General features: G+C 50.7%; 52 protein-coding genes, 5 tRNA genes and 2 other RNA genes (1 of these 59 running past the window's edge). 44 read left to right on the plus strand and 15 right to left on the minus strand.

Annotated features, from left to right (window positions below; all coding sequences use genetic code 11):
- Nucleotides 1-50 precede the first annotated feature (50 nt).
- A tRNA-Trp gene (locus M977_RS11620) sits at nucleotides 51-126 on the plus strand.
- A gap of 79 nt (nucleotides 127-205) precedes the next feature.
- Here the strand turns inward: M977_RS11620 and hdfR are convergent.
- Nucleotides 206-1,060, minus strand: a complete 855-nt coding sequence (hdfR, locus tag M977_RS11625) for an HTH-type transcriptional regulator HdfR (RefSeq protein WP_413499678.1) — start codon at nucleotides 1,058-1,060, stop codon at nucleotides 206-208.
- An 89-nt stretch (nucleotides 1,061-1,149) separates the two neighbouring features.
- On the opposite strand from hdfR, the gene M977_RS11630 reads away from it, so the two are divergent.
- Nucleotides 1,150-1,488, plus strand: coding sequence for a MaoP family protein (locus tag M977_RS11630; protein WP_064515136.1), 339 nt, complete (start codon nucleotides 1,150-1,152; stop codon nucleotides 1,486-1,488).
- Nucleotides 1,489-1,514: 26 nt separating this feature from the next.
- Here M977_RS11630 and M977_RS11635 read toward each other — a convergent pair whose 3' ends face one another.
- Complete coding sequence (locus tag M977_RS11635; RefSeq protein ID WP_064515138.1) at nucleotides 1,515-3,035, minus strand: YifB family Mg chelatase-like AAA ATPase; 1,521 nt, start codon at nucleotides 3,033-3,035, stop codon at nucleotides 1,515-1,517.
- Between the two features lie 355 nt (nucleotides 3,036-3,390).
- On the opposite strand from M977_RS11635, the gene ilvL reads away from it, so the two are divergent.
- The 6 genes from ilvL (at nucleotide 3,391) to ilvA (ending at nucleotide 9,940) form a co-directional block, all read left to right on the plus strand.
- Complete coding sequence (gene ilvL / locus M977_RS24400; RefSeq protein ID WP_072279198.1) at nucleotides 3,391-3,489, plus strand: ilv operon leader peptide; 99 nt, start codon at nucleotides 3,391-3,393, stop codon at nucleotides 3,487-3,489.
- A gap of 139 nt (nucleotides 3,490-3,628) precedes the next feature.
- Nucleotides 3,629-5,275: an acetolactate synthase 2 catalytic subunit gene (ilvG, locus tag M977_RS11640; RefSeq protein ID WP_064515140.1), complete on the plus strand. Its 1,647-nt coding sequence runs from the start codon at nucleotides 3,629-3,631 to the stop codon at nucleotides 5,273-5,275.
- Nucleotides 5,272-5,529, plus strand: coding sequence for an acetolactate synthase 2 small subunit (gene ilvM, locus M977_RS11645; protein ID WP_064515142.1), 258 nt, complete (start codon nucleotides 5,272-5,274; stop codon nucleotides 5,527-5,529). Before ilvG ends, ilvM begins: the two co-directional genes overlap by 4 nt.
- Nucleotides 5,530-5,548: 19 nt before the next feature.
- Nucleotides 5,549-6,481 carry a branched-chain amino acid transaminase gene (locus M977_RS11650; RefSeq protein ID WP_064515144.1) on the plus strand — a complete coding sequence of 311 codons (933 nt, stop codon included), beginning with the start codon at nucleotides 5,549-5,551 and terminating at the stop codon, nucleotides 6,479-6,481.
- Between the two features lie 61 nt (nucleotides 6,482-6,542).
- On the plus strand, nucleotides 6,543-8,393 hold the full coding sequence (gene ilvD, locus M977_RS11655; RefSeq protein WP_064515146.1) for a dihydroxy-acid dehydratase: 1,851 nt from the start codon (nucleotides 6,543-6,545) through the stop codon (nucleotides 8,391-8,393).
- Between the two features lie 2 nt (nucleotides 8,394-8,395).
- On the plus strand, nucleotides 8,396-9,940 hold the full coding sequence (ilvA, locus tag M977_RS11660; RefSeq protein ID WP_157092069.1) for a threonine ammonia-lyase, biosynthetic: 1,545 nt from the start codon (nucleotides 8,396-8,398) through the stop codon (nucleotides 9,938-9,940).
- Here ilvA and ilvY read toward each other — a convergent pair.
- Complete coding sequence (ilvY, locus tag M977_RS11665) at nucleotides 9,937-10,830, minus strand: HTH-type transcriptional activator IlvY (RefSeq protein WP_064515260.1); 894 nt, start codon at nucleotides 10,828-10,830, stop codon at nucleotides 9,937-9,939. The genes ilvA and ilvY overlap by 4 nt on opposite strands.
- A 166-nt stretch (nucleotides 10,831-10,996) precedes the next feature.
- Here ilvY and ilvC point away from each other — a divergent pair, with 166 nt between their 5' ends.
- Nucleotides 10,997-12,472 carry a ketol-acid reductoisomerase gene (ilvC, locus tag M977_RS11670; RefSeq protein ID WP_064515149.1) on the plus strand — a complete coding sequence of 492 codons (1,476 nt, stop codon included), beginning with the start codon at nucleotides 10,997-10,999 and terminating at the stop codon, nucleotides 12,470-12,472.
- 170 nt (nucleotides 12,473-12,642) lie between these two features.
- Here the strand turns inward: ilvC and ppiC are convergent, their stop codons facing one another.
- Nucleotides 12,643-12,924, minus strand: coding sequence for a peptidylprolyl isomerase PpiC (ppiC, locus tag M977_RS11675; protein ID WP_064515151.1), 282 nt, complete (start codon nucleotides 12,922-12,924; stop codon nucleotides 12,643-12,645).
- Nucleotides 12,925-13,044: 120 nt separating this feature from the next.
- Here ppiC and rep point away from each other — a divergent pair, with 120 nt between their 5' ends.
- Complete coding sequence (rep, locus tag M977_RS11680) at nucleotides 13,045-15,066, plus strand: DNA helicase Rep (protein WP_064515153.1); 2,022 nt, start codon at nucleotides 13,045-13,047, stop codon at nucleotides 15,064-15,066.
- Nucleotide 15,067: 1 nt separating this feature from the next.
- Here rep and gppA read toward each other — a convergent pair whose 3' ends face one another.
- Both gppA and rhlB read right to left on the minus strand, forming a co-directional pair.
- The gene (gene gppA, locus M977_RS11685; RefSeq protein WP_064515155.1) at nucleotides 15,068-16,552 is read right to left on the minus strand and encodes a guanosine-5'-triphosphate,3'-diphosphate diphosphatase; all 1,485 of its coding nucleotides are present in this window, start codon (nucleotides 16,550-16,552) and stop codon (nucleotides 15,068-15,070) included.
- Between the two features lie 6 nt (nucleotides 16,553-16,558).
- Nucleotides 16,559-17,830: an ATP-dependent RNA helicase RhlB gene (gene rhlB / locus M977_RS11690; RefSeq protein ID WP_034461719.1), complete on the minus strand. Its 1,272-nt coding sequence runs from the start codon at nucleotides 17,828-17,830 to the stop codon at nucleotides 16,559-16,561.
- Nucleotides 17,831-17,948: 118 nt separating this feature from the next.
- Between rhlB and trxA the strand changes: the two genes are divergently transcribed.
- The 18 genes from trxA to M977_RS11780 all read left to right on the plus strand — a co-directional run bounded on the left by trxA (nucleotide 17,949) and on the right by M977_RS11780 (nucleotide 31,956).
- Entirely contained in the window at nucleotides 17,949-18,278 is a 330-nt protein-coding gene (trxA, locus tag M977_RS11695) for a thioredoxin TrxA (RefSeq protein ID WP_034461718.1), read from the plus strand.
- A gap of 358 nt (nucleotides 18,279-18,636) precedes the next feature.
- Nucleotides 18,637-19,896, plus strand: coding sequence for a transcription termination factor Rho (gene rho / locus M977_RS11700; protein ID WP_064515157.1), 1,260 nt, complete (start codon nucleotides 18,637-18,639; stop codon nucleotides 19,894-19,896).
- A gap of 252 nt (nucleotides 19,897-20,148) precedes the next feature.
- Complete coding sequence (wecA, locus tag M977_RS11705; protein WP_064515159.1) at nucleotides 20,149-21,240, plus strand: UDP-N-acetylglucosamine--undecaprenyl-phosphate N-acetylglucosaminephosphotransferase; 1,092 nt, start codon at nucleotides 20,149-20,151, stop codon at nucleotides 21,238-21,240.
- A gap of 23 nt (nucleotides 21,241-21,263) precedes the next feature.
- On the plus strand, nucleotides 21,264-22,313 hold the full coding sequence (gene wzzE, locus M977_RS11710; protein WP_064515161.1) for an ECA polysaccharide chain length modulation protein: 1,050 nt from the start codon (nucleotides 21,264-21,266) through the stop codon (nucleotides 22,311-22,313).
- A gap of 62 nt (nucleotides 22,314-22,375) precedes the next feature.
- Complete coding sequence (gene wecB, locus M977_RS11715; RefSeq protein WP_064515164.1) at nucleotides 22,376-23,509, plus strand: non-hydrolyzing UDP-N-acetylglucosamine 2-epimerase; 1,134 nt, start codon at nucleotides 22,376-22,378, stop codon at nucleotides 23,507-23,509.
- Nucleotides 23,506-24,768, plus strand: coding sequence for a UDP-N-acetyl-D-mannosamine dehydrogenase (gene wecC / locus M977_RS11720; protein ID WP_064515166.1), 1,263 nt, complete (start codon nucleotides 23,506-23,508; stop codon nucleotides 24,766-24,768). Before wecB ends, wecC begins: the two co-directional genes overlap by 4 nt.
- Before the next feature lie 40 nt (nucleotides 24,769-24,808).
- The gene (gene rffC / locus M977_RS11725) at nucleotides 24,809-25,483 is read left to right on the plus strand and encodes a dTDP-4-amino-4,6-dideoxy-D-galactose acyltransferase (RefSeq protein WP_064515262.1); all 675 of its coding nucleotides are present in this window, start codon (nucleotides 24,809-24,811) and stop codon (nucleotides 25,481-25,483) included.
- 4 nt (nucleotides 25,484-25,487) lie between these two features.
- Nucleotides 25,488-26,618: a dTDP-4-amino-4,6-dideoxygalactose transaminase gene (gene rffA, locus M977_RS11730; protein ID WP_064515169.1), complete on the plus strand. Its 1,131-nt coding sequence runs from the start codon at nucleotides 25,488-25,490 to the stop codon at nucleotides 26,616-26,618.
- Between the two features lies 1 nt (nucleotide 26,619).
- Nucleotides 26,620-27,870 (plus strand): lipid III flippase WzxE, encoded by a 1,251-nt coding sequence (gene wzxE / locus M977_RS11735; RefSeq protein WP_064515171.1) that lies wholly within the window; start codon nucleotides 26,620-26,622, stop codon nucleotides 27,868-27,870.
- Complete coding sequence (locus tag M977_RS11740) at nucleotides 27,867-28,946, plus strand: TDP-N-acetylfucosamine:lipid II N-acetylfucosaminyltransferase (protein WP_064515173.1); 1,080 nt, start codon at nucleotides 27,867-27,869, stop codon at nucleotides 28,944-28,946. Before wzxE ends, M977_RS11740 begins: the two co-directional genes overlap by 4 nt.
- Entirely contained in the window at nucleotides 28,943-30,319 is a 1,377-nt protein-coding gene (gene wzyE / locus M977_RS11745) for an ECA oligosaccharide polymerase (protein WP_064515175.1), read from the plus strand. The genes M977_RS11740 and wzyE overlap by 4 nt, the downstream gene beginning before the upstream one ends.
- Entirely contained in the window at nucleotides 30,316-31,056 is a 741-nt protein-coding gene (gene wecG / locus M977_RS11750; RefSeq protein WP_064515176.1) for a lipopolysaccharide N-acetylmannosaminouronosyltransferase, read from the plus strand. The genes wzyE and wecG overlap by 4 nt, the downstream gene beginning before the upstream one ends.
- Nucleotides 31,057-31,213: 157 nt before the next feature.
- A tRNA-Arg gene (locus M977_RS11755) sits at nucleotides 31,214-31,290 on the plus strand.
- 72 nt (nucleotides 31,291-31,362) lie between these two features.
- Nucleotides 31,363-31,438, plus strand: a tRNA-His gene (locus tag M977_RS11760).
- A 17-nt stretch (nucleotides 31,439-31,455) separates the two neighbouring features.
- Nucleotides 31,456-31,542, plus strand: a tRNA-Leu gene (locus M977_RS11765).
- Between the two features lie 39 nt (nucleotides 31,543-31,581).
- Nucleotides 31,582-31,658 (plus strand) — tRNA-Pro (locus M977_RS11770).
- 35 nt (nucleotides 31,659-31,693) lie between these two features.
- Nucleotides 31,694-31,807: non-coding RNA, RtT sRNA (locus tag M977_RS11775), on the plus strand.
- Nucleotides 31,808-31,842: 35 nt separating this feature from the next.
- Nucleotides 31,843-31,956: non-coding RNA, RtT sRNA (locus tag M977_RS11780), on the plus strand.
- 629 nt (nucleotides 31,957-32,585) lie between these two features.
- On the opposite strand, the gene hemY is transcribed toward M977_RS11780, so the two are convergent.
- The 4 genes from hemY to hemC all read right to left on the minus strand — a co-directional run bounded on the left by hemY (nucleotide 32,586) and on the right by hemC (nucleotide 36,718).
- The gene (gene hemY, locus M977_RS11785) at nucleotides 32,586-33,782 is read right to left on the minus strand and encodes a protoheme IX biogenesis protein HemY (RefSeq protein WP_064515178.1); all 1,197 of its coding nucleotides are present in this window, start codon (nucleotides 33,780-33,782) and stop codon (nucleotides 32,586-32,588) included.
- A gap of 2 nt (nucleotides 33,783-33,784) precedes the next feature.
- A complete protein-coding gene (gene hemX / locus M977_RS11790) occupies nucleotides 33,785-34,966 on the minus strand; it encodes a uroporphyrinogen-III C-methyltransferase (RefSeq protein WP_064515180.1) in 1,182 nt (393 codons plus the stop codon).
- A 73-nt stretch (nucleotides 34,967-35,039) separates the two neighbouring features.
- The gene (gene hemD / locus M977_RS11795; protein WP_064515182.1) at nucleotides 35,040-35,780 is read right to left on the minus strand and encodes a uroporphyrinogen-III synthase; all 741 of its coding nucleotides are present in this window, start codon (nucleotides 35,778-35,780) and stop codon (nucleotides 35,040-35,042) included.
- The gene (gene hemC, locus M977_RS11800; RefSeq protein WP_064515185.1) at nucleotides 35,777-36,718 is read right to left on the minus strand and encodes a hydroxymethylbilane synthase; all 942 of its coding nucleotides are present in this window, start codon (nucleotides 36,716-36,718) and stop codon (nucleotides 35,777-35,779) included. Before hemC ends, hemD begins: the two co-directional genes overlap by 4 nt.
- Nucleotides 36,719-36,999: 281 nt before the next feature.
- Here hemC and cyaA point away from each other — a divergent pair, with 281 nt between their 5' ends.
- On the plus strand, nucleotides 37,000-39,555 hold the full coding sequence (gene cyaA, locus M977_RS11805) for a class I adenylate cyclase (protein ID WP_064515187.1): 2,556 nt from the start codon (nucleotides 37,000-37,002) through the stop codon (nucleotides 39,553-39,555).
- Here cyaA and cyaY read toward each other — a convergent pair.
- Entirely contained in the window at nucleotides 39,552-39,872 is a 321-nt protein-coding gene (cyaY, locus tag M977_RS11810; RefSeq protein ID WP_064515189.1) for an iron donor protein CyaY, read from the minus strand. The two genes, cyaA and cyaY, sit on opposite strands and share 4 nt — an antisense overlap.
- A 125-nt stretch (nucleotides 39,873-39,997) precedes the next feature.
- Between cyaY and lptM the strand changes: the two genes are divergently transcribed.
- The 8 genes from lptM (at nucleotide 39,998) to corA (ending at nucleotide 46,923) form a co-directional block, all read left to right on the plus strand.
- Nucleotides 39,998-40,204, plus strand: a complete 207-nt coding sequence (gene lptM, locus M977_RS11815) for an LPS translocon maturation chaperone LptM (RefSeq protein ID WP_064515191.1) — start codon at nucleotides 39,998-40,000, stop codon at nucleotides 40,202-40,204.
- A gap of 38 nt (nucleotides 40,205-40,242) precedes the next feature.
- Entirely contained in the window at nucleotides 40,243-41,067 is an 825-nt protein-coding gene (gene dapF, locus M977_RS11820; RefSeq protein WP_064515193.1) for a diaminopimelate epimerase, read from the plus strand.
- Nucleotides 41,064-41,768 carry a DUF484 domain-containing protein gene (locus tag M977_RS11825; RefSeq protein WP_064515194.1) on the plus strand — a complete coding sequence of 235 codons (705 nt, stop codon included), beginning with the start codon at nucleotides 41,064-41,066 and terminating at the stop codon, nucleotides 41,766-41,768. Before dapF ends, M977_RS11825 begins: the two co-directional genes overlap by 4 nt.
- Complete coding sequence (gene xerC, locus M977_RS11830) at nucleotides 41,765-42,670, plus strand: tyrosine recombinase XerC (RefSeq protein WP_064515196.1); 906 nt, start codon at nucleotides 41,765-41,767, stop codon at nucleotides 42,668-42,670. The genes M977_RS11825 and xerC overlap by 4 nt, the downstream gene beginning before the upstream one ends.
- A complete protein-coding gene (gene yigB / locus M977_RS11835) occupies nucleotides 42,670-43,386 on the plus strand; it encodes a 5-amino-6-(5-phospho-D-ribitylamino)uracil phosphatase YigB (protein ID WP_064515198.1) in 717 nt (238 codons plus the stop codon). Before xerC ends, yigB begins: the two co-directional genes overlap by 1 nt.
- Nucleotides 43,387-43,441: 55 nt before the next feature.
- A complete protein-coding gene (uvrD, locus tag M977_RS11840; protein ID WP_064515200.1) occupies nucleotides 43,442-45,604 on the plus strand; it encodes a DNA helicase II in 2,163 nt (720 codons plus the stop codon).
- Between the two features lie 148 nt (nucleotides 45,605-45,752).
- A complete protein-coding gene (gene ysgD / locus M977_RS26125; protein ID WP_367597360.1) occupies nucleotides 45,753-45,809 on the plus strand; it encodes a YsgD/CorL family protein in 57 nt (18 codons plus the stop codon).
- Between the two features lie 163 nt (nucleotides 45,810-45,972).
- Complete coding sequence (gene corA, locus M977_RS11845; protein WP_034461684.1) at nucleotides 45,973-46,923, plus strand: magnesium/cobalt transporter CorA; 951 nt, start codon at nucleotides 45,973-45,975, stop codon at nucleotides 46,921-46,923.
- A 35-nt stretch (nucleotides 46,924-46,958) separates the two neighbouring features.
- Here corA and rarD read toward each other — a convergent pair whose 3' ends face one another.
- Nucleotides 46,959-47,873, minus strand: a complete 915-nt coding sequence (gene rarD, locus M977_RS11850) for an EamA family transporter RarD (protein ID WP_064515202.1) — start codon at nucleotides 47,871-47,873, stop codon at nucleotides 46,959-46,961.
- 51 nt (nucleotides 47,874-47,924) lie between these two features.
- Nucleotides 47,925-48,395, minus strand: a complete 471-nt coding sequence (locus tag M977_RS11855; protein ID WP_064515204.1) for a thioesterase family protein — start codon at nucleotides 48,393-48,395, stop codon at nucleotides 47,925-47,927.
- A 297-nt stretch (nucleotides 48,396-48,692) separates the two neighbouring features.
- Here M977_RS11855 and pldA point away from each other — a divergent pair, with 297 nt between their 5' ends.
- From pldA to rhtC, 3 genes are all read left to right on the plus strand, one after another.
- A complete protein-coding gene (pldA, locus tag M977_RS11860; RefSeq protein WP_064515206.1) occupies nucleotides 48,693-49,562 on the plus strand; it encodes a phospholipase A in 870 nt (289 codons plus the stop codon).
- Nucleotides 49,563-49,592: 30 nt separating this feature from the next.
- The gene (recQ, locus tag M977_RS11865; RefSeq protein ID WP_064515209.1) at nucleotides 49,593-51,419 is read left to right on the plus strand and encodes an ATP-dependent DNA helicase RecQ; all 1,827 of its coding nucleotides are present in this window, start codon (nucleotides 49,593-49,595) and stop codon (nucleotides 51,417-51,419) included.
- Nucleotides 51,420-51,483: 64 nt separating this feature from the next.
- Complete coding sequence (gene rhtC / locus M977_RS11870) at nucleotides 51,484-52,107, plus strand: threonine export protein RhtC (protein ID WP_064515211.1); 624 nt, start codon at nucleotides 51,484-51,486, stop codon at nucleotides 52,105-52,107.
- A 135-nt stretch (nucleotides 52,108-52,242) separates the two neighbouring features.
- On the opposite strand, the gene rhtB is transcribed toward rhtC, so the two are convergent.
- Nucleotides 52,243-52,860 (minus strand): homoserine/homoserine lactone efflux protein, encoded by a 618-nt coding sequence (rhtB, locus tag M977_RS11875; RefSeq protein WP_064515213.1) that lies wholly within the window; start codon nucleotides 52,858-52,860, stop codon nucleotides 52,243-52,245.
- A gap of 79 nt (nucleotides 52,861-52,939) precedes the next feature.
- Between rhtB and pldB the strand changes: the two genes are divergently transcribed.
- The 3 genes from pldB to M977_RS11890 all read left to right on the plus strand — a co-directional run bounded on the left by pldB (nucleotide 52,940) and on the right by M977_RS11890 (nucleotide 55,782).
- A complete protein-coding gene (pldB, locus tag M977_RS11880) occupies nucleotides 52,940-53,932 on the plus strand; it encodes a lysophospholipase L2 (RefSeq protein WP_064515215.1) in 993 nt (330 codons plus the stop codon).
- A gap of 31 nt (nucleotides 53,933-53,963) precedes the next feature.
- Complete coding sequence (gene yigL / locus M977_RS11885; RefSeq protein ID WP_064515217.1) at nucleotides 53,964-54,770, plus strand: sugar/pyridoxal phosphate phosphatase YigL; 807 nt, start codon at nucleotides 53,964-53,966, stop codon at nucleotides 54,768-54,770.
- Between the two features lie 112 nt (nucleotides 54,771-54,882).
- Complete coding sequence (locus M977_RS11890) at nucleotides 54,883-55,782, plus strand: carboxylate/amino acid/amine transporter (RefSeq protein ID WP_064515219.1); 900 nt, start codon at nucleotides 54,883-54,885, stop codon at nucleotides 55,780-55,782.
- Here M977_RS11890 and metR read toward each other — a convergent pair.
- Nucleotides 55,670-56,623, minus strand: a complete 954-nt coding sequence (metR, locus tag M977_RS11895; RefSeq protein ID WP_064515221.1) for an HTH-type transcriptional regulator MetR — start codon at nucleotides 56,621-56,623, stop codon at nucleotides 55,670-55,672. The two genes, M977_RS11890 and metR, sit on opposite strands and share 113 nt — an antisense overlap.
- A 121-nt stretch (nucleotides 56,624-56,744) precedes the next feature.
- Here metR and metE point away from each other — a divergent pair, with 121 nt between their 5' ends.
- Nucleotides 56,745-57,671, plus strand: the 5' portion of a protein-coding gene (gene metE / locus M977_RS11900) for a 5-methyltetrahydropteroyltriglutamate--homocysteine S-methyltransferase (protein ID WP_064515224.1). The gene runs 1,335 nt beyond the window's last position; the window shows 927 of its 2,262 coding nt (coding positions 1-927); the start codon lies at nucleotides 56,745-56,747; its stop codon lies off the right edge, out of view.

Below are 57,671 nucleotides of genomic sequence, written 5' to 3' on the forward strand. Positions count from 1 at the left end.
TAAAAAAATTATGCCTGCTTAATCAGCGGGCTTAATAATAAGCGTTATTTAGGGGCGTAGCTCAGTTGGTAGAGCACCGGTCTCCAAAACCGGGTGTCGCGAGTTCGAGTCTCTCCGCCCCTGCCATATAATGATCCTTTGCTTCGGCAAAGGATTTTTTTTGCCTAAAATTCCTCAAATTATCCCTCAAATCTATAAAAGCGCATTACTGCGCCATAAGTGGTGTCTTTAATAACTCTTTGATTATGTTTTGTTTATCGCTATTTTGTAGCCAGATTGCATACAAAGGGCGCGAAAGTATATTTGTATCGGGTACCTGGTAAATTCCTTCGCATTCTTTGGCCCATTCGATGGGTAAAAATGAACAACCATTGAGCGGTGCCAACAATTTATAGGCTATTTGTGCTGAGCTAGTCGTTAGAACTGGAATGCTATCATTGTTGATAAGGCCCGCTTCATGCTGTTGAAAATCAGGACCCCACTCCAGACGTAAATACGTTAACCCTGTTTTTGAGCTTTGTTGTGAAGAAGAAAATAGTGCCAGGTTAAAATGCCCTAATAACTGGCATGAAAATTCGTCCATCTTTGGCGATTCTGTCGTGATCAGCAGATCAAGCTGACGTTCATGCAATTGTTTAACTAGCGACTGGCGTTGGGAAATACGGGCTTCAAATTGAAGACCTTTGTGCTGTTGATACAGTGCAACAAGCCATTCAGAAAGCATGCATTCCCAAAGTGAGGAACTAGCACCAATCGTTAGCTCATTGTGCTGAGATGTGTTGGAAACTTCTTTTTTGGCAGCGAGCCAGGTATTCATGAGGTTTTCTGCATAAGGCAACAAACGCTCACCTGCTGTCGTCAGGCGAATATTATTACGATGACGAGTAAAAAGATTCACGCCGAGTTGATTCTCTAATTGACGAATTCTGAAGCTAACTGCTGATTGCGTTAGATAAAGAGCCTCTGCAGCCCGCCCAAAATGCCGCGTTCGGCTCACTTCAAGAAACGTTTTTAATAATTCAGTATCCACAACTCTCTCCCAAAAAAAATTTGTCGTTATGATTTAAATGTTTTGTTTGACGCTCTGTCAAGCGTAACTAATACTCCGCGCCATAAATAGCTCGACCAAGAGAATTAGGAGCGTGCAGGATGGCGGAAAGCTTTACGACGACTAATCGGTTTTTCGATAATAAACATTATCCGCGCGGGTTCGCTCGCCATGGTGATTTCACCATCAAAGAAGCCCAGTTATTAGAGCGCCATGGTTATGCGTTCAATGAGCTGGATCTTGGCAAGCGTGAGCCTGGTACTGAAGAGGAAGTTCTGTTTGTAGCTGTATGCCGTGGTCAACGTGAGCCGGTGACAGATGCAGAACGTGTGTGGAGCAAGTATATGACGCGAATTAAGCGTCCTAAACGTTTCCATACCCTCTCCGGTGGCAAGCCGCAGGCGGATGCGGTTGAAGACTATACCGACAGTGATGATTAATAAAAATGGGGCGAAAGCCCCATTTTTTATCCTGTTAACTGTTGTAGGTGAATGAGTAATCGGTCAATCGCCCGATAGCTCAATGCTTCTAGAAGATGTTCCCTCTGTATCTGTTTGTGTTCCTGAATATCTGCAATTGTTCGTGCAACTTTTAATAATCGATGCCATGCACGCACCGACAACCCCAACTTCGCCAATGTCTCTTCAAGCCACATGGCATCATTGTGCTCAATGGCACAATGTTTTCTGATTTCATGATTATCCAGTCTCGAATTTAACTTTTGCTGTCTATCATACTGTCGCTGTTGTGTAGCGATGACTCTTGCTCTTACGTCTGCGCTACTTTCGCTGCTTACACCGGGATTACTTAGCATTCCCGGTGGCGGAAGTGGGATCTCTGTGGATAAATCAAATCTATCAAGAAAAGGCCCTGAAAGGCGGCTAAGGTAGCGCAGCGTTTGTTCGGGTGTGCAGCGATTATGCTTACCTTGATAGTGACCTGTTGGACTTGGGTTCATAGCTGCCAGAAGTTGAAAATTGGCAGGGTAGCTAATTTTTGCACGGGTACGGGAAATATGAATTACCCCTGATTCTATAGGCTCGCGTAATGCGTCAAGCACACGGCGTTCAAATTCCGGGAGTTCATCGAGAAATAACACACCGTTATGTGCCAGAGAAATTTCACCGGGTCTTGGAATTGAACCTCCACCAACCATTGCACTCAGTGAAGCGCTATGATGAGGCGCTCTGAATGGGCGCTGGCGCCACTGTTGCTGTAAAGAATGTGGATTGACCAGGCTTAGAATGGCTGCACTCTCCAGTGCTTCACCGTCGCTTAAAGGGGGGAGTAAAGTATTCAGGCGGCTGACCAGCATGGTTTTACCCGTTCCTGGAGGGCCAATGAGTAATAGGTTATGCCCACCAGCCGCGGTGATCTCTAGCGCTCGCTTCCCCTGAGACTGACCAAAAATTTCATTAAGGTCTTGCCGATATTCAATGTGTTGCTGCTGTCGTTTTTCTGGAGCTGATAATTCGGCTCTGCCTTCAAGGAATGCGCAGACTTCAGTGAGGTGGTTTGCAATAAGGCAGCCAGCTTGTGTTATCAAACTAAGTTCAGCGGAGTTTTCATCTGCAACGATTATTTTCTTCCCTGATTTTAAAGCCTCCATAGCAGATGAAATTGCGCCAGGGACGCCTCGTAAAGCCCCAGTAAGCGCGAGTTCACCAACGAACTCATATTCACTTAACTTATCAATAGAGAGCTGCTCAGACGCTGCCAGCAATGCGAGAGCAATAGGTAGGTCATACCTGCCGCCTTCCTTAGGAAGATCTGCCGGCGCGAGATTTATCGTGATTTTCCGGGCCGGGAAAGTATAGCCACTGTTGATGATGGCACTTCGTACTCTGTCCCGAGCTTCACGGACAGTGGTTTCTGGTAAACCCACAAGGGTTAAACCTGGTAACCCTTGGCTGATATGAACCTCTACGGTGACCAATGGGGCTGCAATGCCTAATGCTGCCCTTGTATTAACAACTGCCAGTGACATCGCTCTTTCCTCTTGGGTGAACTTTTATCCTGTCAGCTTGCTAATAGTGCATAAAGAGGTGAAATAATGTTCTTCGTAATGCCTTCCAGACTTTCGGGTGAGATTTCTTTTTTGAAAATAATTCTGCGATGAGCTTCGCAAAAGATTTATTTCTGGAAGATTTTTTGGCAATAGAGATAAGAAATCGCACTATATGAAATATTTTCACTATCTCGTTATTTGCTGAAAACAAATAGTTTTTCTGCCAGCCAATTTTTTCAGCCTCTGTTTCAATATAAAAAATTCTTGTGCTTTTAACTGACTCTGTGATAACTCTGTAGGTATTACTTCGAACAAGTAGACAGAATAAACAAACATGAAAGCCCTTCTACGAGTGATTAGCCTGGTCGTGATTAGCGTGGTGGTGATTATTATCCCACCGTGCGGGGCTGCACTTGGAGAAAGAAAGGCTTAAAAATCAAGCCTGAATCGAAAAGAACCCCCGCACCGAAAGGTCCGGGGGTTTTTTGTTGGGCAAAGAAACTCGGAGAGAAACAGATGATGCGTTACAGAATAAAATGCTGTTTCTCCGATAATGCGACGGGGAACTAACTATGAATGGTGCACAGTGGGTGGTACATGCGTTGCGAGCGCAGGGTGTAGAGACAGTTTTCGGCTATCCGGGCGGCGCAATCATGCCAGTCTACGATGCATTGTATGACGGTGGGGTCGAACATTTGCTCTGCCGCCATGAGCAAGGCGCAGCAATGGCAGCCATTGGTTATGCTCGTTCTACAGGAAAAACAGGCGTTTGCATCGCGACTTCCGGGCCGGGCGCAACCAACTTGATAACAGGCCTTGCCGATGCGCTGTTAGATTCCGTTCCCGTTGTTGCCATCACAGGCCAGGTAGCCGCTCCGCTGATTGGCACTGACGCATTTCAGGAAGTGGATGTTTTAGGTTTGTCCCTCGCATGTACCAAGCACAGTTTCCTTGTTGAATCATTCGATGATTTACCTCGCGTCCTTGCAGAAGCCTTTGAAATTGCAAACTCTGGCCGTCCGGGTCCCGTGTTGGTGGATATCCCTAAGGATATTCAATTAGCACAAGGCGATCTGGAGCCGTGGTTATCGACTGTTGAAGATGATTTTGAAATGCCGCACGCCGAGCTGCAACAGGCACGCGAAATGATAGCGAATGCCCGCAAACCGATGTTGTATGTCGGTGGCGGAGTGGGCATGGCTCAGGCGGTTCCGGCATTGCGTGAGTTTATCGCTGTCACCAATATGCCTTCTACTGTCACGCTGAAAGGCTTGGGCGCGGTTCCGGCAGAAAACCCGTTTTATACCGGCATGTTGGGAATGCACGGCACAAAAGCGGCTAACCTTGCGGTGCAAGAGTGCGACTTGCTGATTGCCGTTGGCGCACGTTTTGACGACCGTGTTACCGGCAAGCTGAATACCTTTGCCCCCCACGCGAAAGTGATTCATATGGATATCGACCCGGCAGAGCTGGGTAAATTGCGTCAGGCCCATGTTGGGTTGCAGGGGGATTTAGCCCAATTATTACAGGCGCTGCAACAACCGCTGGATATCGTTGAATGGCAGCAAGAAGTTGCCACTTTACGGGCAGCAAACCCATGGCGCTATGATCATCCCGGTGAAGCCATTTTTGCCCCGTTATTGCTGAAACAAATCTCTGACCGTAAGCCGCAGGAATGTGTTGTGACTACCGATGTCGGCCAGCACCAGATGTGGACAGCCCAGCATATGTCATTTACCCGCCCGGAAAATTTTATCACTTCCAGTGGCCTGGGAACGATGGGCTTTGGTCTGCCCGCAGCTGTAGGCGCACAGGTAGCCCGGCCGAACGATACGGTTATCTGTATCTCGGGTGACGGCTCATTCATGATGAACGTTCAGGAGTTGGGCACCGTAAAACGAAAACAGCTACCGCTCAAAATCGTTTTACTGGATAACCAACGTTTAGGAATGGTACGCCAGTGGCAGCAGATGTTTTTCTCAGAACGTTATAGCGAAACCAACCTCTCCGATAACCCTGATTTCCTCATGCTGGCCAGTGCCTTCGGTATCCCAGGCCAACACATCACTCGTAAAGACCAGGTAGAAGCCGCCATCGACACGATGCTCAATAGCGATGGCCCATACATGCTTCACGTCTCGATAGATGAGTACGAAAACGTCTGGCCGTTGGTGCCACCAGGTGCCAGTAACTCACAAATGCTGGAGAAATTATCATGATGCAACATCAGCTCGCAGTAACGGCCCGTTTTCGTCCAGAAACGCTGGAGCGCGTGTTACGCGTCGTGCGCCATCGTGGTTTTCAGGTGTGTTCTATGAACATGGTCACGGTGGGGAACACTGACGATATTAATATTGAATTGACCGTTGCCAGCCTGCGCCCAGTCGAATTACTGTTTAGTCAATTAAGCAAACTGGTTGACGTTGGTCGCGTCGAAATCCAGCAACAAACAACACAACAAATCCGCGCCTGAGCGCAGAAGGAAGAGAACAATGACGACGAAGAAAGCTGATTACATCTGGTTCAATGGAGAGATGACGCCGTGGGGCGAAGCAAAGGTCCATGTAATGTCCCATGCGCTGCATTACGGCACATCGGTCTTTGAAGGTATCCGTTGCTATGAATCTCACATTGGTCCAGTGGTGTTCCGCCATCGTGAACACATGCAGCGTTTGCGTGATTCAGCAAAAATCTATCGTTTCCCTGTATCACAAAGTGTTGATGAGCTGATGGAAGCTTGCCGTTCTGTTATCCGTAAAAATAACCTGACCAGCGCATATATCCGCCCGCTGGTGTTTGTGGGTGACGTCGGTATGGGCGTTAACCCGCCAGACGGTTACACCACTGATGTGATCATCGCAGCCTTCCCATGGGGTGCATACCTCGGCGCAGAAGCGCTGGATCAAGGGATCGACGCAATGGTTTCCTCATGGAACCGTGTGGCACCAAACACCATTCCAACAGCAGCGAAAGCTGGTGGTAACTACCTTTCTTCCTTGCTGGTTGGCAGCGAAGCGCGCCGCCACGGTTATCAGGAAGGTATCGCGCTGGATGTGAACGGTTACTTGTCAGAAGGTGCGGGCGAAAACCTCTTTGAAGTGAAAGATGGCATTCTGTTTACCCCTCCGTTCACCTCTTCCGCGCTGCCGGGCATTACCCGTGATGCCATTATCACTCTGGCTAAAGACCTGGGTATCGAAGTGCGTGAGCAAGTGTTGTCTCGCGAATCACTCTACCTGGCGGACGAAGTATTTATGTCGGGTACCGCCGCTGAAATTACGCCAGTCCGTAGCGTAGACCGCATTCAGGTAGGTGAAGGTCGTTGTGGCCCGATCACCAAACGCATTCAACAGGCATTCTTTGGCCTGTTCACTGGCGAAACCGAAGACAAATGGGGCTGGTTAGATCAGGTCAACCCTAAGTAAAAAAATAACCAGGTGGATGGTGATGACCGTCCCCTCGACAGACAGACTGGAGTAAATAAGCATGCCTAAGTACCGTTCAGCCACTACCACCCATGGCCGTAATATGGCGGGTGCCCGCGCATTGTGGCGCGCAACCGGGATGACCGATGATGATTTCGGCAAGCCAATTATTGCGGTAGTTAACTCCTTTACGCAGTTCGTGCCAGGCCACGTTCACCTGCGCGATTTGGGTAAACTGGTTGCCGAACAAATCGAAGCATCTGGCGGTGTGGCGAAAGAGTTCAACACCATCGCGGTGGATGATGGTATCGCCATGGGCCACGGTGGCATGCTTTATTCTCTGCCGTCACGTGAGCTTATCGCTGACTCCGTTGAATACATGGTGAACGCGCACTGCGCCGACGCGATGGTTTGTATCTCCAACTGCGACAAAATCACCCCAGGGATGTTGATGGCCTCTTTGCGCCTGAACATTCCGGTTATTTTTGTTTCCGGCGGCCCGATGGAAGCCGGGAAAACTAAACTCTCTGACCAAATCATCAAGCTTGACCTGGTTGATGCGATGATTCAGGGCGCTGACCCGAAAGTGAGTGACGAACAAAGCGAGCAGGTAGAACGCTCTGCATGCCCAACCTGCGGCTCTTGCTCCGGTATGTTCACCGCGAACTCCATGAACTGTCTGACCGAAGCGCTGGGCTTATCCCAGCCGGGTAACGGTTCTCTGCTGGCAACGCACTCAGATCGCAAAGAGCTGTTCCTGAATGCCGGTAAACGCATCGTCGCCTTGACCAAACGTTATTACGAGCAGGATGACGAAAGTGCTCTGCCACGTAGCATCGCCAGCAAAGAAGCGTTTGAGAACGCCATGACGCTGGATGTTGCGATGGGCGGTTCAACAAACACAGTTCTGCACTTACTCGCTGCAGCTCAGGAAGCAGAACTTGATTTCACCATGACTGATATCGACCAGCTTTCCCGTAAAGTCCCGCAGTTGTGCAAAGTTGCGCCGAGCACCCAGAAATACCACATGGAAGATGTGCACCGCGCGGGTGGCGTCATCGGTATTTTGGGCGAGCTGGATCGAGGTGGCTTGCTGCATCGTAATGTGAAAAACGTGCTCGGGCTGACGCTGACACAAACGCTGGAACAGTACGATGTCATGCTGACCAAAGACGAAAGCGTGAAAAGCATGTTCTCCGCAGGCCCGGCCGGTATTCGTACCACGAAAGCATTCTCACAATCTTGCCGCTGGGATTCTCTGGATGTTGATCGTCAAAACGGTTGTATCCGCTCGAAGGAACATGCATACAGCCAGGAAGGTGGTTTGGCTGTGCTGTACGGTAACTTCGCCGAAAACGGCTGTATCGTGAAAACGGCTGGTGTAGACGATGAAAGCCTGGTATTCCGCGGGCCTGCAAAAGTTTACGAAAGCCAGGATGATGCGGTTGAAGCAATCCTTGGTGGCAAAGTGGTAGCGGGCGATGTCGTTGTTATTCGTTACGAAGGGCCAAAAGGCGGGCCGGGCATGCAAGAAATGCTTTACCCAACAACCTTCCTGAAATCTATGGGTCTGGGCAAAGCGTGTGCCCTGGTTACCGATGGGCGCTTCTCCGGTGGTACTTCCGGTCTTTCTATCGGCCACGTTTCTCCGGAAGCAGCAAGCGGTGGCAATATCGCGCTGATTGAAGATGGCGACATGATTGCGATTGATATCCCGAACCGTGGGATCCAACTGCAACTGAGCGATCAGGAAATGGCCGCTCGTCGTGAAGCGCAAGAAGCTCGCGGTGACAAAGCTTGGACGCCACGTGCGCGTGAACGCCAGGTTTCCTTCGCTCTGCGCGCTTACGCAATGCTTGCCACCAGTGCCGATAAGGGCGCGGTGCGCGATAAAAGTAAGCTTGGAGGCTAATGATGGCCGAGTCACAACCGCTACCTGACGCCCCTTGTGGGGCGGAATATCTGAGAGCCGTTCTGCGTGCTCCGGTTTACGAAGTCGCGCAAGTTACCCCATTGCAGAAGATGGAAAAACTGTCGTCACGTCTGGATAACGTCATTCTGGTAAAACGTGAAGACCGCCAGCCAGTGCACAGTTTCAAACTGCGTGGCGCATACGCGATGATTGCCGGGCTGAACAGCGAACAAAAAGCCAGTGGTGTGATTACCGCTTCTGCGGGAAACCATGCTCAGGGTGTTGCGCTTTCCTCAACACGTTTAGGCATCAAGTCTCTGATTGTCATGCCCGTGACTACGGCGGATATCAAAGTGGATGCGGTCCGCGCGTTTGGTGGTGAAGTATTGCTGTACGGCGCGAACTTTGATGAGGCGAAAGGTCGTGCCATCGAGCTTTCGCAGCAACAGGGGTTTACCTACGTGCCTCCGTTCGACCACCCGGCAGTCATTGCCGGGCAGGGCACGCTGGCGCTGGAACTGCTGCAGCAAGATGCGCATATCGACCGCATTTTTGTTCCGGTCGGCGGCGGTGGTCTGGCAGCGGGTGTGGCGGTGCTTATCAAACAGCTGATGCCGCAAATCAAAGTGATCGCCGTTGAAGCGGAAGATTCTGCCTGTTTGAAAGCGGCACTCGATGCGGGCAAGCCGGTTGATTTGGCGCGCGTCGGTTTGTTTGCTGAAGGTGTTGCGGTTAAGCGTATCGGCGATGAAACATTTCGTTTGTGTCAGGAATATCTCGACGACATCATCACGGTTGATAGCGATGCTATCTGTGCTGCTATGAAAGATTTATTCGAAGATGTTCGCGCGGTCGCTGAACCGTCTGGCGCTCTGGCGCTTGCGGGGATGAAAAAATATATCCAGCAGCACCAGATTCGTGGTGAGCGCCTTGCACATGTTCTTTCTGGTGCGAACGTTAACTTCCACGGCCTGCGCTACGTTTCTGAGCGCTGCGAACTGGGCGAACAACGTGAAGCACTGCTGGCGGTCACCATTCCTGAGCAGCAAGGCAGCTTCCTGAAATTTTGCCAGGTACTCGGTGGGCGTTCGGTCACTGAGTTTAATTACCGTTATTCCAGCTCGGCGGAAGCCTGCATCTTCGTCGGTGTCCGTTTGACTCGTGGTTTGGAAGAACGCCGCGAAATCATCGAGCTACTTAACGAAGGTGGTTACGGTGTTGTCGATTTGTCTGATGACGAAATGGCGAAACTGCACGTGCGTTACATGGTGGGCGGGCGCCCGTCTAAACCACTGCGTGAGCGGCTTTATAGCTTCGAATTTCCGGAGTCACCGGGCGCTTTGCTGAAATTCCTGCAAACGCTCGGCACGCACTGGAATATTTCGTTGTTCCATTATCGCAGCCACGGCACGGATTATGGTCGCGTACTGGCGGCGTTCGAGCTGGGCGACAATGAGCCGGATTTTGAAACCCGACTCAATGAGCTGGGCTACGATTGCCACGATGAAACCAGTAATCCGGCGTTCCGCTTCTTCCTTGCGGGTTAGTGGTTGCCGGGCAGTAATTTCCAGAACGCATGTACAAGCGGCTCATTGAGCCGCTTTTTTTGTACGCAAACGCCCAGCTCAAACGGCTCGGCTTCATCGTTTCGTTCCAGCACCTGTACGCGGTTACGAACGGGCTCCGGGCTATTTTCCAACACGATTTCAGGTATCAATGCTACGCCGCAGCCGAGTGCCACCATCGAAACCATCGCCTCATGGCCTGCAACCGTTGCATAAATAAACGGGTTACTGATTTTTTGACGGCGGAACCACAACTCGATACGGCGGCGCACTGTCCCCTGATCCGGCAGAATAAATGGCACTTTTGCCCAGTCCGGGTCTGGTTGATTCACCTGCGCACGAACTGGGCAGGGCAGTGCTGGTGCGATCAGTGCAACCGATAAATGGTCCAGAATCGAGAATGCGACGCCTGGTGGCAATGTTTCCGGCTTACCGGCAATGGCAAGATCGGCTTCGTCAGAATCTACTTTCTCTACCGCATCGGCGGCATCGCCTGTGGTCAGTTTGATCTCCACATTTGGATGTTCAGCACGGAATCTATCGAGAATGGGTGGTAAATGACTATATGCGGCGGTGACGGAGCAAAAAAGATGTAGCTCGCCGGAAAGCGATGGCCCTTCCTGGCCGATGGTGTGGCGCATTTGCTGATACTGCAAAAGCGTGTGCTGGGCGAACTGTTTAAGTTGCTCTCCGGCCTCGGTCAGCGTCACGGTGCGGTTATCGCGTAAAAACAAGGGTTGACCTAAATCCTCTTCGAGGCGCTGGATCTGGCGCGAAAGCGTCGACGGGCTGACGTGCATCGCGCGTGCGCTCCTGCCGAAATGGCGACTTTCAGCAAGGTGGATAAATATTTTCAGGTCGCGTAAATCCATGGTCATCAGCCCTTGTTCCTACGTTGCATAAATTGCAACGTCACGTTGTTAATATATCAATTTAAGCAACACATTTCCTGTCATATAGTGAGTTCATTATCGCAAGCAAGACACGGCTGGCGAACCTTATAAAAGCACAACACAACGACTACGGAGTACCACCACGATGGCTAATTATTTCAACACTTTGAACCTGCGTCAGCAGTTGGCGCAACTGGGTAAATGTCGTTTCATGGCGCGTGCAGAATTCGCCGATGAAGCAAGCTACCTCAAAGGCAAAAAAGTCGTCATCGTCGGTTGTGGCGCACAAGGCCTGAACCAGGGCCTGAACATGCGCGACTCTGGTCTGGATGTTGCTTATGCTCTGCGTGCTGAAGCTATTGCTGAAAAACGCGCTTCATGGCGTAAAGCGACAGAAAATGGTTTTAAAGTTGGCACTTACGAAGAACTGATCCCACAAGCGGATCTGGTTGTTAACCTGACGCCAGACAAACAGCACTCTGCGGTTGTTAAGGCTGTTCAGCCGATGATGAAAGACGGTGCAGCATTGGGTTACTCCCACGGTTTCAACGTGGTTGAAGTTGGCGAGCAAATCCGTAAGGACATCACCGTGGTGATGGTTGCGCCAAAATGCCCGGGTACTGAAGTTCGTGAAGAATACAAACGTGGTTTCGGTGTACCGACTTTGATTGCGGTTCACCCGGAAAACGATCCAAAAGGCGAAGGCATGGCCATCGCTAAAGCCTGGGCTGCGGCAACTGGCGGCCACCGTGCGGGCGTTCTGGAGTCTTCCTTCGTGGCAGAAGTTAAATCTGACCTGATGGGCGAACAAACTATTCTGTGTGGCATGCTGCAGGCCGGTTCTCTGCTGTGCTTCGACAAGCTGGTGGAAGAAGGCACTGACCCTACATATGCAGAAAAACTGATTCAGTTCGGCTGGGAAACCATCACCGAAGCGCTGAAACAAGGCGGCATCACGCTGATGATGGACCGTTTGTCCAACCCGGCGAAAGTCCGTGCTTATGCGTTGTCTGAACAACTGAAAACCATCATGGCTCCATTGTTCCAGAAACACATGGACGACATCATCTCCGGCGAATTCTCTTCCGGCATGATGGCTGACTGGGCAAATGACGATAAGAACCTGCTGACCTGGCGTGAAGAGACCGGCAAAACTGCCTTCGAAACCGCGGCGCAGTTTGACGGTAAGATTTCTGAGCAGGAATACTTCGATAAAGGCGTTCTGATGATCGCAATGGTGAAAGCGGGCGTTGAGCTGGCGTTCGAAACCATGGTTGATGCGGGCATCATCGAAGAATCAGCTTACTACGAATCTCTGCACGAACTGCCGCTGATTGCGAACACCATCGCTCGTAAGCGCTTGTACGAAATGAACGTGGTTATCTCTGACACGGCTGAATATGGCAACTACCTGTTCTCTTACGCAGCAGTGCCATTGCTCAAAGAGTTCATGACCACTCTGCAGGCAGGCGATCTGGGTAAAGAAATCCCAGCCGGTGCGGTTGATAACGCGCAACTTCGTGATGTTAACGAAGCGATTCGTAACCACGAAATCGAAACCGTTGGCAAGAAACTGCGTGGCTACATGAAAGATATGAAGCGTATTGCTGTAGCTGGTTAATACCCCGTCGTCTTTCGATTCGCCGCTGTGTTGGCGGCGCTCGTACACCTCAGTCACATACTTGTCTATGCTCCCGGGGCATTACTCACTTGCCGCCTTGCTGCAAATCGAAATCCATAGGGGTATAGCATTGATACAGGCCCGGTAAGCTTAACGCTACCGGGCTTTTTTTAGTTGCGGTATAACACTTTGATGATGTGGTATCCGAACTGCGTGTGCAGCGGGCCATATGGCTCCAGCAGCGGGCAGGAAAACACCACTTTATCGAACGCCGGAACCATCTGGCCCTGACGGAATTCACCTAAGTGACCACCTTTTTTACCTGATGGGCAGGTGGAATGCTTTTTAGCCAGTTTCTCAAAGTCGCCGCCAGCTTGAAGCTGCGCCAAAATTTCCTGAGCCAGTTTTTCTTCCTTAACAAGGATATGCAATGCTGCCGCGGTTTTTGCCATGATAGTGCCTTGAGTGAAATTGATTACGCTCGCTATACTACCACGCTGTTTTTCCCCTTCGTACCTCCAGTTACTGCGGGGATACCTTCGTTTTTATCCTGACTTCATTGAGTGACCTTTATGCGTTTAAACCCTGGCCAACAACAAGCCGTCGAATTTGTCACAGGACCTTGCCTGGTCCTGGCGGGCGCTGGTTCCGGCAAAACGCGTGTTATCACCAATAAAATGGCGTATCTGATCCGCGAATGCGGTTATCAGGCTCGCCATATAGCCGCCGTGACCTTTACCAACAAAGCGGCGCGTGAGATGAAAGAACGTGTGGCGCAAACGCTTGGGCGCAAAGAATCACGCGGTCTGTTGATCTCAACGTTCCACACGTTAGGGCTTGAGATAATCAAACGTGAGTTTGCCGCTCTCGGCATGAAGTCTAACTTTTCGTTGTTTGATGACACTGACCAGACAGCGTTGCTAAAAGAACTGACTGAAGGTTTGCTCGAAGACGATAAAACGTTATTGCAACAGTTGATCTCTACGATCTCGAACTGGAAAAACGATCTGATGACCCCGTCGCAGGCCGCGGCGCAGGCGAAAGGAGAACGCGACCGAATTTTTGCCCACTGTTATGAGCTTTACGATACGCATCTGAAATCGTGCAACGTACTGGATTTTGACGATCTGATTTTGCTGCCAACGCTGCTTTTACAGCGCAATGAAGAAGTGCGCGAGCGTTGGCAAAACCGCATCCGCTATTTGCTTGTGGATGAATACCAGGACACCAACACCAGCCAGTACGAACTGGTGAAGCTGCTGGTGGGCGCGCGAGCAAGGTTTACCGTAGTGGGCGATGACGATCAGTCGATTTACTCCTGGCGCGGCGCACGGCCACAAAACCTTGTTTTGCTAAGCAAGGATTTCCCGGCACTTCAGGTCATTAAGCTTGAGCAGAATTACCGTTCTTCCGGGCGCATTCTGAAAGCGGCAAACATTTTGATCGCCAATAACCCTCACGTGTTCGAAAAGCGGCTGTTTTCGGAGCTGGGTTACGGTACCGAATTAAAAGTGCTGACCGCGAACAGTGAAGATCATGAAGCTGAGCGCGTTACTGGCGAGCTCATTGCCCATCACTTCATCAATAAGACCAACTACAAAGATTACGCCATTCTCTATCGTGGGAATCACCAGTCGCGCGTGTTTGAAAAAATGCTGATGCAAAACCGCATTCCTTATCGTATTTCTGGTGGTGCGTCGTTCTTTTCACGTCCTGAAATCAAAGATTTACTGGCTTATCTGCGTGTGCTGACCAACCCAGATGATGACAGTGCATTTATGCGGATTGTGAATACACCGAAACGTGAAATTGGCCCGGTTACGATGCAAAAACTCGGTACCTGGGCAACGCAGCGTAATAAAGGTTTATTTGGCGCAAGTTTTGATATGGGTTTAAGCCAAACGCTAAATGGTCGTGGCCTGGAGTCGTTACAGCGTTTTACTCATTGGTTACGCGATGTAGCAACACTTGCTGAGCGCGAACCTATCGCAGCGGTACGTGATTTGATTCACGGCATCGACTACGAAAGCTGGTTGTATGAAACATCCCCCAGTCAGAAAGCTGCCGAAATGCGTATGAAGAACGTTAACCTGCTTTTTAGCTGGATGACGGAAATGCTGGAGGGTTCAGAAATTGATGAGCCGATGACGCTTACCCAAGTTGTCACCCGCTTTACGCTGCGCGATATGATGGAACGCGGCGAGAGTGATGAAGATACAGATCAGGTGCAATTGATGACCCTTCATGCCTCGAAAGGGTTGGAGTTCCCGTACGTATTTTTAGTCGGGATGGAAGAGGGTATTTTGCCGCATCAGAGCAGTATCGACGAAGATAATATCGATGAAGAGCGCCGCCTGGCTTACGTGGGGATTACTCGTGCGCAGAAAGAGCTAACCTTCACGCTTTGCAAAGAGCGACGTCAGTATGGTGAATTGATCCGCCCGGAACCGAGTCGTTTCTTGCTGGAATTGCCACAAGATGATTTGCAGTGGGAGACGGAACGCAAAGTAGTTTCTGCGGAAGAGCGGATGACAAAGGGGCAGAGTAATGTCGCCAACATCCGTGAAATGCTGGCAAAAGCGCGTAAAAGCTGAGTTATTTAATTATTAAATGCCAATGGACATAACTTTGCCACAGGCTTTCTTGTGCAAGCAGTTCAGCACCTAGAGGGTGGCATTCCAGCCACTTTTCTGGAAGCTCGAGATTTAAGGTTTCACCTTCAACGTTTAGCGCAATTTCCGGCAAGATATCGTCCCGACGGCGGCTGGCGAAGATAATAGCCAGGCGTAACAAGCGACAGAGATGTTCCGCAATACGAGGTGGTACGGCGTTTTGCTGGTGGAGAGAAGAGAGATCGACTGGGTTTGTCTGGTTCAACATTAGCGTTGCCAGCAGCTTTTTCTGCGCTGGCGTATATCCCGGAAGATCGAGGTTCTTCACCAGGTAGGCAGCATGTTGCGGCGCCTGTTTGAAATCGACACTCAGTCCAACTTCATGAAGTAACGCCGCGCTGCTGAGCATTTCTATGCTGAGAGGCGTTAGGCTCCATGCATCTCTTAACTGTGTGGTGAAGGCTAATGCTAATTGTTGAACGCGTTCTGCCTGGCCGGTATCCACCATAAAGCGACGCTGGATATTACGTACGGTACGGCTTCTGATCTCTTGATTAACAGTCAGATGCAGCATTCCGTAAACCAGTCCTTCACGCAAAGCTCCGCCAGCGAGCGTCATACAGTCAATTGATAACTCTTCGAATATCGCAATCAAAATGGCGAGGCCGCTAGGGAATACCAAGGCTCTTTCTAGCGTTAAACCTTCAATCTCTAATTCTTCAAGACGCCCGCATTGAATCGCGCGTTGCTTCAACTGCTGGAGTTTTGCAAGCGTAATGCGCTCATCCATTCCTTGCGCCATCATGATTTCTTGCAGTGCTTGCACGGTACCTGACGCACCGACACACACTTTCCAACCGTGATGTTTTAACCGGTCGCAAATCGGCCTGAGAACTTCTTTTGCAGCACTTTCGGCAGCATCGAAGTTTTCTTTGGCAAGATTTCGGTCACTAAAAAAACGCTCAAGCCAGGTCACACAACCCATTGATAAGCTAAAGAGTGCGGTGGTTTGCGCCCCCGAGCCGGTAACCAGTTCTGTACTAGCACCACCGATATCAACCACTAAGCGTTGATCGGCACCGCCTGTTGTATGGGCAACACCCTGATAAATCAGGCGTGCTTCTTCTTCACCATGGATAATTTGCACCGGACAGCCAAGGATTTTTTCAGCCTGCTGGATGAATTCGCTGGCATTGGTGGCAAGACGGAGTGTCGCGGTTGCGACAACACGAATTTGGTTTTGAGGAATATCTTGAAGACGTTCAGCGAATAAGCGCAGGCATTGCCACCCGCGCTCCATTGCTTCACGTGAAAGCGTATTATCGCTGCTTAAACCAGCAGCAAGGCGTACTTTTCGCTTAATCCTGGCAAGGGTTTGTATGCTCCCTGCCACCTCACGTACAACCAACATATGAAAGCTATTAGAGCCTAAATCTATTGCAGCATACAGCGAGGTGGAGCTGAGCATAAATTTTTAACCTGTGCGACGGCGATTACCACGAGGAGCGCCACCATTACGGCGAGGACCGTTACCCGGACGGGCGCGAGTCAGACGCTTCGGTGGAGGAAGTTCGCTTAACAGTGCTTCAGTTTTGTACTTGCTGACTGGAATTGAGTGACCAATGTAAGTCTCAATTGCAGACAGGTTCAACGCATAGTCTTCACACGCAAGACTAATGGAATGACCACTTTCGCCAGCACGACCGGTACGGCCAATACGGTGAACGTAATCTTCGCAGTCATCAGGAAGATCGTAGTTGAAAACGTGTGTCACTAACGGGATATGCAGACCGCGAGCGGCAACATCGGTTGCAACGAGAATATCCAGATCGCCACGGGTGAATTCTTCAAGGATGCGCAGACGTTTTTTCTGAGCAACATCGCCAGTTAACAGACCAACGCGGTGGCCGTCTGCTGCAAGGTGACCCCAGATATCTTCACAACGGTGTTTCGTGTTGGCAAAGATGATGGCGCGATCTGGCCACTCTTCTTCGATGAGAGTTTGCAGCAAACGCATTTTCTCTTCGTTAGAAGGGTAGAACAGCTCTTCCTGGATACGGTGACCGGTTTTTTGCTCCGGCTCGACTTCCACGTATTCCGCGTTGTTCATTTGCTCGAATGCCAGTTCACGCACACGGTAAGAGAGTGTGGCAGAGAACAGCATGTTCAGGCGTTGAGTAACTGGCGGCATACGGCGGAACAACCAGCGAATATCTTTAATAAAGCCCAGATCGTACATGCGATCGGCTTCATCCAGCACCACAACCTGAATTGCGCCTAAGTTAATGTGGTTTTGCTTGGCATAATCAATCAAACGACCAGTTGTGCCGATAAGAATATCAACACCGCTTTCCAGCACTTTAAGCTGTTTATCGTAGCCGTCGCCACCGTACGCCAGGCCGAGTTTAAGGCCGGTCGATTGTGCTAGTGGCTCTGCATCAGAGTGAATTTGGACTGCCAGTTCACGAGTCGGCGCCATAATTAAGGCACGCGGCTGGTTCACCTGGCGATTCTCTGGAACCGGGTGAGAGAGTAAATAATGGAACGTTGACGTTAAAAACGCCATCGTTTTGCCAGTACCGGTTTGCGCCTGCCCTGCAACGTCACGATTCGCCAGTGTCAGCGGTAGTGCCAGTGCCTGAATAGGGGTGCAGTTATGGAACCCTTTATTTTCAAGGGCTTCAATCACCTTAGGGTGCAGTGCGAAGTCGGAAAACTTCTGTTCGGTCAAATGTGTTTTGCTCATAGTGTGGTAGAATATCAGCTAACTATTGCTTTACGAAAGCGTATCCGGTGAAATAAAGTCAACCTTAAGTTGGTTAATGCTACACCAACAAGGTAGACATAATCCTGCGGAGTAGAACATGAGCGATAAAATTATTCACCTGACTGACGACAGTTTCGACACGGACGTGCTAAAAGCTGATGGGCTGATCCTGGTTGATTTCTGGGCAGAGTGGTGTGGTCCATGCAAGATGATCGCCCCGATTCTTGATGAAATCGCTGATGAATATCAGGGCAATCTGACCGTTGCTAAACTGAATATCGATCAGAACCCGGGCACTGCACCAAAATATGGTATCCGTGGTATCCCAACTCTGTTGCTGTTCAAGAACGGTGAAGTGGCTGCGACCAAAGTTGGCGCGCTGTCCAAAGGCCAGTTAAAAGAGTTCCTCGACGCTAATCTGGCATAATGGAATCTCAGCCGGTGCGTGCGTAGTTCGCAATTTTTTGTGAGCTGCTGGACGCCCGGCGTCAGTCATGCTAAGTTACTTTTACTGCATTTAGAACTTGTCTTGTAGTTTGAATCTTTGTAATACCCAATGCTTCCAGTTTCCCTTCACTAAGACGCTGTTTTACAGTGAACATACGGTCGCATAATCGATTTCGGGCGTATCACCCATTCCGTCGTGTCGTTTCAGTTCTGCGTTTTTCCTATGACCAGGCAGCGATAAGACATGTGGTGGTGGCCATTAAACAGGCATGGATGATCCTGCCATACCATTCACGATACATGTTCGAGATTTACCCCGAGTTTAAGAACCCACCATTATGAATCTTACCGAATTAAAGAATACGCCGGTTTCTGAGCTGATTACTCTCGGCGAAAATATGGGGCTGGAAAACCAAGCCCGTATGCGCAAGCAGGACATTATTTTCTCCATCCTGAAGCAACATGCTAAGAGTGGTGAAGATATCTTTGGTGACGGTGTACTGGAGATATTGCAGGACGGATTTGGTTTCCTCCGCTCTGCAGACAGCTCCTACCTCGCCGGTCCTGATGATATCTACGTTTCTCCCAGCCAAATCCGCCGTTTCAACCTCCGCACAGGGGATACCATCTCCGGTAAGATTCGCCCGCCGAAAGAAGGTGAGCGTTACTTTGCACTGCTGAAAGTTAACGAAGTCAACTATGACAAGCCGGAAAACGCGCGTAACAAAATCCTGTTTGAAAACTTAACCCCGCTGCATGCTAACTCTCGTTTACGCATGGAACGTGGTAACGGTTCTACCGAAGACTTAACTGCACGTGTACTGGATCTGGCATCGCCAATCGGTCGCGGTCAGCGTGGCCTGATTGTGGCTCCGCCGAAAGCCGGTAAAACTATGCTGCTGCAAAACATCGCGACCAGCATTGCTTACAACCACCCAGATTGTGTGTTGATGGTTCTGCTTATCGACGAACGTCCGGAAGAAGTGACTGAGATGCAACGTCTGGTTAAAGGTGAAGTTGTTGCTTCTACCTTTGATGAGCCAGCATCCCGCCACGTTCAGGTTGCCGAGATGGTTATCGAGAAGGCGAAGCGTCTGGTTGAGCATAAGAAGGACGTTATCATTCTTCTCGACTCCATCACTCGTCTGGCTCGTGCGTACAACACCGTTGTACCTGCATCAGGTAAAGTATTGACTGGTGGTGTGGATGCTAACGCACTGCATCGTCCAAAACGCTTCTTCGGTGCTGCACGTAACGTAGAAGAGGGTGGTAGTCTGACTATCATCGCTACAGCGTTGGTTGATACCGGTTCTAAAATGGATGAAGTGATCTACGAAGAATTTAAAGGTACCGGCAACATGGAACTGCATCTGGCGCGTAAAATCGCTGAGAAGCGTGTGTTCCCTGCTATTGACTACAATCGTTCAGGTACACGTAAAGAAGAGTTGCTTACTACCCAGGAAGAACTGCAGAAAATGTGGATCCTGCGTAAAATCATCCACCCAATGGGTGAGATTGATGCAATGGAATTCCTCATCAATAAGTTAGCGATGACGAAAACCAACGAAGACTTCTTCGATATGATGAAGCGCTCGTAAGTAACAAAAACTCGGGGAACGCCACGCTTAGACGTGGCGTTTTTCATTTCTGGTATATACGATATAGCTGTAATGATCACGGTTAAGCACTAACTGTGGCAAGGAATGCCATCATGTTATTTACAGCAATGCTTGAAAGGTGTTGTTCGAATAATAATCAGTCTGTTCAAGGATTAGATGTATATAACCATTGGACGGGGTAGACTTCAAAGAAGTTGTCCTTGACCTTTTATTTTGCAGAGAGCTTGCACTGTGAATTTAATCACCGCTGGAACTGACCTGGTTTGTATTTTTTTATTCACCACCATTTTTCTTTTTTTTGCTCGCAAAGCGGCGAAAAAAATCGGTCTGGTAGACAAACCCAATTTCCGTAAACGCCACCAAGGACTGATTCCTTTAGTCGGGGGTATCTCTGTCTACGCCGGGATCTGCTTTACTTTCCTTATCGCTAATTACTATATCCCACATGCATGGCTTTATTTGATGTGTGCTGGTGTGCTGGTGTTTGTCGGTGCACTGGATGACCGTTTTGATATCAGTGTAAAAATTAGGGCTTCGATTCAAGCTTTAATCGGTATTGTGATGATGGTGGTCGGAAAATTGTACCTGCTCAGTCTCGGGTATATTTTTGGCTCCTGGGAAATGGTTCTTGGCCCCTTTGGTTATTTCTTAACCTTGTTTGCAGTTTGGGCCGCAATAAATGCTTTCAACATGGTTGATGGTATTGACGGTCTACTGGGGGGACTTTCTTGCGTCTCCTTTGCGGCAATGGGGATTATCCTTTATTTCGATGGGCAATTGAGCCTGGCCATGTGGTGCTTCGCAATGATTGCCGCCATTCTGCCTTATATTCTTTTAAACCTTGGGATACTGGGTCGTCGCTATAAAGTTTTTATGGGTGATGCGGGGAGTACTCTTATTGGTTTTACCGTCATCTGGATCTTGCTTGAAACTACGCAGGGTCAAACCCATCCTATTAGCCCTGTCACCGCATTATGGATTATTGCCATTCCATTGATGGATATGATTGCCATCATGTATCGCCGGCTACGCAAAGGTATGAGCCCATTCTCCCCAGATCGCCAGCATATTCACCACTTGATTATGCGCGCCGGCTTTACTTCTCGACAGGCATTTGTGCTGATCACCGCAGCGGCAGCTCTTCTGGCGTCAATTGGTGTTGCGGCTGAATACATACACTCCATTCCAGAGTGGGTGATGTTGGCATTATTCTTGCTTGCATTTGTTCTCTATGATTACTGTATCAAACGAGCCTGGAAAGTTGCTCGTTTTATAAGACGTCATAAGCGTCGGCAACGTAGAAATACCAGCAGTATTTCTTAATTCTGAAAGTAGTCGGGGAAGTGATGAAACAAAACGTGCCAGGAAGTAATCCGGGAATGGTGGACAACGAGTTGGACATTCGTGGTTTATTCCGGACACTGTGGCAAGGAAAGCTGTGGATTGTTGGTCTGGCAGTGTTATTTGCAGCCATTGCATTCATCTACACCTTCTTTGCCAAGCAGGAGTGGAGTGCTAATGCGATAACTGATCGCCCGACAGTTAACATGATGGGTGGGTATTATTCGCAACAGCAATTCCTACGTAATCTTGATGCTAAAGCTAATATGGTTTCCGTCGATCAGCCTTCGGTGATGGATGAAGCCTATAAAGAGTTCATCATGCAATTATCTGCATATGATACTCGTCGTGACTTTTGGCTACAGACCGACTATTACAAACAGCGTCAGGTTGGCAACAGTAAAATTGATGCCGCATTGCTAGATGAACTAATTGATAATATTCAATTTTCAGCTGGCGATGCCACACGCAATATCAGCGATAGCGTGAAACTAATTGCAGAAACAGCTGCTGATGCGAATAACTTGCTGCGCCAGTACGTCGCTTTTGCCAGCCAGCGTGCTGCGAGTCATCTTAACGAAGAACTAACGGGCGCCTGGGCTGCTCGTACAATCCAGATGAAAGCGCAAGTTAAGCGTCAGGAAGCAGTGGCTCAGTCAATTTTTGACCGCAAAGTGCACAGTGTGGAACAAGCGCTGAAGATTGCGCAGCAGCAAAATATTGCAAAGAGTGAAACAGAAGTTCCCGCCGACGAGTTACCTGATTCTGAAATGTTCATGTTAGGACGCCCTATGCTGCAAGCTCGTCTTGAAAGCCTGCAAGCTGTCGGTCCTAGTTACAGCATCGACTACGACCAGAATCGAGCCATGCTGGCGACTTTGAACGTGGGGCCAACGCTTGACGCGCGTTTCCAGACATATCGCTATTTACGTACCCCTGAGGAACCTGTGAAGCGTGATAGTCCACGCCGGGCATTCTTGATGATTATGTGGGGTATGGTTGGGGCCCTGATTGGCGCGGGTGTGGCATTAGCCCGCCGTCCAAAATATTTGTAACGCCCTTACCCGGTGAAGGCTCGATGGACGGCCTTCACCTTTTTTAACAAAAGAGAATTGCTGTGAAAGTGTTAACTGTTTTTGGCACGCGCCCGGAAGCTATTAAAATGGCTCCTCTGGTTGATGCGTTGGCAAAAGACGCGTTTTTTGACGCAAGAGTATGCGTGACCGCGCAGCATCGCGAGATGTTGGATCAGGTGCTGAATTTATTTTCTATCGAGACGGATTATGATTTAAACATCATGAAACCGGGGCAGGGGCTTACGGAAATTACCTGCCGCATTCTCGAAGGATTGAAGCCTATACTTGAGTCATTCAAGCCTGATGTTGTTCTGGTTCATGGTGATACTACGACTACAGTTGCCACTAGTCTTGCCGCATTTTATCAGCGGATTCCTGTAGGACATGTTGAAGCAGGTTTGCGCACTGGTGATTTGTATTCTCCGTGGCCGGAAGAGGCAAACAGAACTCTGACCGGGCACTTGGCTCTGTATCACTTCGCCCCAACCGAGAATTCTCGACAAAACTTATTACGCGAAAATATCAGTGACAATAAGATATTCGTCACCGGTAACACTGTGATTGATGCGCTGATTTCTGTTCGCGATCGCGTACTTGCGGATGATGCTTTGCATAGCTCTCTGGCGCAGTGTTATCCGTTCCTGGATAGCAGCAAAAAGCTGATTTTGGTCACTGGCCACCGCCGTGAAAGTTTTGGTAATGGCTTTGAGCGGATTTGCCATGCACTGGCGCAGATTGCCAAAGAAAACAGTGATGTCCAGATTGTTTATCCTGTGCACCTGAACCCGAATGTCAGCGAACCTGTGACGCGCATTCTGGGGGATGTCAAAAATGTGGTGCTGATTGACCCGCAAGAATACTTACCGTTTGTCTATTTGATGAATCATGCATACCTGATTCTTACCGACTCTGGTGGCATCCAGGAAGAAGCACCATCACTGGGTAAACCCGTGCTGGTGATGCGTGATACGACAGAGCGCCCGGAAGCGGTTGATGCAGGCACCGTTCGTTTGGTCGGTACGGATACACAAGAAATTGTTCGCCAGGTTACGCGCTTGTTGAAAGACGAAGATGAATATCAAGTTATGAGTCGTGCTCATAATCCTTATGGTGATGGCAAGGCTTGTGAGCAAATTTTGGCTGCATTGAAGAAAAATCAGGTGACACAACAATGAGTTTTGCAACCATCTCTGTGATTGGTCTGGGTTATATCGGATTGCCAACCGCGGCAGCATTTGCGTCTAAACAGCAAAATGTCGTCGGTATTGATATCAACCAGCATGCGGTAGACACCATTAATCGTGGTGCAATTCACATTGTTGAGCCAGATCTGGATAAGGTGGTTAAAGCGGCGGTGGAAGGTGGGTTCTTGCGCGCTAGTACCCAACCAGTTGAAGCAGATGCTTATTTAATTGCAGTACCAACGCCCTTCAAAGGCGATCACCAACCTGACATGGTTTTTGTCAAAGCAGCGGCGGAATCCATCGCTCCGGTACTTAAGAAAGGTGCGCTGGTGATTCTGGAGTCCACCTCGCCAGTCGGTTCTACCGAGCAAATGGCGGGTTGGTTAGCAGAGCTTCGCCCTGACCTGACATTCCCACAGCAGGTTGGTGAAGCGGCAGATATTAATGTCGCCTACTGCCCGGAACGCGTACTGCCGGGTCAGGTGATGGTTGAGCTTATCAAAAACGATCGTGTTATTGGCGGTATGACGCCAGTTTGCTCTGCTCGTGCCAGCGAACTCTACAAAATCTTCCTTGAAGGCGAGTGCGTGGTGACGAATTCCCGCACTGCTGAAATGTGCAAGCTGACGGAAAATAGCTTCCGCGATGTGAATATTGCCTTCGCAAATGAGCTATCCCTGATTTGTGCCGATCAAGAGATCAACGTCTGGGAGTTGATTCGTCTGGCTAATCGCCATCCGCGAGTCAATATTTTGCAGCCAGGACCGGGCGTGGGTGGGCATTGTATCGCGGTAGATCCGTGGTTCATCGTTGCTCAAAACCCTGAACAGGCACAGCTGATTCGTACGGCGCGCGAAGTTAATGATGGTAAACCACACTGGGTAGTAAACCAGGTGAAAGCTGCTGTCGCTGATTGCCTTGCTGAAACCGGCAAGCGTGCCAGTGAAATTACCATTGCCTGCTTTGGCCTTGCGTTTAAACCGAATATTGATGACCTGCGTGAAAGCCCGGCTATGGAAATCGCTGAGCTCCTCAGCACCTGGCATAATGGTAAAACGCTGGCTGTTGAGCCAAACATTCACCAGTTGCCGAAAAAATTGGTCGGTAGTTGTGAATTAGCTTCTATTGAAGATGCTCTTCAACAGGCTGATGTGTTGGTGATGCTGGTTGATCACCATGCCTTCAAAGCCATTCCTGGTTCGCAAATTCAGCAAAGCTGGATTGTTGATACCAAAGGGGTCTGGCGCTAGGTTCTGCCCAAGGTTGGTGAAGCCAATGAAGACTTGCTCTATTCCTGTTCACGCAAGAATTGAATCTCTTAACTGGGAGAATCAGTTCTTTGCGGTGAACAGCGCTATCGTTCGTTTTGACGATGCAGCCTCCTTGCTTACCCCGCAAAGCCTTGATGCGTATTCCCGCGTGCAGGCGAAAATCCCTGCTCAGCGGACCGATTGGCTTGATGGTTTGCAGCAGCTTGGTTTTCAGCTGGTTGAAGGGGAAGTTGATCTTGCTCTACAGCCTGGCATACAAAATGCAGCACTTTCTGTCGAGTTAGCCACAAGCGCTGACATTCCTGTATTGCGGGATTTAGCCGCTAGAATTTTCACACAAAGTCGGTTTCGTGCACCTTGGTATCAACCTGCTGACAGCGGCCGTTTTTACGCCCAATGGGTTGAGAATGCGGTGCTAGGTAGTTTTGATCACGAGTGTCTGTTGTTAAAAGACGCAGGGGCGATACAAGGCTTTGTGAGCATGCGCCAACTTAATGAACGTGAAGCGCGTATTGGCTTACTGGCGGGACGAGGCGTTGGTGCTCAGCTCATGGACGCCGCGCGTTTTTGGTGTCAACTGCGGGGGCTACAAACACTCCGCGTGGCAACACAAACCAGCAATACCGCAGCTTTACGACGTTATATTCAAAGCGGTGCCACTATAGAAAGCACCGCCTTCTGGTTATACAGGTGAAAAAATGATTCCATTTAATGCTCCGCCAGTTGTAGGCACGGAAATCGAATACATGCAGGCTGCAATGGGCAGCGGCAAACTCTGTGGTGACGGCGGCTTCACGCGTCGTTGCCAGCAATGGATGGAGCATCGCTTCGGCAGCAAAAAAGTACTGCTCACCCCTTCCTGTACTGCATCGCTGGAAATGGCCGCGTTACTGTTGAATATTGAACCCGGCGATGAAGTGATTATGCCGAGTTATACCTTTGTTTCTACTGCCAATGCTTTTGTGTTGCGTGGTGCAAAAATCGTCTTTGTCGATGTGCGCCCGGACACCATGAATATTGATGAAAAGCTGATTGAAGCGGCAATTACTGAGAAGACTCGCGTGATTGTGCCCGTTCATTACGCCGGTGTAGCCTGCGAAATGGACACCATCATGGCGATTGCGGACAAACATAATCTGTTTGTGGTAGAAGATGCCGCACAGGGCGTGATGTCGACCTACAAAGGCCGCGCACTGGGTTCAATTGGTCATATCGGTTGCTTCAGCTTTCATGAAACCAAAAACTACACGGCAGGTGGTGAAGGTGGCGCGACACTGATTAACGACCCATCGTTGATTGAGCGTGCAGAAATCATTCGTGAGAAGGGCACTAACCGTAGCCAGTTCTTCCGTGGCCAGGTGGACAAATATACCTGGCGTGATATTGGTTCAAGTTACTTGATGGCCGATCTCCAGGCTGCTTATCTTTGGGCGCAACTGGAAGCGGCAGAAAAGATTAACCAGCAGCGTCTGAAGCTGTGGCATACCTATCATGATGCCCTGGCTCCGTTGGCAAAAGCCGGGCGTATCGAACTGCCGTCTGTTCCAAAAGACTGCGTGCAGAATGCGCATATGTTTTATATCAAACTACGTGATATCGAAGATCGCAGCGCTCTGATTGCGTATTTGAAAGAGGCGGAAATTCTGGCTGTGTTCCACTACATCCCACTGCATGGCTGCCCAGCCGGTGAGAAGTTTGGTTACTTCCATGGCGAAGATCGTTTCACTACTCAAGAAAGTGAGCGCCTGCTGCGCTTGCCGCTGTTCTATAACTTATCTCCTGCGAACCAACGTACTGTCATTAATACGTTGTTAAGCTTCTTCTCCTGATATGTCGCTTGCTAAAGCCTCAGTGTGGACCGCCGGGTCCACGCTGGTAAAAATTGCTGCCGGTTTGCTGGTGGTGAAGTTGCTTGCGGTGGCATATGGGCCGAGCGGAGTCGGGCAGGCGGGAAACTTCCGTCAGATGGTTACCGTATTAGGCGTGCTTGCCGGGGCGGGAATCTTCAACGGCGTGACCAAATACGTCGCGCAGTATCACGATCAGCCCGAGCAGTTACGCAAAGTCATCGGTACTTCATCGGCCATGGTATTGGGCTTCTCAACGCTATTGGCGATCATCTTTGTTGTCGCCGCGAAGCCAATCAGTCTGGGTCTGTTCGGGCATGAAAATTACCAAGGGTTAGTACGCCTGGTGGCGTTAGTGCAGATGGGCATCGCCTGGGCGAACTTGTCTTTAGCCATTATGAAAGGGTTTCGTGATGCTGCCGGTAATGCGCTGGCACTGATTGGCGGCAGTATCATTGGTGTCATTGCCTATTACCTCTGCTATCGCCTCGGCGGCTATCAAGGCGCGTTGTTGGGCCTGGCGTTAGTGCCTGCACTGGTGCTCATTCCTGCGGGGATTATGCTAGTTCGCCGCGAACATGTGCCGCTTAGTTATCTGAAACCGCATTGGGATAAAGTGTATGCCAGCAGCCTTGGCAAATTCACCATCATGGCGCTAATCACGTCGGTGACACTGCCGGTGGCTTACGTGATGATGCGAAATTTGCTGGCGGCCCACTACAGCTGGGATGATGTCGGTATTTGGCAAGGGGTGAGCAGCATTTCCGATGCTTATCTGCAATTCATCACCGCCTCGTTTAGCGTTTATCTTTTGCCAACGCTTTCGCGCTTAACCAGCAAACATGACATCAGCCGTGAGATTGTTCGCTCCCTGAAGTTCGTTTTGCCCGCGGTTGCTCTGGCAAGTTTCACCGTCTGGCTGTTGCGCGACTTCGCCATCTGGCTGCTTTTCTCGCATAAATTTATTGCGATGCGCGATCTCTTCGCCTGGCAGTTGGTAGGTGATGTACTGAAAGTCGGCTCATATGTGTTTGGTTATCTGGTGATAGCGAAAGCATCGCTACGCTTCTATGTTTTGACTGAAATCAGCCAGTTTGCGTTGTTGACTGGTTTTTCACATTGGCTTATACCTGCGCACGGTGCTTTAGGGGCTGCTCAGGCTTATATGGCAACGTATATTATTTATTTCACGCTCTGTTGCAGCGTTTTCCTCATTTATCGTAGACGAGCATGACAACACTGATTCACATTTTGGGATCGGATATCCCGCATCATAACCAAACGGTGCTGCGCTTCTTCAATGATGCTCTGGCTGCCTCAAATCCGCATGCGCGCCAGTTTATGGTGGTTTCGAAGGACGACTCAATATTGTCCTCTTTTCCGACGCTTGCCGTGACACTCTATCCAACGAAAAAAGCATTGGCGCAGGCCGTTGTAGCAGCAGCTCGTGCCAATCGCCAACAACGCTTTTTCTTCCACGGCCAGTTTAATAGCTCACTGTGGATTGCGTTGCTAACTGGCGGCTTGAAACCGGCTCAGATGAACTGGCACATTTGGGGCGCTGACCTTTACGAGGCCTCAAAAAGCTTCAAGTTTCGGGCGTTTTATTTGTTGCGGCGCATTGCGCAGGGGCAAGTGGGGAGAGTATTCGCTACACGAGGTGACCTGAATTATTTCCATGAGCGCCACCCAAAGGTTCCAGGTGAGTTAATTTACTTTCCGACGCGTATGGACCCCTCTCTAAATACCCTTGCCAACACTGAAGAAAAAGTTGGAAAAATGACGTTTCTGGTAGGTAACTCCGGCGATCATAGCAACCAACATACTGCAGCATTAAAAGCGATTCATGCACAATTTGGTGACTCGGTACGCGTGGTAGTACCGATGGGCTATCCAACTAACAACGACGCTTATATCAATGAAGTTGAGCAGGCTGGACGTGCGCTATTTAGTGAAGAAAACCTCCATATCCTGAAGGAAAGTATGGCCTTTAATGATTATCTGGCTCTTTTGCGCCAGTGTTCGCTGGGCTATTTCATTTTTGACCGCCAGCAAGGTATTGGCACACTTTGCTTGCTGATTCAGGCGGGTATTCCTTGCGTGCTGAGCCGTAAAAATCCGTTCTGGCAGGATATGACTGAACAGCATATTCCCGTGCTTTTTGCCGGCGATACGCTAAACGAGCAGATCGTTCGCGAAGCGCAGCGTCAACTACGCTTACTAGATAAGCAACAGATTGCTTTCTTTAACCCTAATTATATCGACGGCTGGAAGCGGGCGCTGGACGTAGCATCAGGAGAAGCCGCATGAGTTTGCTAGAGTTTGGCGGTTTATTTGCGGTCTGGTTTTTATCAGTGATGTTCATTGGTATTTTAACGTACCAGGAATTCCGCCGGGTGCGTTTCAATTTTAATGTGTTCTTCTCATTACTATTTCTGCTGACATTTTTCTTTGGTTTTCCCTTCACCTGTACGCTGGTGTTTCGTTTCGGGGTCTCGGTTGTACAGGCAGATGTGCTACTGCAAGCGCAACTCGCTGCCGTCTGCTTCTACGGTATTTACTATGTCGCCTACAAAACACGGCTGCGGGAGAAACGAACTACAGAGGTTCGGCGTCAGTTGTTTACTATGAACCGTGTTGAAACTCATCTGGCGTGGGTAATGCTGATGGTGGTGGCGCTGGTAAGTGTTGGCATCTTCTTTATGCATAACGGTTTCTTACTGTTTAAGTTGCACTCATATAGTCAGATCTTCTCCAGCGAAGTATCGGGTGTGGCGTTAAAACGTTTCTTCTACTTTTTCATCCCTGCGATGCTGGTGGTCTATTTTCTTAAGCAAGATGGTCGAGCCTGGATGTTTTTCCTGGTGAGCACTGTGGCGTTTGGTCTGCTGACTTATATGATTGTTGGTGGGACTCGAGCCAATATTATCATCGCGTTCGCCATCTTTTTGTTCATCGGTATTATTCGCGGCTGGATCTCGCTGTGGATGCTGGCGGCTGCGGGTGTATTTGGCATCGTAGGTATGTTCTGGCTGGCATTGAAGCGTTATGGGCTTAACGTCAACGGAGAGGAGGCGTTTTACACCTTCTTGTACCTGACTCGCGATACCTTTTCACCGTGGGAAAATTTGGGATTACTGCTGCAGAATTACGACAAAATTGAGTTCCAGGGGCTGGCGCCCATTGTGCGTGATTTCTATGTCTTTATTCCGACCTGGTTATGGCCTGGCCGTCCGGGGATTGTCCTGAACAGTGCGAACTACTTTACTTGGGAAGTTCTTAACAACCACTCTGGCCTGGCAATTTCACCAACGTTAATTGGTTCACTGGTGGTTATGGGTGGCGTGTGGTTTATCCCATTAGGTGCAGTTGTAGTCGGGCTGATTATTAAATGGTTCGACTGGTTGTATGACCTGGGTAATCGTGAAACCAACAAGTACAAAGCCGCCATTTTGCATAGTTTCTGCTTTGGGGCGATTTTTAACATGATTGTATTGGCGCGTGAGGGATTGGACTCTTTTGTCTCCCGCGTGGTGTTTTTCATGGTTATCTTTGGTGTCTGTTTGCTGTTTGCGAAGCTGCTTTACTGGCTATTTGATAGTGCAGGGCTGATACATCAACGCCTACGCCGTTCACCGCAAGTTGTTTCTGGCTCTCAAAATGTATCGCAGGGAATATCATGACAGAACTCACGACAGCTCCTTCTTATACGATTCGTGGCTTGAGCCTACTGGGTTGGCGCGATATGCAGCATGCATTGGATTATCTCTACGCAGGGGGCTCGCTGCGTAGCGGTACGCTGGTAGCGATTAATGCGGAGAAAATCCTCTCCGCAGAACGTGACCAGCAAGTGCGAGTGTTAATCGATAACGCAGAATACAAATACGCTGACGGTATTAGCGTGGTGCGCTCGATTCGCAAAAAATTTCCCGGTGCCGTTGTCTCTCGCGTTCCGGGAGCCGACCTCTGGGAAGCATTAATGCAGCGTGCAGGCGGAGAAGGTTCTCCTGTTTTCCTGATCGGTGGAAAACCTGAAATATTGGCGCAAACCGAAGCCAAACTGCGTAAACAGTGGAACGTTAATATTGTTGGTAGCCAGGATGGATACTTCAAGGCCGAGCAGCAGCAGGCTTTGTTTGAGCGTATTCGGGAAAGCGGTGCCGCTATTGTCACTGTAGCGATGGGATCGCCGCGGCAGGAGCTCTTTATGCGCGATTGCCGCAAGGTTTACCCTGATGCTCTGTATATGGGCGTGGGTGGGACGTACGATGTCTTTACCGGGCACGTGAAACGCGCTCCAAAAGTCTGGCAAAACTTGGGCCTTGAGTGGTTGTATCGCTTATTGTCGCAACCAAGCCGCATCACACGACAAATAAAGTTGCTGCGTTATCTGGCCTGGCACTACACCGGCCGCCTATAAAACGCCGTCGGGTATTGCGTTAAAGTGAGTTTTACGGCCAAATTTGGCTGGATAATCATCAGAATGTGCAAAGCATAACCAAATGCGCATTTTATTTAAATAAGCACTAGACAGGTGAGCATGAAGGCCGTAATATCCGACCCCGCAACGGCGCTATGCGCCCGTAGCTCAGCTGGATAGAGCGCTGCCCTCCGGAGGCAGAGGTCTCAGGTTCGAATCCTGTCGGGCGCACCATTGATTGAATGGGGCCAGAGCTGCGGCGGTACTCTTCGCAAGAAGATAGTCCGCGCGAAAAGATTTACAGTGGTGGCTATAGCTCAGTTGGTAGAGCCCTGGATTGTGATTCCAGTTGTCGTGGGTTCGAGTCCCATTAGCCACCCCATTTAATTTAGTGATATTGCGAAGGTGGCGGAATTGGTAGACGCGCTAGCTTCAGGTGTTAGTGTTCTTACGGACGTGAGGGTTCAAGTCCCTCTCTTCGCACCATCTCTAAGTTGAAAGCAGTAAGAAGTGAATGCAGTATTTCGGCGAGTAGCGCAGCTTGGTAGCGCAACTGGTTTGGGACCAGTGGGTCGGAGGTTCGAATCCTCTCTCGCCGACCAAATTTAGAAAAGACCAACCCTCGGGTTGGTCTTTTTGCATCTGTAGTTTGAAGAGGATGAGAATCTCCGCAGGAGGTTTGAGCCGAGCGAAGCGAGACAACGTTGCTTTAGCAACGACCCGTAGGGGAATAATCCTCTCTCGCCGACCAAATTTAGAAAAAGCCAACCTTCGGGTTGGCTTTTTTGCATCTGTAGTTTGAAGAGGATGAGAATCTCCGAAGGAGGTTTGAGCCGAGCGAAGCGAGACAACGTTGCTTTAGCAGCGGCCCGTAGGGGAATAATCCTCTCTCGCCGACCAATTTCAAGAAAGCCTAACCGGCAAGGTTGGGCTTTTTTACGTCTGCAGTTTATGGGTTTGTAGGAAAGGATGGTGCTGTGCCTGGCTCACCAGGAAAATGCGCATCATACAACCGCGTATCCCAATCCCCAGTCTCTAAATCACGACATCATGATATTTATTGTCGCCGTTTGGTGACTCTTAACTTATTGATATAAATGAATAACGATAATTCCCGGTTTAAGTGTCTCCAAAAGGAGACGCTCTTGTCGATTTTTGAAAGGGCTGGAATAGCCAATGTGGTGCACATGTCTTCTGAGATAACATCATGAATATAAAATGATTTCAGGTTAAGGGTAATTACGAATTCAAACCTGGCATGCATCGTGCAATAATATACATGTAGATGCTCATTCCACTTCTTATGTTTGCTTAGGCTTCATAAACCCAGGAATGACGCAGAGCCGATTACGGTGCTTATCGTCCACCGACAGATGTCGTCTTTCAGACCTCATCCAACACCATGGACATAACGTTGAGTGAAGCACCACTTAGTTGTCTTAAAGACCTGTTTTGACACCTGCCAATTGGCAGGTGTTTTTTTTGCGTGAAGGAAATGGGTAAGGGCGACAGTTATCGCCCATGGGGTGTTATGAATTGGGGTTGTTTTGCAGGGTTAATAGCAGGCCATCACGGCGCATCAAGGCCGCCTCTTCTGGGTTATGCAGACGATCCAGGCAATCAGCCAACCATGCATAATCAAAGGCATCAGGACGCTGTTTGAGTGCTTCACGGAAAGCATCGCTCGCTTGTTGCCATTCGCCGTGTTTCATCAGTAACTGACCGAGTGTGCTATTAAGCAATGGACGATCGCCTTGTGTCTTGATCTGCTGGCGCAGGGCTTTTTCGAGCTGTTCCGGGTTGCCTGATTTCAGACGTGGCATCAATAATATCAAACGCTCGTCGTACTGACGTTTCAGGCCATCAAGAATGATTTCCTGTGCCGCATCATGATCGTCACACTCAATAAGATGCTCCGCCATCGCGACCTGTAGCACGGTTTCATGACGCGTCTTACGGCTTTGATTTTTCCACCAGGCTTTCAGCCCATCGTTACCTTGTTCCGCCATCGCTTGATCCATCAGGCCAATCCAGGCCTGCTGTTGAAGCGCAAGGCGGTGGGCTTCATCGCCAATCTGGACTTTGTCCATGGCGGGCAAAATGTCGAGCAGTGATCCCCATGCTCCGGTGCGGACATATGCCATTTCCGCAAGACGCAGCACTTCAGGGTGGCGCGGAGAAATCTCCAGCAGCTTATCTACACCATGACGTGCCGCGTGGTTTTCATTGCGAGTCAATTGCAGACGCACACGGGTAATCTCAACCGGCAGTTGGTCGTTATCTGCCAGTTCGGCTGCGCGTTCCAGATGCTGATTGGCACGAATTTCATCGCCACGCTGTTGTGCGGCTTCTGCTGCCAGTAAATAGTTCACGACTGGCTGTTCGGCATGATCGGCATTTTTCAGCATCAGCTTCTCAACTTGCTGATAGTCACCCTCTGCTAATTTCAGCAGCGCCGCTTTAGTTTGCTTGCGCGCTCGACTGCTTTTACGCCCAACAAACCAACCACGGGTACGAGCCCCGGTACGGAAAACACGGCGCAGGATCCATTCGATGGCAAACAACACGACCATGGTCAGGATCAAAATGATCACCAGACCAGTGACGCTGGTTTCCACGTTGTAATTATCGGTCTGGATCAACACATAGCCCTGATGCCCGGCAAGCATTGGCCCAAGCACGATCCCGGCGATCAACAACAGAAAGAGCAATAAGACTTTAATCATGCTTATTCTCCTTGAGTTGGCGCAGGCGCTTGTTCAGGCGCGGCAGGTTGTTCAGCGGGAGCAGTTGCGCTCGCGGCAGGTTGGGCAAGCAAATTACGCACCCGAGTCTGCATCAGCTTTTCCAGTAGAGGCTGGCTTTCCAGCGTCTGCGGCACATCCATGTTGATACTTTGCTGGCTGAGAGAGTCCAGTTCATCAAGGAAGGATTTTGTCACGCTGTCGTTGGTGTCGTAATAAGCACGAACCCATGTGGAAACATTCTCCAGCGACTGCTTATACGTCTCATCCTGGTGGCGAGGAACCGCTTGTGCCGCAACCAGCAAGCGTGAACGGATGTTCTCACGTAGATAAACATCCTGGTTTGGCGCTAACAGAGGAACTGCGGTTTCATCGCGGCGGCGAATAGTAATGAAACTATCCATAAAGTTGTGCCAGCTTTTAGTGAGATTTTCACGCCATTCCGCCACCGTGCTGGAAAGCTCGCTACCGTCGGAATCCATCGGCGTATCGTCACTATTGTTATCCGCAAGACGTAGATTATCGACCTGATTAGAAAGCTGATTGAGCTTGAGAATAATCCCGTCGTAGTCGACCTGAGTAATTGCTGATAATGCAGAAATATCGTCCGTTAGCGCACGGCGAACGGTTAGCAAGCTTGGATCGTTCATATCTGCGAGGCTGGCATCGGCACTTTTCAACAGTGCAGCCGCTGTGGTGACATCCTGATCGCTCCACAATTTCCGCCCGGCCAGTTTCACCAGGAAGTCGGATTGTGCTAACAACCAGGTTTTTGCATCGCTACCGGAAATAGTGGCCACTTTCTGCTGCACTTCATCAAGCTCACGCGCCAGATTTGCCTGCTGGCGATCCGACTCCTGGAGTGCAGTTGCCTGCTGCTTGATGGTAGTTTCCAGAGAAGCTTGCTGCTGTTCTTGTTGCTTTTGTAAAGCGGTGAGCTGCGTTGCCAGGGCATCAGTGTTGGCATTTTGCGCCGCTGCCTGATGCTTACCATAACTGTAAAGACCGCCACCTAACGCAAGTGCAATAGCAATGGCGATAGCACCCAGCGCAATTCCTGCAATCCCACTACGATTTTTTTGCGGTGGTTGTTCTGGAAGTGGCGTGCTTTCCACCGCCGGTTTGGTTTCTTCAACCATGGCGGAGGTATTATGTTGTTCCGTCATTGTGGCGTCCCATATTTATACCCTTCATTCTTCAAGCTGCATTGGTGCAACTCGAATTATTTTGGGGGTTGATTTATTGTAACGCGCGAAGCAGCGCGTCATTGTCTGCGTTATCGGCAACCCGAATATCTTGCCAGCCCAAATCCCGGGCAAGGTCTGCCAAACGCTCACTGACAACTAACAGCCGGCAGTGTAGTAACCAGTTTTTTCGATACCATTCCGGAATGAGCGCATAAAGTTGTTGTAGCATTTCACCGCTTGTCACGACCAGCGTTGAAACCCCACGGTCGCGCCAGCGGAAGGCTTCTTCTGTTCCGTCATAAATTCTGGCACTTCTTTGGTAGCATTCGCAGAATGTCACTTCTGCACCGCGTTCCGTCAATTTTTCACCTAAAAGTTCGCGCCCGCCGTTCCCGCGCAAAATGAGTGCCCGTTTTCCGGCAACATTCTGTAATTCAGGTAATTGTAGCAAGACTTCTGTTGTTTCCCTGTCTTGCGGATAACGAATCGGCAAATGGCTAACTGTGTGAAACGCTAAGGCAGTCGTACGCCCAATGGCAAACCAGGCAAGTTGTGAAGGCCAGGAGATACCGTTTTGGCGTAATTGCGGGTGGGCGTAATTTATGACGTGCTGCGATAATACGAACACCAGGTCGCCTTCGCTCAGGCTCGCCAGCATGCCAGGCAGTTTGTCCAGTTGCCGGCCGGGGGAAAACTCAATCAGTGGGAAGCTATACGCCACCTGCCCCAGTGCGCGCAGTCTGCTCACTAACTCGTCCCCAGCGGGGGAAGGGCGGGTGACAAGTATCGTCATGCCGGAGCATCTCCGTCATAAACGGCGGCCAGAATTTCGCGCGCCCCTTTATCGAGAAGTTCTTCCGCAAGGGAAACGCCCATTTCTTCGGCATCTTGCGGTTTGCCACGGCGTTCACCACGAACCAGAATCGAGCCGTCAGGTGCGCCCACTAATGCGCGCAGCCATAACTCACCTTCTTTCAATTCAGCATAACTGCCAATTGGCACCTGGCATCCGCCCTCAAGGCGCATGTTCATGGCGCGTTCAGCACGGACGCGAATTGCAGTTTCTTCATGGTTCAGTGAAGCAAGCAGCGCTTGAGTGTGCTCGTCATCAAGACGGCATTCGATTCCCACCGCACCCTGACCTACAGCGGGCAATGACACTTCTGCGGGTAATGCGTAGCGAATACGTGATTGCAAACCAAGACGGTTTAGCCCGGCGACCGCAAGAATAATCGCGTCGTAATCACCATTGTCGAGTTTACCCAACCGGGTGCCAACGTTACCGCGCAATGAGCGAATGACCAGGTCCGGGCGGCGCTCAGCAATCTGACACTGACGGCGGAGGCTCGAAGTGCCTACTACGCTGCCTGCGGGCAAATCATCAAGACCGGCGAAATGATTGGAAACAAAAGCGTCACGCGGATCATCACGTTCGCAAATTGTCACCAACCCTAAGCCTTCAGGAAATTCTACTGGCACATCTTTCATGGAATGCACGGCGATATCTGCGCGACCTTCAAGAAGTGCAAGTTCTAACTCTTTGACAAACAATCCCTTGCCACCAACTTTCGCCAGTGGTGTATCAAGAATGATGTCGCCACGCGTTACCATAGGCACCAGTTCAACCGTGAGCTGGGGATGGCACGCTTCCAGGCGTTGTTTGACATAATGTGCTTGCCAGAGTGCTAATGGACTTTGGCGAGTGGCAATTCTTAATACATTGTCTAACATTGCTAGTTACCGTAATTATCGTCCCTGACCATCCTACCACTCTTCAAGGAAGGCTGTCAGTTTCAACGGGTTTGCGGAAAAGAGGGACATATTTCGTATTATGGAAGATAAAGCCGGTAGGCGGAGCGGAAGTTGGCGCGTAGCGCATCTTTCTTTACGGTCAACCAGCAAGGTGTTAAATTGATCACGTTTCCAGCAATTCTTTGCCTTGTCGTTTATAATAGAGGCAACAACCGGGAAACGGGTTTTTTCGTAATACTGAAACCATCAGGCGATATGTCTTGTACCTCTATATTGAGACTCTTAAACAGAGACTGGATGCCATCAACCAACTGCGTGTAGATCGCGCACTTGCGGCAATGGGCCCTGCTTTTCAACAGGTCTACAGTCTTCTGCCAACATTGTTACATTATCATCACCCGCTGATGCCAGGTTACCTTGAGGGTAACGTCCCACATGGCATTTGCATCTACACGCCTGATGAAACCCAACGCCACTATCTCAACGAACTCGAATTGATGCGCGGCATGCCGCCGCAGACAACAGAATCCGGTGAATTGCCTATCACGGGCCTCTATACCATGGGCAGCACATCGTCCGTTGGGCAGAGTTGTTCATCCGACCTGGATATTTGGGTTTGTCACCAGTCATGGCTCGATAATGACGAGCGCCAGTTGCTGCAACGTAAATGCAGTGTGCTGGAAAGCTGGGCCGCCTCTTTAGGTGTTGAAGTCAGCTTCTTCCTGATTGACGAAAACCGCTTCCGTCACAACGAAAGTGGCAGTCTGGGCGGCGAAGACTGTGGTTCAACACAACACATCTTGTTGCTCGACGAATTCTACCGCACCGCAGTGCGCCTGGCCGGTAAACGTATTCTGTGGAGTATGGTTCCGGGCGACGAAGAAGATCATTACGACGATTACGTAATGAGCCTCTACTCGCAGGGTGTGCTCACGCCAAACGAATGGTTGGATCTCGGTGGTTTAAGCACCTTATCGGCAGAAGAGTATTTTGGCGCAAGCCTGTGGCAACTCTATAAGAGTATTGATTCGCCTTATAAGGCGGTGCTCAAAACGCTGCTGTTGGAAGCCTATTCTTGGGAATATCCGAATACTCGCTTGCTAGCAAAAGACATTAAGCAGCGCCTGCATGATGGCGAGATAGTCTCCTTTGGGCTTGATCCGTACTGCATGATGCTGGAGCGTGTGACTCACTACCTCACGCAGATCGAAGACACTGCGCGTCTGGATTTAGTACGCCGCTGCTTCTATCTGAAAGTGTGCGAAAAACTTTCTCGTGAGCGTGCCTGTGTAGGCTGGCGTCGTGAAGTCTTAAGCCAACTGGTCAAAGACTGGGGTTGGGACGAGCCACGTCTGGCGATGCTTGATAACCGCGCTAACTGGAAAATCGACCAGGTTCGCGATGCGCACAACGAACTGCTTGATGCGATGATGCAAAGCTATCGCAACCTGATTCGCTTCGCCCGCCGTAACAACTTGAGCGTCAGTGCAAGCCCGCAAGATATCGGTGTGTTGACCCGTAAATTGTATGCCGCATTTGAAGCGCTGCCGGGCAAAGTCACGCTGGTTAATCCGCAGATTTCCCCTGATTTATCAGAACCCAATCTGACCTTCATTCATGTGCCGCCGGGCCGTGCCAACCGTTCAGGCTGGTATCTCTACAACCGTGCGCCAAACATGGAATCTATTGTCAGCCATCAACCGCTGGAATATAACCGTTATCTTAATAAGCTGGTGGCATGGGCCTACTTCAACGGCCTGCTGACCTCGCGCACCCGCCTGTTTATTAAGGGCAACGGGATTTGTGATTTGCCAAAATTGCAGGAGATGGTGGCTGACGTTTCGCACCACTTCCCGCTGCGTTTGCCTGCGCCAACCGCGAAAGCGTTGTATAGCCCATGTGAAATTCGCCATCTGGCTATCATCGTTAACCTTGAATATGACCCGACTGCTGCATTCCGCAATCAGGTCGTTCATTTCGATTTCCGTAAGCTGGATGTATTCAGTTTCGGGCAGCAACAGCAGTGTCTGGTGGGAAGCGTTGATCTGCTTTATCGCAACTCCTGGAATGAAGTGCGTACCCTGCATTTCAACGGCGAACAATCGATGATTGAGGCGCTGAAAACCATTCTGGGCAAAATGCACCAGGATGCTGCACCGCCTGATAGCGTTGAAGTGTTCTGTTACAGCCAGCATCTGCGTGGTCTTATCCGTACACGCGTTCAGCAACTGGTTTCTGAATGTATCGACTTCCGCTTGTCGAGCACGCGCCAGGAACCTGGTCGCTTTAAAGCGCTGCGTATTTCTGGTCAGACGTGGGGGCTGTTCTTCGAACGCCTGAGCGTTTCAGTGCAAAAACTGGAAAATGCGGTCGAGTTCTACGGGGCGATTTCGCATAACAAACTGCATGGTTTGTCGGTGCAGGTTGAAACTAGCCAGCAGGTTCAGTTGCCGCCGGTGGTAGATGGTTTTGCCAGTGAAGGGATCATTCAGTTCTTCTTTGAAGAAGCGAGTGAAGACCACGGTTTCAATATCTATATTCTTGATGAGACCAACCGCGCAGAGGTGTACCACCACTGTGAAGGCAGCAAAGAAGATTTAGTGCGTGATGTCAGCCGTTTCTACTCGTCGTCGCACGACCGTTTCACCTACGGCTCAAGCTTCATTAACTTCAACTTGCCGCAGTTCTACCAAATTGTGAAAGTGGATGGGCGCTCACAGGTAATTCCGTTCCGCACCCAGACTATTACAGCAGCGACGCCGACTAATCATGATGATAGCAATGCGCCGCTACTTCAGCAGTACAGCAACAGCTAGCTAAAGCTAACCGGTTCACCAGCTTGCTGTGTGCAAGCTTCTTCCAGTAATGCCCAGAACTCTGCGCCGCTGCGGTCGCAAACCCACTTGTCGTCTTTCAGGTTAAAATGGTAACCGCCACTTTTGGTGGCCAGCCATACCTGATGGAGAGGCTCCTGGCGATTGATAATAATCTTGCTGCGGTTCTCAAAACTAAGGGTCAGTACACCACCATTAATTTCGCAGTCAATATCGCTATCACCATCCCAGTCATCCAGGCGTTCTTCGATTGTTGACCACAGGCCGTCAGCTAAGCGATGAAATTCACTGTCGTTCATGTCTTTTTCCTAATTGTTCGTCTTAAGAGCAGTATACCAATAGTCGTGGATAGAAAAGAGTATTGCTTTTCGGGGATCACCTGCGATGATAGAAGGCAGAATATTGGATTACAGGCATCTCAATAATGAAGAAAATTTTCTGCCCATTAGCTCTCATGCTGGCACTTTTTAGCCTTTCTGGTTGCGGCCTTAAAGGGCCTCTGTATTTCCCTCCTGCTGACGGTAAAACCAAGCCTACATCTCAGGTCACTCCTAAGCCACAGCCGCAATCAACCACGCCTGATCGTAATAATCGTGGTACTGATAACGCACCGACTCAGGTTGTCTACTAGCAAATTATTAATAAGTAGCCGCGTATATGGAGCAGAAGATGCAGTTTTCGAAGATGCATGGCCTTGGCAATGACTTTATGGTCGTCGACGCGGTGACTCAAAACGTTTATTTCTCACCTGAACTTATCCGCCGCCTGGCCGACAGGCATCTGGGTGTGGGTTTTGATCAATTGCTGGTGGTTGAACCACCATACGATCCTGACCTCGACTTCCATTACCGTATTTTCAATGCTGATGGCAGCGAAGTTTCACAATGTGGCAACGGCGCACGCTGTTTTGCCCGCTTTGTGCGCCTGAAGGGACTGACCAACAAACGTGATATCCGCGTCAGCACAGCCAATGGCCGCATGGTGCTCAGCGTAACGGAAGATGAGCTGGTGCGCGTGAATATGGGTGAGCCGAATTTCGAGCCATCTGCCGTGCCGTTCCGCGCAAACAAAGCGGAAAAGACCTATATTATGCGTGCCGCTGAACAAACCATTATGTGTGGCGTCGTGTCGATGGGTAACCCGCATTGCGTGATTCAGGTTGATGATGTGACTACGGCCGCTGTGGAAACGCTGGGTCCAGTCATGGAAAACCATGAGCGTTTCCCTGAGCGCGCGAATATCGGCTTTATGCAGGTCATGACCAAAGAACACATCCGTCTGCGCGTTTTTGAGCGTGGGGCCGGAGAAACTCAAGCTTGTGGCAGTGGCGCTTGTGGCGCAGTTGCCGTAGGCATCTTGCAGGGAATACTGGCGGAGCAGGTTCGCGTTGAGCTACCGGGTGGCCGCCTTGATATCGCCTGGAAAGGGCCGGGAACGCCGTTGTTTATGACCGGCCCGGCGGCCCATGTCTATGATGGATTTATACATCTATGAAGAACGCCGAGGAACAGCAAGAAGCCGTACTTGAACTGGATGACCGTATGGTGGCGGAGTATCTGCTACGCCACCCCGATTTCTTTATTAGAAATGCCCAGCATGTAGAACAGATGCAGGTGCCACACCCGGTGCGCGGTACGGTGTCATTGGTTGAATGGCATATGGCGCGTAGCCGTAACCACATCAATTTTCTTGAAGAAAACATGTCTCTGCTGATGGAGCAGGCGAGTGCCAACGAAGGGCTGTTCTATCGATTATTGAAGCTGCAAGGCCGCCTGGCTTCAGCCACCAGTTTGCAGGAAATGCTAAACCGCCTGCATCGTTGGGCGCGTGAAATGGGCCTTGCTGGCGCGAATGTGCGTCTTTTTGCCGATCGCTGGCGTATTGGCGCACCTTCAGATTTTACCCATCTGGCATTGAATCGACAGGCTTTCGAGCCGTTGCGCATTCAACGTCTGGGTGACAGGCAACATTATTTGGGGCCGCTCAACGGGCCTGAATTGCTTGTCGTTTTACCGCAAGCTAAAGCGATTGGTTCAGTAGCCGTTTCTTTGATGGGAAGTGATGCCGATTTAGGTGTGCTGGTATTCAGTAGCCGCGACCCGCAACATTACCAGGAAGGGCAAGGCACGCAATTACTGCACGAGCTGGCGCTGATGCTGCCCGATCTTCTGGAGCGTTGGGTCGAACGCGTATGACGACCTCCCCGCTGCAATCTTCGGTAGATGGCTTCCTGCGCTACCTGAAAGTTGAGCGCCAGTTAAGCCCGCTGACGTTACTCAATTATGGCCGTCAGTTGAGCGCAATAATCGACCTGGCGGGCGAGATGAAAATGGCGACCTGGCAGCAGTGTGACGCTGCATCAGTTCGTTCAATCACGGTTCGCAGCCGCAAGGCGGGTCTTGGGCCATCAAGCCTGGCATTACGTCTTTCCGCGCTCCGTAGTTTCTTCGACTGGTGTGTCAGCCAGGGCGAGCTCAAAGCGAATCCCGCAAAAGGTATCACCACCCCAAAAGCTGGTCGCCACCTGCCGAAAAATATCGATGTTGATGACGTTAATCGCCTGTTGGATATCGATATCAATGATCCACTCGCCGTGCGTGATCGCGCGATGCTGGAAGTGATGTATGGTGCGGGGCTGCGTCTTTCCGAACTGGTTAATATGGATTGTCGCCACATCGACCTGACGACCGGTGAAGTCTGGGTTATAGGTAAAGGTAGCAAAGAACGCCGCGTGCCGGTGGGGAAATCTGCAGTCCTCTGGGTTGAGCATTGGCTGGACTTGCGCGAGCTTTTTGGCCCGGACGACGACGCCCTGTTTCTCTCAAAACAGGGGAAGCGTATCTCGACGCGTAACGTTCAAAAGCGTTTTAGCGAGTGGGGGATAAAACAGGGGCTAAACAGCCATGTGCACCCTCATAAACTGCGCCATTCATTTGCCACGCATATGCTGGAGTCCAGCGGGGATTTGCGCGGTGTGCAGGAATTACTCGGCCACGCCAACCTTTCGACGACGCAAATCTATACCCATCTCGACTTCCAACACTTAGCCTCAGTGTATGATGCTGCGCATCCACGCGCTAAACGAGGGAAATCGTAATGCATTTTTATCGCCCATTAGGGACTATTGCCGCGCTCACTTTCGATCTTGACGACACCCTGTACGACAACCGCGAAGTGATTACGCGCACCGAACGCGAATCAATGAGTTTTGTGCAGAATTACCATCCGAAACTCAACCACCTGCAACGCCCCGATTTTTTGCGCATTCGCCATGCGTTGCGCCTCGCAGAACCCGATATTTACCACGATGTCACCGAATGGCGTCGTCGTGCCGTTGAACAAGCCATGTTAGATGTGGGCTTGTCAGTGCAAGAAGCTGCCGCTGGCACGGAGGCTTCGATGGCAAATTTTGCCCACTGGCGCAGCCAAATCGACGTGCCGCAAGAAACGCACGACACATTAGCGAAACTCGCCGAAAAATGGCCGCTGGTGGCGATTACTAACGGCAACGCCGAGCCACATCTTTTCGGCCTCGATCAGTACTTTAAATTTGTGCTGCGTGCCGGTCCTCATGGGCGTTCCAAGCCATTCAACGACATGTATCTGCTGGCTGCCGAAAAGCTGGATGTGCCACTCAGCCAGATTCTGCATGTAGGCGATGATCTGACCACTGACGTTGCCGGAGCTATTCGCAGCGGAATGCAGGCGTGCTGGATAAACCTGCGTGATGGTGACCTGATGCAAATTGATGACAGCCGTTTATTACCCCATCTGGAAATTTCGCAGTTGGCATCCCTCACCGCGCTGATATAATCGTCAGAACTCTGTATAAAATTCCAGTATATTTATCTCCTCAACGGCGGTGCCAATGGACGTTTCTTACCTGCTCGACAGCCTCAACGATAAACAGCGCGAAGCCGTCGCGGCCACGCGTAGCAATATGCTGGTGCTGGCTGGTGCAGGAAGCGGTAAGACGCGTGTATTGGTGCATCGTATTGCGTGGTTGATTAGCGTAGAAAACTGCTCGCCGTACTCCATTATGGCAGTGACGTTTACCAACAAAGCAGCGGCTGAAATGCGCCACCGTATCAGTCAGTTGATGGGAACCAGCCAGGGTGGGATGTGGGTAGGTACTTTCCATGGTCTCGCGCACCGCTTGCTGCGTGCACATCACATGGACGCCAACCTGCCACAGGATTTCCAGATACTGGACAGCGAAGATCAGCTGCGCTTGTTAAAACGTCTGATTAAAGCCATGAATCTCGACGATAAACAGTGGCCTGCTCGCCAGGCAATGTGGTTTATCAACGGCAAGAAAGATGAAGGTTTACGCCCGCATCACATTGAAAGCTATGGCAACCCGGTCGAGCAAACCTGGCAGAAAGTGTATCAGGCGTATCAGGAAGCCTGCGATCGCGCCGGGCTGCTGGATTTTGCCGAATTGCTGCTGCGAGCCCATGAGTTGTGGCTGAACAAACCGCACATCCTTAATCACTATCGTGAACGCTTTACCAACATTCTGGTGGACGAATTCCAGGATACCAACAGCATCCAGTACGCGTGGATTCGTATGCTGGCGGGCGATACCGGTAAAGTGATGATTGTTGGTGATGATGACCAGTCAATCTACGGCTGGCGCGGTGCGCAAGTTGAGAACATCCAACGCTTCCTGACTGATTTCCCAGGCGCACAAACCATTCGTCTTGAACAAAACTACCGTTCGACCAACAACATTCTGAATGCCGCCAACGCCCTGATTGCCAACAACTCCGGCCGTTTGGGTAAAGAGTTATGGACCGACGGCAGCGATGGTGAACCTATTTCACTGTATTGCGCCTTTAACGAATTAGACGAAGCGCGTTTCGTGGTAAACCGCATCAAAACCTGGCAGGAAAATGGCGGTGCGCTTGAGCAATGCGCGATTCTCTATCGCAGCAACGCCCAATCACGCGTGCTGGAAGAGGCCTTATTGCAGGTTGGTATGCCATACCGCATTTACGGCGGCATGCGCTTCTTCGAACGCCAGGAAATCAAAGATGCGCTCTCGTATCTGCGCCTGATTGCTAACCGTAATGACGACGCGGCATTTGAGCGCGTGGTTAACACACCAACGCGGGGTATCGGCGATCGCACATTAGATGTGGTGCGCCAGACATCGCGTGACCAGCAACTGACAATGTGGCAAGCCTGCCGCTTGTTGCTTCAGGAGAAAGCGTTAGCAGGCCGTGCCGCTTCTGCGCTGCAACGCTTTATGGAACTTATCGACGCGCTGGCACATGAAACCATCGACATGCCGCTGCACGTACAAACTGACCGGGTTATCAAAGATTCAGGTCTGATGATGATGTACGAGCAGGAAAAGGGCGAGAAGGGCCAGACGCGTATTGAAAACTTAGAAGAACTGGTCACGGCAACGCGCCAGTTCAGCTATCAGGATGAAGACGAAGACCTAATGCCGCTGCAGGCATTCTTGTCTCATGCAGCACTTGAAGCCGGTGAAGGGCAGGCCGATACCTGGCAAGATGCGGTGCAATTGATGACGCTGCACTCGGCGAAAGGTCTGGAGTTCCCGCAGGTGTTTATCGTCGGCATGGAAGAGGGCATGTTCCCAAGCCAGATGTCGCTCGATGAAGGTGGCCGCCTGGAAGAAGAACGCCGCCTGGCATACGTTGGCGTAACACGTGCGATGCAAAAACTGACGCTAACTTACGCTGAAACCCGCCGTCTGTATGGCAAAGAGGTTTACCACCGTCCATCGCGCTTTATTGGCGAACTGCCTGAGAACTGTGTGGAAGAGGTTCGTCTGCGCGCCAGCATCAGTCGTCCGGTCAGCCACCAACGCATGGGCACGCCAATTTCTGAGAATGATTCAGGCTTTAAACTCGGGCAGCGAGTGCGCCATGAAAAATTTGGCGAAGGTACGGTCGTTAATCTTGAAGGAAGTGGTGAACATAGCCGGGTTCAGGTGGCATTTCCGGGGCAGGGAATTAAGTGGCTAGTTGCGGCTTACGCACGCCTGGAATCGGTGTAAGTTAGCGAAACAACTCATCGTTTTTCACGCTTTTGCTACCTTATAAATACCACCCTGGTTTATTACTCCATGGTTTCCCGTTGCGTGTTGACGCCATATTTGTGGTGGCGTAACATGCGCGCACGATTACGCTAAGAGGACACTCGCCTTGGACACACCCAGTAAATACTGGCTCAATAACCTGTCATCCAGGTACAACTTCTAAGGCTATCCTCGAATGCTGATAGCCTTAGTGGTTGTCGGCGACCTCATATCTCGTATATCCCGTCGCAATGAGTCAGACTTTTTAATGGTCTGAAACCTAGTTAGTTTCTGTCTGTGTGCCAACCGAACTGTCCCTGATATTTTTTGCATTGGGAGTACCGGTCATGCTGAGCGCATTTCAACTGGAAAACAATCGTCTGTCCCGTCTTGAATTAGATGAGACCGATAACCTGAGCAATTCTGTTTGGGTTGATTTGGTCGAGCCTGAAGAGAGCGAGCGTCAGCGCGTGCAAACGGAACTTGGTCAAAGCCTGGCAACCCGCCCGGAACTGGAAGACATCGAAGCATCCGCGCGTTTCTTTGAAGACGAAGACGGTTTGCACATCCACTCATTCTTCTTTTACGAAGATGCTGACGATCACGCAGGCAACAGCACCGTGGCATTTACCATACGTGAAGGCCGCCTGTTTACGCTGCGTGAGCGTGAATTACCTGCATTTCGCCTTTATCGCATGCGTGCCCGCAGCCAGAACATGGTGGACGGCAATGCGTACGAATTACTGCTCGACTTGTTCGAAACCAAAATCGAACAGCTGGCAGACGAAATCGAAAACATCTATAGCGATCTCGAAAAACTCAGCCGTGTCATTATGGAAGGGCATCAGGGCGATGAATATGACGCCGCACTTTCAACGCTTGCTGAGCTGGAAGATATCGGCTGGAAAGTCCGTTTGTGTTTGATGGATACCCAGCGCGCCCTGAATTTCCTGGTGCGTAAAGCGCGCTTGCCGAGCGGTCAGCTTGAGCAGGCACGTGAAATCCTGCGCGATATCGAATCCCTGTTGCCGCACAACGAATCGTTGTTCCAGAAGGTCAACTTCCTGATGCAAGCGGCGATGGGCTTTATCAACATCGAGCAGAACCGCATCATCAAGATCTTCTCGGTGGTATCGGTGGTGTTCCTGCCGCCAACACTTGTGGCATCGAGCTACGGGATGAACTTTGAGTTTATGCCCGAGTTGAAACTGAGCTTCGGTTACCCGGCGGCGATTATCGTGATGATCCTCGCGGGTCTGGCTCCGTATCTCTACTTCAAGCGCAAGAACTGGTTGTAAGATGAAAATGAGAAGGGAGCCGATTGGCTCCCTTTTTACTTCTGCGCGACCGCGCGCGCCGCTATCCGTGAGTTTCGCTGCGTATAAACCGCATCAAGAATAAACAACGCTAGTGCTGCCCAGATAAAGCCAAACGTCAGCAACTTATCTTTACCGATCACTTCACCGTAGAACGTCACTGCTAGCAGGAACATCAACGTCGGGCCAATGTACTGGAAGAAACCCAGTGTCGAGAGGCGTAAGCGCGTTGCTGCTGCGGTGAAGCACAGCAATGGAATCGTTGTTACCACGCCCGCCGCAATCAGCAGTAAATTCAGCGACATCGAGTTTTGCCCCATATGACTGGTTGAACTGTCCGCGATGCCAAACAAATAGATAGCCGCAATTGGCAATAGCCACAGCGTTTCAACCAGCATGCCGGTTTGTGCATCAACGGCGATTTTCTTACGCACCAGTCCGTAAAACGCGAAGCTAAATGCAAGGCCAAGAGCGATGATTGGCAGCGAACCGAATGTCCAAAGCTGAACCAGAACACCACAAGCGGCGAGGACCACGGCTACCCACTGCATTCTGCGAAAGCGCTCACCGAGGAAAATCATCCCCAAAAGCACGTTAACCAGAGGGTTGATGAAATAACCCAGGCTTGCCTCCAGCATGTGATTATTATTCACCGCCCAGATGAAGAGCAGCCAGTTACCGCCGATGAGCACTGCGGAGAGCGCCATGGCGAATACCTTTTTGCGGTTTTGACAGGATTTCTTCACCTGGGGCCACTGGCGACTGAGGCTAATTAACACCAACATAAAGAAGAACGACCAAATCACGCGGTGCGTCAGGATTTCATCAGCCGGAACATAGTGGATTAATTTGAAGTAAGCAGGCGCGATGCCCCACATAAAGTACGCCGCCAGTGCTAGTAATACGCCCTGACGGGTTTGTTTCGCATCCATGAAAAGAACTCGTTGATGAATAGTGTCCTAATTGTATCAGCAATAATTACATCACCCCACCATGTAGGTGGCGGTCGCACTGGCGATATGCAATTGATCTTCGTTGTGTAATTCCACGCGTGCTACAGCCACTTTGCGGCCTGCACGCAGAAGAGTGCTGCTGGCAGTGAAACGTTGGCCACGCCCTGGGCGCAGGTAATCGACGCGTAAATCGATAGTTCCCATTTTCGAGAGACGTTGGCGTAGTTCTTCTTCGCTAATACTATCGTGGCGGGTGAGCGTACTGCCCACACAAACCAGGCCTGCCGCCACATCCAGCGATGAGGCGATGACACCGCCATGCAAAATACTCTGCGCCCAGTTCCCTACCATCATCGGCTGGTTATTAAAACAAAGCTCGGCGTAATCTTTCTCGTAACGGATAAGCTCCAGCCCAAGCGCACGGTTAAATGGCATGTGGTAGACAAAAATTTCACCGACCAGTTGTAAAGCGGCTTCCGGGGTCAAAAATGGGGTAGACATGGATCGTTCCTCGATCAATACAAAATCACATACCCTTCGCCCTTCAAGATGCAGGGTTTTTGGCTGCTCTCATTCACCCGAATCACTTACTTGAGTAAGCTCATCGGGATTCATTCGATTGCCGCCTACCTGAATCTTGAAGTAGCTTGGGCATAATGTTAATTAATTGTGTATTTTATGCTTCGCAATCGTTGATTGCTACTTTAAGAACTGTAGACCGAGCGTCCAGATTAAGAACTATGTAGAATGTGTCCCTGATAATAATTTGAAACCTTTTCTTTCAGGAGAACACCATTGATGCGCAAGTATCTAGGATGGCTGATGGCGGCATGCCTGCTTCCTTCTATGGCTAACGCAGCTGAAGCGACCATAAAGCAAGTGCATGATAAACCGGCTGTGCGTGGCAGCATCATTGCGAATATGCTTCTGGAACATGACAATCCGTTCACACTTTACCCGTATGAAACTAACTATCTGATCTATACGGTGACTGATGATCTGAATAAAGAGGCGATTCGCAGTTATAACTGGTCTGATAATGCCCGCAAAGACGAAGTAAAATTCCAGCTTAGCCTCGCGTTCCCTATCTGGCGCGGTATTCTGGGGCCTAACTCAGTGTTAGGTGGCTCATATACCCAAAAGTCCTGGTGGCAGTTGTCGAACAGTGGAGAGTCTTCTCCTTTTCGTGAAACCAACTATGAATCGCAGCTTTTCCTCGGTTTTGCAACGGATGAAACCTTTGCTGGCTGGACATTACGCGACGTTGAGATGGGTTATAACCACGATTCCAATGGTCGTTCAGACCCAACGTCTCGCAGCTGGAACCGTTTATACACGCGTCTGATGGCTGAGCACGGTAACTGGATGGTTGAAGTGAAGCCGTGGTATGTAATTGGCAGCACCGAGGATAACCCGGATATCACCAAATACCTGGGCTACTACCAGTTGCGCGTTGGCTACCAGTTTGGCGATGCGATTCTGAGTATGAAAGGGCAGTACAACTGGAATACCGGCTACGGCGGCGGCGAATTAGGCTTTAGTTATCCGGTCACTAAGCACGTGCGCCTTTATACCCAGCTTTACAGCGGTTACGGTGAGTCATTAATTGATTACAACTTTAACCAGACACGCTTCGGTGTCGGCGTTATGCTTAACGATCTGTTCTAAGAAATTGGCGGTTTTTGTGGTGGGGAAAGCGTGACACAGGCGGAAGTAATTAATCAGGCAGTGCTGGCCAGACAGGTTTTGCAAGATACCTTTGGCTATCAACAGTTCCGCCCAGGTCAGGAAACCATCATCGAAACGGTGCTGGAGGGGCGCGATTGCCTGGTTGTCATGCCGACAGGCGGTGGCAAATCACTGTGCTATCAAATCCCGGCGCTGGTGTTTGGCGGGCTGACTGTCGTGGTTTCCCCGCTGATTTCCCTGATGAAAGACCAGGTCGATCAGTTGCTGGCAAACGGCGTTGCCGCCGCGAGCCTTAACTCCACCCAAAATCGCGAACAGCAACAAGAAGTGATGGCGGGCTGCCGTACCGGGCAGATTCGCCTGTTATACATCGCGCCGGAACGGTTGATGATGGACAACTTCATCGACCAAATCAGCCAGTGGCATTTGTCGATGATCGCGGTTGACGAGGCGCACTGTATTTCACAGTGGGGCCACGATTTTCGCCCGGAATATGCCGCATTAGGCCAACTTCGCCAACGTCTGCCGACGGTGCCATTCATTGCCTTAACTGCTACGGCTGATGACACCACGCGTGCGGACATTGTTCGTCTGCTTGGTTTGCACGACCCGCTGATTCAAATCAGCAGTTTTGACCGCCCGAATATCCGCTACATGCTGATGGAGAAGTTTAAACCTCTCGATCAGCTGATGCGCTATGTGCAAGAACAGCGTGGGAAATCCGGCATTATTTACTGTGGCAGCCGCGCCAAAGTAGAAGACACAGCTGCGCGTCTGCAAAGTAAAGGTATCAGCGCCGGGGCTTATCACGCCGGGCTTGAACATCAGGTGCGTGCGGAAGTGCAGGAAAAATTCCAACGTGATGACTTGCAAATTGTTGTCGCGACCGTAGCATTCGGTATGGGCATCAATAAACCCAACGTGCGTTTTGTCGCGCACTTCGACATCCCGCGCAATATCGAATCCTATTACCAGGAAACTGGCCGTGCCGGGCGTGACGGCCTACCTGCGGAAGCAATGCTATTTTACGATCCGGCCGATATGGCGTGGTTGCGTAAATGCCTCGAAGAAAAACCGGTCGGGCAATTACAGGATATTGAGCGCCATAAACTCAACGCAATGGGCGCGTTTGCCGAAGCGCAGACCTGTCGCCGCCTGGTGTTGCTGAATTACTTCGGTGAAGGTCGCCAGCAATCTTGTGGCAACTGCGATGTTTGTCTCGATCCACCGCGCCGCTACGACGGGCTGGTGGATGCGCAAAAAGCGCTGTCCTGTATTTATCGCGTCAACCAACGCTTTGGTATGGGCTATGTCGTGGAAGTGCTGCGCGGTGCCAATAACCAGCGTATCCGCGAATTACAGCACGACAAATTACCGGTTTATGGCATTGGCCGCGACCAGACCCACGAGCATTGGGTCAGCGTTATCCGCCAGTTGATTCACCTCGGTGTGGTGACGCAAAACATCGCCCAACATTCCGCATTGCAGCTCACCGCCGCGGCTCGCCCGTATTTACGTGGCGAAGAACCCTTAATGCTCGCCGTGCCGCGTATTGTGGCAATCAAATCGAAATCCAGCCCGAAAGTGTTTGGCGGAAACTACGATCGCAAGCTGTTCGCCAAATTGCGCAAGCTGCGTAAAGCCATTGCCGACGAAGAGAATATCCCGCCGTATGTGGTGTTTAACGACGCGACGCTTATCGAAATGGCCGAACAAATGCCGATTACGCCGAGTGAAATGCTAGGCGTTAACGGTGTGGGTACGCGTAAACTGGAGCGCTTTGGGCGCGAGTTTATGGCACTTATTCGCAGCCATGTCGATGGCGAAGATGAGTAGTAGCCAGTCTTTGCTGCAACTCGTATAGTTATTCCCCAACTAATAATCTAGCGAGTTAATTCCTATGTTGATGCTATTTATGACCGTGGCGGTTCTGCATATTGTCGCTCTGGTTACGCCTGGTCCGGATTTCTTTTTTGTCTCGCAGACAGCCGTTAGCCGTTCCCGAAAAGAAGCCATGATGGGCGTGCTGGGTATTACCGGCGGCGTGATGGTCTGGTCTGGCGTGGCGCTGCTCGGCCTTAACCTGATCCTCGAAAAAATGGCGTGGCTACACAGCATTATTATGGTCGGCGGTGGCTTGTATCTGTGCTGGATGGGTTATCAGATGCTGCGCAGCGCATTGAAAAAAGAAACGGTTAAGCCGACTGAAGAGGTCAGTGTTGAGCTGGCTCGCAGTGGACGCAGCTTCCTGAAGGGCCTGTTGACCAATCTCTCGAATCCAAAAGCTATCATTTATTTCGGCAGCGTGTTTTCACTGTTTGTCAGTAATGATGTTGGCAGCGCCGAGCGTTGGGGATTATTCGTCATGATTGCTCTGGAAACCTTCGTCTGGTTTACCGTGGTTGCCAGCCTGTTCGCATTGCCGCAAATGCGCCGGGGTTACCAGCGCCTTGCGAAATGGATTGATGGTGTTGCCGGTGTTTTGTTTGCCGGATTCGGCATCCACCTGATCATCTCCCGATAATCCTTCCTTATAAACCCAAAATAATTCGAGTTGCAGGTAGGCGGCAAGGGAGCAAATCCCCAGGAGCTTACTTGAGTAAGTGACTGGGGTTTGTGAGTGCAGCCAACACCCCTGCAACTTGAAGTATGACGGGTATTACTGGCGTGCTCCCGCAAGGAGTGCGCCAACCAACATAAACAGCGAACCAAATACGCGGTTCAACGCTTTCATCTGCTTTGGTCCTTTAATCCAGCCTGCAATACGTGTTGCAAGCCCCGCATAGCCAATCATCACAATAATATCCACCACTACAGTCGTCACACCGAGCACTAAATACTGCAACGCCTGTGGCTGGTGCGGTGAGATAAACTGCGGGAAAAGTGCAGCAAGAAAGACGATGCTTTTTGGGTTCGTCAGGTTCACAAAAATCGCGCGCTTAAACAGACGGCTGCGTGGTTGGGTGGTTGCCAGAGTATTCAAGTCCAGCGCACCCGCGGCACGCCATTGCTGAATACCAAGCCAGACAAGATAAGCGGCACCCGCCCATTTCAAAATTTCAAAAGCCAGCAATGAGTGTGAGAACAGCGCACCCAGGCCAATCCCAACCAGCACGATATGAATCGCAAGCCCCGTTTGCAGCCCGGCAATCGACGCGGCAGCTCCCCGATAGCCGTGGCTAATGGCGGTGGTCATGGTATTAATTGCCCCGGAACCGGGTGACAGACTCAGAATTATTGTGGTCACGAGATAGGTTAACCACCACTCAACACTCATGTGAAATTCCCTGATCGAACACTTTTATGCCACAATACGCTATTGTTGATGAGCGTGCTACGAATCACAAAAAAGCGATATGACTCAGCATAAAAATGGATGGTCAAACAGGGAAAACGCCTTTGCGGCTTTCACCACCGGTCCTCTGATGGACTTCTGGCGGCAGCGCGAAGAGTGTGAATTTTCAGGCGTCGACGAAGTGCCGGTACGCTATGTACGCTTTCGCGCGCAGGATCACGATAGGGTCATTGCCGTTTGCCCTGGCCGGATCGAAAGTTACGTCAAATATGCCGAACTGGCTTATGACCTTTTCCATTGTGGGTTCGATATTTTAATCATCGACCACCGTGGGCAAGGGCGTTCCGGGCGCATGCTTTCGGACTCACATCGCGGCCATGTGGCGAAATTTAGCGACTATGTCGACGACTTTGACCGCTTTTATCAGCACGAAGTCGCCAACGGCCCCTGGAGAAAACGCTACGCGTTAGCGCATTCCATGGGTGGCGCGATAATTACGCTGTGGCTTGAGAAAAACTCACAATGCTTTGATGCAGTTGCACTGTGTGCGCCGATGTTTGGTATTGCCTTGCGCTGGCCTGACTGGATGGTGCGCCATATTCTTGATTGGGCGGAAGGCCATCAGCGTATTCGTGAGGGTTATGCAATCGGAACAGGCCGCTGGCGTGCATTACCATTTAGCGTTAATGTCCTGACCCATAGTCGTGAACGTTACCGCCGCAACCTGCGTTTTTATGCTGATGAGCCAGCATTGCGGTTGGGTGGGCCAACGAATCACTGGGTAAGAGAAGGGATACTCGCAGGAGAACAGGTTTTAGCAGGAGCCACTGCTATCACCACGCCGATTTTTATCCTGCAGGCAGAAGAGGAGCGCGTCGTAGATAACCGAGCGCATGACCAATTCTGTGAGATTCGCGCCGCGGCGGGCCACCCTTGTGAGGGGGAAACACCTTACGTCATAAACGGTGCGTATCATGAGATCCTGTTCGAAAAGGACGATATGCGGACCGAAGCGCTGAATGCCGTCATCGCCTTTTTTGACAGGCATAATTAATCTGAATTTAACACCAGAGGTTCCAAATCCTATGTACCATGTCGTTGCGTCTGACTTAGATGGCACGTTGCTGTCCCCTGATCACACTCTCTCCCCGTATGCTAAAGAAACGCTGAAATTGCTCACCGCTGAAGGTGTTCATTTCGTCTTTGCAACGGGTCGCCACCATATCGACGTGGGGCAAATCCGCGATAACCTCGAAATCAAAGCCTACATGATCACCTCAAACGGTGCGCGTGTGCATGATACTGACGGTAACCTGGTGTTCAGCCACGATCTTGACCATGACATCGCTCAGGATCTGTTTGGTGTGGTGCATACCAATCAAGATATCGTGACCAACGTCTACCGTGGCGACCAGTGGTTTATGAACCGTCACCGCCCGGAAGAGATGAAATATTTCAAAGAAGCGGTGTTCAATTACACCCTGTTTGAACCAGGCTTGCTGGAAGCCGATGGCGTCAGCAAAGTGTTCTTCACCTGTGATTCACATGAAAAACTCCTGCCGCTTGAGCAAGCGTTGCTCGCTCGCTGGGGCGACCGCGTGAATGTGAGTTTCTCCACGCTGACTTGCCTGGAAGTGATGGCGGGCGGCGTATCGAAAGGTCACGCGCTGGAAGCGGTATCCAAAGCGATGGGCTACGGCCTGAAAGACTGCATTTCCTTTGGTGACGGCATGAATGACGCGGAAATGCTTAGCATGGCGGGTAAAGGCTGCATCATGGGCAACGCTCACCAGCGCCTGAAAGACTTACTGCCAGAGCTTGAAGTCATCGGCACCAACGGTGATAACGCGGTTCCGCATTACCTGCGCAAAATGTTCCTCGGCAAAGACTGATTCGTGATAAACGAGTGGTGAACTAATCACCACTCGTCAACCAAATAGTTCAACTTCTGCACATTCCCTTCGCTACAATGAAGCATTAATCTCCCGTAGTAGAGACTTCATCGTGCCGTTACTGATCATCACCACTATTCTGTGGGCCTTCTCTTTTAGCCTGATTGGCGAATACCTTGCCGGGCATGTCGACAGCTACTTTTCAGTGCTGATGCGCGTCGGGCTGGCGGCGATAGTGTTCCTGCCTTTCCTGCGCTTTAAAGGCTACAGCGCGAAAACATTGCTGCTGTATATGCTGGTGGGCGCACTGCAACTCGGCGTGATGTACCTGTTTAGCTTCCAGGCGTATCTCTACCTCACCGTTTCAGAATTCCTGCTGTTTACGGTAATGACGCCGCTTTACGTTACGCTGATTTATGACTTGATCAGCGGCAACAAGCTACGTTGGGGCTACGCATTGAGTGCCGGGCTTGCCGTGGTTGGTGCGGCGATTATTCGCTACGACAAAGTGAGCGATCACTTCTGGATTGGTCTGATGCTGGTTCAGGCGGCAAACATCTGCTTCGCCATCGGTATGGTGGGCTACAAACGGTTGATGGAAACGCGTCCGATGCCGCAACGTTGCGCATTTTCGTGGTTCTACCTCGGGGCGGCAGTCGTGGCTGTAACAGCCTGGTTTGCGTTGGGGAATCCGCACAAACTGCCGACTACTCATCTGCAATGGGGCATTCTGGTGTGGCTTGGTGTGGTGGCTTCCGGGCTGGGCTACTTTATGTGGAACTATGGCGCCACGCAGGTGGATGCGGGCACGCTTGGTATCATGAACAACGTGCATGTTCCGGCGGGGCTGCTGGTTAACCTTGCCATCTGGCAAGAACAGCCTCACTGGCCGAGTTTTATTATTGGTGGGTCGGTGATAATGGCTTCGCTATGGGTACATCGCCATTGGGTCGCTCCGCGTTCTTCACAAACGGCAGATGCTCGCAAGCGTGTGAACGCGTCGAGCGAATAAACGCTTCCGTTACCGGTTGGCGCTGCTCGCCATCGCGCACGGCGGCGTACAACCGGCTCCACAGTCCTTCGCCCAGGGTTTTGGTTACGACCAGACCCTGGCGCTCAACATTTTCCACTACCCAATGTGGCAGCGCAGCAATCCCCATGCGGGCTGACACCATCTGAATCAGCAGCAGCGTGTTATCGACACTTTTCAGCGATGGGCTGACGCCTGCGGGTTGCAGGAAATGGCGCCAGATATCGAGTCGTTGGCGCTGCACCGGGTAAATCAACAACGTTTCGCTGCTCAAATCTTCCGGTTCAATACGCGTTTTGCTTGCCAGCGGGTGATCCGTTGCCAGCACCAGGCGCACTTCATAATCAAACATTGGCGAATAATGCAGACCGCTGCGCGGCAGGATGTCGGACGTTAATACGATATCCAGCTCACTCTGTTGCAGTGCAGGCTGCGGGTCGAACGTCACGCCAGATTTGAAATCCAGATCCACCTGCGGCCAGGTTTTGTGGAAGTTTTCCAGCGCGGGCGTCAGCCACTGAATACAGCTATGGCATTCGATGGCGATGCGAAGCTGGGTCTGGTGCGGTTCGTTGCAAGCCTGCAGCGCACGGCTAATCTGCGGCAACACTTGTTCAGCCAGTTGCAACAGCACCTCGCCCTGAGGCGTAAACCGCAGTGGCTGACTTTTACGGACAAACAGGCGGAAACCCAGGCGCTGCTCCAGATCGCTGAATTGATGGGAGAGGGCCGATTGGGTTTGATGCAACGCGGCAGCCGCAGCGGCTAAAGAGCCGCAATTTCGTAACGCCTGTAGCGTCCGCAGATGTTTAATCTCGATCATGAAAGTCCTTCAATTCGGCATGAGCAAATTGCGCTTGAGGAATATACAGTACCTGTTGATTATAGATGTGTAAACATCTGGACGGCTAAATGAGTCGAATAATGAATATTGAGGAAAGAACATGACGATAAAAAATCACACCCTCGGCTTCCCTCGTGTCGGCCTGCGTCGCGAACTGAAAAAAGCACAAGAAAGTTACTGGGCGGGCAGCTCCACCCAGGAAGAATTACTGGCGGTAGGCCGCGAACTGCGTGCCCGCCACTGGGACCAACAAAAAGAAGCTGGCGTGGAACTGCTGCCAGTGGGCGATTTCGCCTGGTACGATCACGTTCTGACCACCAGCTTGCTGCTTGGCAACGTGCCGGCTCGTCATCAGAACGCGGACGGTAGCGTCGATATAGATACCTTGTTCCGTTTAGGCCGTGGCCGCGCGCCAACGGGTACGCCTGCTGCTGCCGCTGAAATGACCAAATGGTTCAACACTAACTACCACTACATGGTGCCGGAGTTCACTAAAGGCCAGCAGTTCAAACTGACCTGGACACAGCTGTTGGATGAAGTAGATGAAGCACTGGCGCTTGGCCACAACGTGAAACCTGTACTGCTTGGGCCAGTGACTTACCTGTGGCTTGGCAAAGTGAAAGGCGAGCCGTTTGACCGCCTGAGCCTGCTGCAAGATATTCTACCGGTTTACCAGCAGGTGCTGGCGGAACTGGCAAAGCGTGGCATCGAGTGGGTGCAGATCGACGAGCCTGCTCTGGTGCTGGAGTTACCGCAAGAATGGCTCGATGCGTTCAAACCGGCTTACGACGCGCTGGCTGGTAACGTTAAAATGTTGCTGACCACTTATTTTGAAGGCGTGACGCCAAACCTGAACACCATTACGGCGCTGCCGGTTCAGGGTCTGCACGTCGACTTCGTCCATGGTAAAGACGATATCAACGCGCTGCATCAGCAACTGCCCGCCAACTGGCTGTTATCGGCCGGTGTGATTAATGGTCGTAACGTCTGGCGTGCTGATCTGAGCGAAAAATATCAACAATTGCAG

The sequence above is a fragment of the Buttiauxella gaviniae ATCC 51604 genome, from assembly GCF_001654835.1.
Lineage (GTDB): Bacteria > Pseudomonadota > Gammaproteobacteria > Enterobacterales > Enterobacteriaceae > Buttiauxella > Buttiauxella gaviniae.

Coding starts and splice junctions, on each gene's coding strand:
- xerC (WP_064515196.1), top strand. CDS start 41,765: ATGACGACCTCCCCGCTGCAATCTTCGGTAGATGGCTTCCTGCGCTAC.
- uvrD (WP_064515200.1), top strand. CDS start 43,442: ATGGACGTTTCTTACCTGCTCGACAGCCTCAACGATAAACAGCGCGAA.
- yigB (WP_064515198.1), top strand. CDS start 42,670: ATGCATTTTTATCGCCCATTAGGGACTATTGCCGCGCTCACTTTCGAT.
- wzxE (WP_064515171.1), top strand. CDS start 26,620: ATGTCGCTTGCTAAAGCCTCAGTGTGGACCGCCGGGTCCACGCTGGTA.
- M977_RS11650 (WP_064515144.1), top strand. CDS start 5,549: ATGACGACGAAGAAAGCTGATTACATCTGGTTCAATGGAGAGATGACG.
- ilvM (WP_064515142.1), top strand. CDS start 5,272: ATGATGCAACATCAGCTCGCAGTAACGGCCCGTTTTCGTCCAGAAACG.
- rho (WP_064515157.1), top strand. CDS start 18,637: ATGAATCTTACCGAATTAAAGAATACGCCGGTTTCTGAGCTGATTACT.
- ilvY (WP_064515260.1), bottom strand. CDS start 10,830: ATGGATTTACGCGACCTGAAAATATTTATCCACCTTGCTGAAAGTCGC.
- hemD (WP_064515182.1), bottom strand. CDS start 35,780: ATGACGATACTTGTCACCCGCCCTTCCCCCGCTGGGGACGAGTTAGTG.
- lptM (WP_064515191.1), top strand. CDS start 39,998: ATGAAGAAAATTTTCTGCCCATTAGCTCTCATGCTGGCACTTTTTAGC.
- ppiC (WP_064515151.1), bottom strand. CDS start 12,924: ATGGCAAAAACCGCGGCAGCATTGCATATCCTTGTTAAGGAAGAAAAA.
- ilvD (WP_064515146.1), top strand. CDS start 6,543: ATGCCTAAGTACCGTTCAGCCACTACCACCCATGGCCGTAATATGGCG.
- wzyE (WP_064515175.1), top strand. CDS start 28,943: ATGAGTTTGCTAGAGTTTGGCGGTTTATTTGCGGTCTGGTTTTTATCA.
- dapF (WP_064515193.1), top strand. CDS start 40,243: ATGCAGTTTTCGAAGATGCATGGCCTTGGCAATGACTTTATGGTCGTC.
- wecG (WP_064515176.1), top strand. CDS start 30,316: ATGACAGAACTCACGACAGCTCCTTCTTATACGATTCGTGGCTTGAGC.
- wecC (WP_064515166.1), top strand. CDS start 23,506: ATGAGTTTTGCAACCATCTCTGTGATTGGTCTGGGTTATATCGGATTG.
- M977_RS11825 (WP_064515194.1), top strand. CDS start 41,064: ATGAAGAACGCCGAGGAACAGCAAGAAGCCGTACTTGAACTGGATGAC.
- rep (WP_064515153.1), top strand. CDS start 13,045: ATGCGTTTAAACCCTGGCCAACAACAAGCCGTCGAATTTGTCACAGGA.
- ilvC (WP_064515149.1), top strand. CDS start 10,997: ATGGCTAATTATTTCAACACTTTGAACCTGCGTCAGCAGTTGGCGCAA.
- M977_RS11635 (WP_064515138.1), bottom strand. CDS start 3,035: ATGTCACTGGCAGTTGTTAATACAAGGGCAGCATTAGGCATTGCAGCC.
- rarD (WP_064515202.1), bottom strand. CDS start 47,873: ATGGATGCGAAACAAACCCGTCAGGGCGTATTACTAGCACTGGCGGCG.
- gppA (WP_064515155.1), bottom strand. CDS start 16,552: ATGCTCAGCTCCACCTCGCTGTATGCTGCAATAGATTTAGGCTCTAAT.
- pldB (WP_064515215.1), top strand. CDS start 52,940: ATGACTCAGCATAAAAATGGATGGTCAAACAGGGAAAACGCCTTTGCG.
- yigL (WP_064515217.1), top strand. CDS start 53,964: ATGTACCATGTCGTTGCGTCTGACTTAGATGGCACGTTGCTGTCCCCT.
- M977_RS11630 (WP_064515136.1), top strand. CDS start 1,150: ATGGCGGAAAGCTTTACGACGACTAATCGGTTTTTCGATAATAAACAT.
- metR (WP_064515221.1), bottom strand. CDS start 56,623: ATGATCGAGATTAAACATCTGCGGACGCTACAGGCGTTACGAAATTGC.
- rffA (WP_064515169.1), top strand. CDS start 25,488: ATGATTCCATTTAATGCTCCGCCAGTTGTAGGCACGGAAATCGAATAC.
- corA (WP_034461684.1), top strand. CDS start 45,973: ATGCTGAGCGCATTTCAACTGGAAAACAATCGTCTGTCCCGTCTTGAA.
- pldA (WP_064515206.1), top strand. CDS start 48,693: ATGCGCAAGTATCTAGGATGGCTGATGGCGGCATGCCTGCTTCCTTCT.
- M977_RS11740 (WP_064515173.1), top strand. CDS start 27,867: ATGACAACACTGATTCACATTTTGGGATCGGATATCCCGCATCATAAC.
- M977_RS11855 (WP_064515204.1), bottom strand. CDS start 48,395: ATGTCTACCCCATTTTTGACCCCGGAAGCCGCTTTACAACTGGTCGGT.
- hemC (WP_064515185.1), bottom strand. CDS start 36,718: ATGTTAGACAATGTATTAAGAATTGCCACTCGCCAAAGTCCATTAGCA.
- ilvA (WP_157092069.1), top strand. CDS start 8,396: ATGGCCGAGTCACAACCGCTACCTGACGCCCCTTGTGGGGCGGAATAT.
- cyaY (WP_064515189.1), bottom strand. CDS start 39,872: ATGAACGACAGTGAATTTCATCGCTTAGCTGACGGCCTGTGGTCAACA.
- ilvL (WP_072279198.1), top strand. CDS start 3,391: ATGAAAGCCCTTCTACGAGTGATTAGCCTGGTCGTGATTAGCGTGGTG.
- hemX (WP_064515180.1), bottom strand. CDS start 34,966: ATGACGGAACAACATAATACCTCCGCCATGGTTGAAGAAACCAAACCG.
- rhtC (WP_064515211.1), top strand. CDS start 51,484: ATGTTGATGCTATTTATGACCGTGGCGGTTCTGCATATTGTCGCTCTG.
- ilvG (WP_064515140.1), top strand. CDS start 3,629: ATGAATGGTGCACAGTGGGTGGTACATGCGTTGCGAGCGCAGGGTGTA.
- rhtB (WP_064515213.1), bottom strand. CDS start 52,860: ATGAGTGTTGAGTGGTGGTTAACCTATCTCGTGACCACAATAATTCTG.
- hemY (WP_064515178.1), bottom strand. CDS start 33,782: ATGATTAAAGTCTTATTGCTCTTTCTGTTGTTGATCGCCGGGATCGTG.
- rhlB (WP_034461719.1), bottom strand. CDS start 17,830: ATGAGCAAAACACATTTGACCGAACAGAAGTTTTCCGACTTCGCACTG.
- wzzE (WP_064515161.1), top strand. CDS start 21,264: ATGAAACAAAACGTGCCAGGAAGTAATCCGGGAATGGTGGACAACGAG.
- trxA (WP_034461718.1), top strand. CDS start 17,949: ATGAGCGATAAAATTATTCACCTGACTGACGACAGTTTCGACACGGAC.